The organism is Xanthomonas sacchari (genome assembly GCF_024266585.1).
Classification (GTDB): domain Bacteria; phylum Pseudomonadota; class Gammaproteobacteria; order Xanthomonadales; family Xanthomonadaceae; genus Xanthomonas_A; species Xanthomonas_A sacchari_C.
The window spans coordinates 4594370-4650140 of the sequence record NZ_CP100647.1 but is presented as its reverse complement, the minus strand read 5'-3'; the positions used below and the strand labels follow the sequence as shown (position 1 = coordinate 4650140).

The 55771-nt window shown below is 66.8% G+C and carries 54 protein-coding genes (2 of these 54 cut by a window edge); 32 read left to right on the top strand and 22 right to left on the bottom strand.

From position 1 onward, the window contains the following. Together NKJ47_RS19630 and NKJ47_RS19625 are read left to right on the top strand one after the other, a co-directional pair. Nucleotides 1-1085 carry the 3' portion of a hypothetical protein gene (locus tag NKJ47_RS19630; RefSeq protein WP_254459402.1) on the top strand. It extends 625 nt beyond the left edge of the window, so only the last 1085 of its 1710 coding nucleotides appear in the window; its start codon lies beyond the left edge, outside the window; its stop codon occupies nucleotides 1083-1085. Between the two features lie 62 nt (nucleotides 1086-1147). After that, entirely contained in the window at nucleotides 1148-1657 is a 510-nt protein-coding gene (locus tag NKJ47_RS19625; RefSeq protein WP_254459401.1) for a hypothetical protein, read from the top strand. Nucleotides 1658-1664: 7 nt separating this feature from the next. On the opposite strand, the gene NKJ47_RS19620 is transcribed toward NKJ47_RS19625, so the two are convergent. Beyond that, nucleotides 1665-2390: a hypothetical protein gene (locus NKJ47_RS19620; RefSeq protein WP_254459400.1), complete on the bottom strand. Its 726-nt coding sequence runs from the start codon at nucleotides 2388-2390 to the stop codon at nucleotides 1665-1667. A 373-nt stretch (nucleotides 2391-2763) separates the two neighbouring features. On the opposite strand from NKJ47_RS19620, the gene NKJ47_RS19615 reads away from it, so the two are divergent. From NKJ47_RS19615 to NKJ47_RS19590, 6 genes are all read left to right on the top strand, one after another. Beyond that, nucleotides 2764-3363 (top strand): XAC0095 family protein, encoded by a 600-nt coding sequence (locus tag NKJ47_RS19615; RefSeq protein WP_254459399.1) that lies wholly within the window; start codon nucleotides 2764-2766, stop codon nucleotides 3361-3363. A gap of 307 nt (nucleotides 3364-3670) precedes the next feature. Then, nucleotides 3671-4318 (top strand): hypothetical protein, encoded by a 648-nt coding sequence (locus NKJ47_RS19610; protein WP_254459398.1) that lies wholly within the window; start codon nucleotides 3671-3673, stop codon nucleotides 4316-4318. 12 nt (nucleotides 4319-4330) lie between these two features. Continuing rightward, nucleotides 4331-5323 carry an XVIPCD domain-containing protein gene (locus tag NKJ47_RS19605; protein WP_254459397.1) on the top strand — a complete coding sequence of 331 codons (993 nt, stop codon included), beginning with the start codon at nucleotides 4331-4333 and terminating at the stop codon, nucleotides 5321-5323. A gap of 11 nt (nucleotides 5324-5334) precedes the next feature. Next, nucleotides 5335-5862 (top strand): XAC0095 family protein, encoded by a 528-nt coding sequence (locus NKJ47_RS19600; protein ID WP_429002459.1) that lies wholly within the window; start codon nucleotides 5335-5337, stop codon nucleotides 5860-5862. 169 nt (nucleotides 5863-6031) lie between these two features. Continuing rightward, on the top strand, nucleotides 6032-6682 hold the full coding sequence (locus tag NKJ47_RS19595; protein WP_254459396.1) for a hypothetical protein: 651 nt from the start codon (nucleotides 6032-6034) through the stop codon (nucleotides 6680-6682). 11 nt (nucleotides 6683-6693) lie between these two features. Further along, a complete protein-coding gene (locus NKJ47_RS19590; RefSeq protein ID WP_254459395.1) occupies nucleotides 6694-7515 on the top strand; it encodes a hypothetical protein in 822 nt (273 codons plus the stop codon). A 252-nt stretch (nucleotides 7516-7767) separates the two neighbouring features. On the opposite strand, the gene NKJ47_RS19585 is transcribed toward NKJ47_RS19590, so the two are convergent. Further along, nucleotides 7768-9849: an XVIPCD domain-containing protein gene (locus NKJ47_RS19585; RefSeq protein WP_254459394.1), complete on the bottom strand. Its 2082-nt coding sequence runs from the start codon at nucleotides 9847-9849 to the stop codon at nucleotides 7768-7770. Nucleotides 9850-9870: 21 nt separating this feature from the next. After that, entirely contained in the window at nucleotides 9871-10686 is an 816-nt protein-coding gene (locus tag NKJ47_RS19580) for a hypothetical protein (RefSeq protein ID WP_254459393.1), read from the bottom strand. A gap of 186 nt (nucleotides 10687-10872) precedes the next feature. Between NKJ47_RS19580 and NKJ47_RS19575 the strand changes: the two genes are divergently transcribed. From NKJ47_RS19575 to NKJ47_RS19565, 3 genes are all read left to right on the top strand, one after another. Beyond that, a complete protein-coding gene (locus NKJ47_RS19575) occupies nucleotides 10873-11382 on the top strand; it encodes a hypothetical protein (protein ID WP_254459392.1) in 510 nt (169 codons plus the stop codon). 121 nt (nucleotides 11383-11503) lie between these two features. After that, nucleotides 11504-12283 carry an SPFH domain-containing protein gene (locus NKJ47_RS19570; protein WP_019797028.1) on the top strand — a complete coding sequence of 260 codons (780 nt, stop codon included), beginning with the start codon at nucleotides 11504-11506 and terminating at the stop codon, nucleotides 12281-12283. A gap of 149 nt (nucleotides 12284-12432) precedes the next feature. After that, a complete protein-coding gene (locus tag NKJ47_RS19565) occupies nucleotides 12433-13353 on the top strand; it encodes a hypothetical protein (protein ID WP_254459391.1) in 921 nt (306 codons plus the stop codon). 174 nt (nucleotides 13354-13527) lie between these two features. On the opposite strand, the gene NKJ47_RS19560 is transcribed toward NKJ47_RS19565, so the two are convergent. Next, a complete protein-coding gene (locus NKJ47_RS19560; protein ID WP_254459390.1) occupies nucleotides 13528-14496 on the bottom strand; it encodes an alpha/beta hydrolase in 969 nt (322 codons plus the stop codon). A gap of 111 nt (nucleotides 14497-14607) precedes the next feature. On the opposite strand from NKJ47_RS19560, the gene NKJ47_RS19555 reads away from it, so the two are divergent. From NKJ47_RS19555 to NKJ47_RS19535, 5 genes are all read left to right on the top strand, one after another. Beyond that, the gene (locus NKJ47_RS19555) at nucleotides 14608-15576 is read left to right on the top strand and encodes a polysaccharide deacetylase family protein (RefSeq protein ID WP_254459389.1); all 969 of its coding nucleotides are present in this window, start codon (nucleotides 14608-14610) and stop codon (nucleotides 15574-15576) included. A gap of 97 nt (nucleotides 15577-15673) precedes the next feature. Then, complete coding sequence (locus tag NKJ47_RS19550) at nucleotides 15674-15874, top strand: hypothetical protein (protein ID WP_254459388.1); 201 nt, start codon at nucleotides 15674-15676, stop codon at nucleotides 15872-15874. A gap of 343 nt (nucleotides 15875-16217) precedes the next feature. Next, nucleotides 16218-16838: a DUF2076 family protein gene (locus NKJ47_RS19545; protein ID WP_254459387.1), complete on the top strand. Its 621-nt coding sequence runs from the start codon at nucleotides 16218-16220 to the stop codon at nucleotides 16836-16838. A gap of 294 nt (nucleotides 16839-17132) precedes the next feature. Then, nucleotides 17133-18509: a type II toxin-antitoxin system HipA family toxin YjjJ gene (yjjJ, locus tag NKJ47_RS19540; protein ID WP_254459386.1), complete on the top strand. Its 1377-nt coding sequence runs from the start codon at nucleotides 17133-17135 to the stop codon at nucleotides 18507-18509. Nucleotides 18510-18610: 101 nt separating this feature from the next. Then, nucleotides 18611-19435: an alpha/beta fold hydrolase gene (locus NKJ47_RS19535; RefSeq protein WP_254459385.1), complete on the top strand. Its 825-nt coding sequence runs from the start codon at nucleotides 18611-18613 to the stop codon at nucleotides 19433-19435. Nucleotides 19436-19584: 149 nt separating this feature from the next. Here the strand turns inward: NKJ47_RS19535 and NKJ47_RS19530 are convergent, their stop codons facing one another. Continuing rightward, on the bottom strand, nucleotides 19585-20802 hold the full coding sequence (locus tag NKJ47_RS19530; protein ID WP_254459384.1) for a glycoside hydrolase family 30 beta sandwich domain-containing protein: 1218 nt from the start codon (nucleotides 20800-20802) through the stop codon (nucleotides 19585-19587). Nucleotides 20803-21136: 334 nt separating this feature from the next. Here NKJ47_RS19530 and NKJ47_RS19525 point away from each other — a divergent pair, with 334 nt between their 5' ends. The 3 genes from NKJ47_RS19525 to NKJ47_RS19515 all read left to right on the top strand — a co-directional run bounded on the left by NKJ47_RS19525 (nucleotide 21137) and on the right by NKJ47_RS19515 (nucleotide 24221). Further along, the gene (locus NKJ47_RS19525) at nucleotides 21137-23224 is read left to right on the top strand and encodes a beta-galactosidase (protein WP_254459383.1); all 2088 of its coding nucleotides are present in this window, start codon (nucleotides 21137-21139) and stop codon (nucleotides 23222-23224) included. A 201-nt stretch (nucleotides 23225-23425) separates the two neighbouring features. Next, nucleotides 23426-23764, top strand: coding sequence for a DUF3817 domain-containing protein (locus NKJ47_RS19520; RefSeq protein ID WP_254459382.1), 339 nt, complete (start codon nucleotides 23426-23428; stop codon nucleotides 23762-23764). 124 nt (nucleotides 23765-23888) lie between these two features. Next, a complete protein-coding gene (locus tag NKJ47_RS19515) occupies nucleotides 23889-24221 on the top strand; it encodes a hypothetical protein (RefSeq protein WP_254459381.1) in 333 nt (110 codons plus the stop codon). Nucleotides 24222-24247: 26 nt separating this feature from the next. On the opposite strand, the gene NKJ47_RS19510 is transcribed toward NKJ47_RS19515, so the two are convergent. Then, complete coding sequence (locus tag NKJ47_RS19510; protein WP_254459380.1) at nucleotides 24248-25339, bottom strand: DUF1615 domain-containing protein; 1092 nt, start codon at nucleotides 25337-25339, stop codon at nucleotides 24248-24250. 64 nt (nucleotides 25340-25403) lie between these two features. Beyond that, nucleotides 25404-26237 (bottom strand): NAD(P)H-dependent oxidoreductase, encoded by an 834-nt coding sequence (locus NKJ47_RS19505; protein ID WP_254459379.1) that lies wholly within the window; start codon nucleotides 26235-26237, stop codon nucleotides 25404-25406. Nucleotides 26238-26306: 69 nt separating this feature from the next. Between NKJ47_RS19505 and NKJ47_RS19500 the strand changes: the two genes are divergently transcribed. Next, entirely contained in the window at nucleotides 26307-27215 is a 909-nt protein-coding gene (locus tag NKJ47_RS19500; RefSeq protein ID WP_254459378.1) for a LysR family transcriptional regulator, read from the top strand. Nucleotides 27216-27236: 21 nt separating this feature from the next. On the opposite strand, the gene NKJ47_RS19495 is transcribed toward NKJ47_RS19500, so the two are convergent. The 3 genes from NKJ47_RS19495 to NKJ47_RS19485 form a co-directional block, all read right to left on the bottom strand. Then, complete coding sequence (locus NKJ47_RS19495; protein WP_254459377.1) at nucleotides 27237-28073, bottom strand: class I SAM-dependent methyltransferase; 837 nt, start codon at nucleotides 28071-28073, stop codon at nucleotides 27237-27239. A gap of 249 nt (nucleotides 28074-28322) precedes the next feature. Continuing rightward, the gene (locus NKJ47_RS19490; protein WP_254459376.1) at nucleotides 28323-29519 is read right to left on the bottom strand and encodes a peptidoglycan-binding protein; all 1197 of its coding nucleotides are present in this window, start codon (nucleotides 29517-29519) and stop codon (nucleotides 28323-28325) included. Between the two features lie 21 nt (nucleotides 29520-29540). Beyond that, a complete protein-coding gene (locus NKJ47_RS19485; protein ID WP_254459375.1) occupies nucleotides 29541-30239 on the bottom strand; it encodes a hypothetical protein in 699 nt (232 codons plus the stop codon). 292 nt (nucleotides 30240-30531) lie between these two features. On the opposite strand from NKJ47_RS19485, the gene NKJ47_RS19480 reads away from it, so the two are divergent. The 3 genes from NKJ47_RS19480 to NKJ47_RS19470 all read left to right on the top strand — a co-directional run bounded on the left by NKJ47_RS19480 (nucleotide 30532) and on the right by NKJ47_RS19470 (nucleotide 34156). Continuing rightward, the gene (locus tag NKJ47_RS19480; protein ID WP_254461477.1) at nucleotides 30532-31407 is read left to right on the top strand and encodes a DMT family transporter; all 876 of its coding nucleotides are present in this window, start codon (nucleotides 30532-30534) and stop codon (nucleotides 31405-31407) included. 174 nt (nucleotides 31408-31581) lie between these two features. Beyond that, nucleotides 31582-32952, top strand: coding sequence for a D-serine/D-alanine/glycine transporter (gene cycA, locus NKJ47_RS19475; protein ID WP_254459374.1), 1371 nt, complete (start codon nucleotides 31582-31584; stop codon nucleotides 32950-32952). A gap of 283 nt (nucleotides 32953-33235) precedes the next feature. Beyond that, on the top strand, nucleotides 33236-34156 hold the full coding sequence (locus tag NKJ47_RS19470; protein WP_254459373.1) for a CorA family divalent cation transporter: 921 nt from the start codon (nucleotides 33236-33238) through the stop codon (nucleotides 34154-34156). Nucleotides 34157-34169: 13 nt separating this feature from the next. Here NKJ47_RS19470 and NKJ47_RS19465 read toward each other — a convergent pair whose 3' ends face one another. Continuing rightward, complete coding sequence (locus NKJ47_RS19465; protein ID WP_302329798.1) at nucleotides 34170-35348, bottom strand: nucleotidyltransferase domain-containing protein; 1179 nt, start codon at nucleotides 35346-35348, stop codon at nucleotides 34170-34172. A gap of 349 nt (nucleotides 35349-35697) precedes the next feature. Between NKJ47_RS19465 and NKJ47_RS19460 the strand changes: the two genes are divergently transcribed. Genes NKJ47_RS19460 through NKJ47_RS19445 form a run of 4 tightly spaced genes read left to right on the top strand, consistent with a single transcriptional unit; the run spans nucleotide 35698 to nucleotide 37958 of the window. Then, on the top strand, nucleotides 35698-36237 hold the full coding sequence (locus tag NKJ47_RS19460) for a phage tail protein (protein ID WP_209247874.1): 540 nt from the start codon (nucleotides 35698-35700) through the stop codon (nucleotides 36235-36237). A 24-nt stretch (nucleotides 36238-36261) separates the two neighbouring features. Continuing rightward, nucleotides 36262-36813, top strand: a complete 552-nt coding sequence (locus tag NKJ47_RS19455) for a phage tail protein (protein WP_254459371.1) — start codon at nucleotides 36262-36264, stop codon at nucleotides 36811-36813. A gap of 24 nt (nucleotides 36814-36837) precedes the next feature. Continuing rightward, the gene (locus NKJ47_RS19450) at nucleotides 36838-37425 is read left to right on the top strand and encodes a phage tail protein (RefSeq protein WP_254459370.1); all 588 of its coding nucleotides are present in this window, start codon (nucleotides 36838-36840) and stop codon (nucleotides 37423-37425) included. Continuing rightward, entirely contained in the window at nucleotides 37425-37958 is a 534-nt protein-coding gene (locus NKJ47_RS19445) for a GNAT family N-acetyltransferase (RefSeq protein WP_254459369.1), read from the top strand. The genes NKJ47_RS19450 and NKJ47_RS19445 overlap by 1 nt, the downstream gene beginning before the upstream one ends. Here the strand turns inward: NKJ47_RS19445 and NKJ47_RS19440 are convergent. The 4 genes from NKJ47_RS19440 to NKJ47_RS19425 all read right to left on the bottom strand — a co-directional run bounded on the left by NKJ47_RS19440 (nucleotide 37933) and on the right by NKJ47_RS19425 (nucleotide 40760). Beyond that, the gene (locus tag NKJ47_RS19440; protein WP_254459368.1) at nucleotides 37933-38754 is read right to left on the bottom strand and encodes a sulfotransferase domain-containing protein; all 822 of its coding nucleotides are present in this window, start codon (nucleotides 38752-38754) and stop codon (nucleotides 37933-37935) included. The genes NKJ47_RS19445 and NKJ47_RS19440 overlap by 26 nt on opposite strands. Beyond that, nucleotides 38751-39662, bottom strand: coding sequence for a hypothetical protein (locus tag NKJ47_RS19435; protein ID WP_254459367.1), 912 nt, complete (start codon nucleotides 39660-39662; stop codon nucleotides 38751-38753). Before NKJ47_RS19435 ends, NKJ47_RS19440 begins: the two co-directional genes overlap by 4 nt. Nucleotides 39663-39694: 32 nt before the next feature. Next, nucleotides 39695-39976 carry a PqqD family protein gene (locus tag NKJ47_RS19430; RefSeq protein ID WP_209247864.1) on the bottom strand — a complete coding sequence of 94 codons (282 nt, stop codon included), beginning with the start codon at nucleotides 39974-39976 and terminating at the stop codon, nucleotides 39695-39697. A 91-nt stretch (nucleotides 39977-40067) separates the two neighbouring features. Beyond that, nucleotides 40068-40760: a class I SAM-dependent methyltransferase gene (locus NKJ47_RS19425; RefSeq protein ID WP_254459366.1), complete on the bottom strand. Its 693-nt coding sequence runs from the start codon at nucleotides 40758-40760 to the stop codon at nucleotides 40068-40070. A 334-nt stretch (nucleotides 40761-41094) separates the two neighbouring features. Between NKJ47_RS19425 and NKJ47_RS19420 the strand changes: the two genes are divergently transcribed. Both NKJ47_RS19420 and NKJ47_RS19415 read left to right on the top strand, forming a co-directional pair. Next, nucleotides 41095-41250 (top strand): hypothetical protein, encoded by a 156-nt coding sequence (locus NKJ47_RS19420; protein WP_254459365.1) that lies wholly within the window; start codon nucleotides 41095-41097, stop codon nucleotides 41248-41250. A gap of 19 nt (nucleotides 41251-41269) precedes the next feature. Continuing rightward, a complete protein-coding gene (locus NKJ47_RS19415) occupies nucleotides 41270-43195 on the top strand; it encodes an asparagine synthetase B (RefSeq protein ID WP_254459364.1) in 1926 nt (641 codons plus the stop codon). A gap of 198 nt (nucleotides 43196-43393) precedes the next feature. Here NKJ47_RS19415 and NKJ47_RS19410 read toward each other — a convergent pair whose 3' ends face one another. Next, nucleotides 43394-43753, bottom strand: coding sequence for a hypothetical protein (locus tag NKJ47_RS19410; protein WP_254459363.1), 360 nt, complete (start codon nucleotides 43751-43753; stop codon nucleotides 43394-43396). A 302-nt stretch (nucleotides 43754-44055) separates the two neighbouring features. Between NKJ47_RS19410 and NKJ47_RS19405 the strand changes: the two genes are divergently transcribed. Beyond that, on the top strand, nucleotides 44056-44955 hold the full coding sequence (locus tag NKJ47_RS19405; RefSeq protein WP_254459362.1) for an AraC family transcriptional regulator: 900 nt from the start codon (nucleotides 44056-44058) through the stop codon (nucleotides 44953-44955). A gap of 133 nt (nucleotides 44956-45088) precedes the next feature. Here NKJ47_RS19405 and NKJ47_RS19400 read toward each other — a convergent pair whose 3' ends face one another. From NKJ47_RS19400 to NKJ47_RS19390, 3 genes are all read right to left on the bottom strand, one after another. Next, nucleotides 45089-46057, bottom strand: coding sequence for an IS110 family transposase (locus NKJ47_RS19400; protein WP_254459361.1), 969 nt, complete (start codon nucleotides 46055-46057; stop codon nucleotides 45089-45091). A gap of 405 nt (nucleotides 46058-46462) precedes the next feature. Further along, nucleotides 46463-46936 carry a DUF4410 domain-containing protein gene (locus NKJ47_RS19395; protein WP_254459360.1) on the bottom strand — a complete coding sequence of 158 codons (474 nt, stop codon included), beginning with the start codon at nucleotides 46934-46936 and terminating at the stop codon, nucleotides 46463-46465. Between the two features lie 87 nt (nucleotides 46937-47023). Continuing rightward, on the bottom strand, nucleotides 47024-47809 hold the full coding sequence (locus NKJ47_RS19390; protein ID WP_254459359.1) for a transporter substrate-binding domain-containing protein: 786 nt from the start codon (nucleotides 47807-47809) through the stop codon (nucleotides 47024-47026). Between the two features lie 320 nt (nucleotides 47810-48129). Between NKJ47_RS19390 and NKJ47_RS19385 the strand changes: the two genes are divergently transcribed. Together NKJ47_RS19385 and NKJ47_RS19380 are read left to right on the top strand one after the other, a co-directional pair. Then, a complete protein-coding gene (locus NKJ47_RS19385; protein WP_429002553.1) occupies nucleotides 48130-49065 on the top strand; it encodes a hypothetical protein in 936 nt (311 codons plus the stop codon). A 480-nt stretch (nucleotides 49066-49545) separates the two neighbouring features. After that, nucleotides 49546-50319: a lytic transglycosylase domain-containing protein gene (locus NKJ47_RS19380; RefSeq protein ID WP_254459357.1), complete on the top strand. Its 774-nt coding sequence runs from the start codon at nucleotides 49546-49548 to the stop codon at nucleotides 50317-50319. A 73-nt stretch (nucleotides 50320-50392) separates the two neighbouring features. On the opposite strand, the gene treA is transcribed toward NKJ47_RS19380, so the two are convergent. The 3 genes from treA to NKJ47_RS19365 all read right to left on the bottom strand — a co-directional run. Beyond that, nucleotides 50393-52087 (bottom strand): alpha,alpha-trehalase TreA, encoded by a 1695-nt coding sequence (treA, locus tag NKJ47_RS19375; RefSeq protein WP_254459356.1) that lies wholly within the window; start codon nucleotides 52085-52087, stop codon nucleotides 50393-50395. Nucleotides 52088-52405: 318 nt separating this feature from the next. Then, nucleotides 52406-53323, bottom strand: coding sequence for a GAF domain-containing protein (locus tag NKJ47_RS19370; protein ID WP_254459355.1), 918 nt, complete (start codon nucleotides 53321-53323; stop codon nucleotides 52406-52408). Between the two features lie 174 nt (nucleotides 53324-53497). Beyond that, nucleotides 53498-55771 carry the 3' portion of a M16 family metallopeptidase gene (locus tag NKJ47_RS19365; RefSeq protein WP_254459354.1) on the bottom strand. It continues 600 nt past the right edge of the window, so 2274 of the gene's 2874 nt are visible here — the last part of the coding sequence; its start codon lies beyond the right edge, outside the window; the stop codon is at nucleotides 53498-53500.

Here is a 55771-nt window from a genome sequence, read left to right as displayed (position 1 = left end):
CCTGGGGCCGAGGAAGAGGTGCTGCTAGCACACGCGTTGTGATAGATGCGGTGCGAAATCCGCTTGAACTTGTATATTTACGAGATCAGTTTGCGGCTTTTTTTTCGATAGCGGTCACTTCCGATGAGGACGATCGCCGCGCTCGTCTTACTGAATTGGGTATGCCAAAACGCGAGGTAGATGCACTTGATAAGCGAGAATATTCCAAAAAATCGTTGAATAAGTACGAAAGTTTTGTGTCGCAAAATTTGCAGGAGTGTATACAGAAATCAGATATCTTTATAAATAATCCAGGCAAGCCAGCTGAGTTTGAAAAGAATAAGTCAATATTGAATAGGCAAATTGTGCGCTATGTGGCCTTAATGTTGCGGCCTGGCTTGGTAACCCCAACTCCGGATGAGCGCTGCATGCAGCTTGCTTTCGTGGCAAAGTTGAATAGTGGCTGTATTTCAAGACAAGTTGGAGCTGCCGTGTCAGATGCCTCATCCTCTATAAAGGCTGTTGGTTGGAATGATGTGCCCAAGGGACAGGTGCCCTGCCTGCTTAGAGACGTTGGGGTTCTCCTCAATGGCCATGATGAGCTAGCGTTTAGTGACTACGAGATGAGTAACGCTGAGTTTCGAACAAGTATATCGAAGAATTCGGCTAATGTTCATGCGATGAAGGTTGCGAAAGGTCTGCCGTGTCCTTTTTGCTTCAAGGATGCATATAACGCACTTACTGGCGAAAAGAACCAAGTTCATACCAGATCTCTACACGCAGAAGAGAATGCATTTTTACAACTGGCCAAGCATGGTAACAGTGGAATTGCAGGAGGTACTCTCTACACAACTGCAAGTCCTTGTGAGTTATGTTCAAAAAAGGCGTTTCAGCTTGGTATGAAAGAGATAGTTTACGTAGACCCTTATCCAGGAATTTCTTCCAGCCATGTGCTTAGGTCTGGAGGCAAAGATGTGAGGCCAAGTTTGCGTCTTTTTAATGGCGCCATCGGCAATGCATATCATCGACTTTATGAGCCGTTGCTGCCCATTAAAGATGAATATGTTGCCAGGTTGAAAGATGATCCTGAGCCCACACTGCTATAAAAAACACCTCTACTACTGTCTGGCCTTCACAGCTCAATCAATTTTTTACCGGAGGAGGCACTGTGCTCAGTCTCGAAAGTCCGCGCTGGTCCGAGCTGCAGCACGCATATGGATCAGCCGGTGACATCCCCGCCTTGTTGGGGAAGCTAGAGACGTTGCCCTCATCCATGGATGGATCGGAGCCGTGGTTCACCTTGTGGATCGCCCTTGCGCATCAGGGCGACGTTTACTCGGCCTCCTTCGCCGCCGTCCCGCATGTCGTCCATGCGCTGGCGCGCGCACCCGACAAGGCGGATCACGGGTACTTCCAGTTCCCTGCCTGGGTCGAGATCTGCCACGCGAAGAACCAGACCGAGATCCCTGAAGATCTTCGGGCCGCCTACCTGCATTCCCTCGCTCAACTTCCCTCCTTGGTTGCGGCTGCGTCCTCTCGCGCCTGGGGCCCGGAGTTTCTTGCCTGCGCTCTAGCCGCCGTCGCCGTTGCGAAGGGGCAGACCGGGGTCGCGGAGGCTGTACTCGAACTCACGCCCGATGTCGCCGAGGAGTTCATGGAGTGGTTTTTTACGCGATGAGGCATGCTCAACCACTTACGGTATTGTCTTGCCGGTTCGCTTCAGCAAGCAGTTGCTCGTATGTCTGCACGCGAACGCGCAATCGGATCAGGTGCCAGGAAAGCGCGTAAGCGAACAGCAGCAAGAACGCGAGAACGCTCTGCATGATCGTGATCTTGCTCAGGACGCTCCAGTCACCCCAATGCCAGTCCTTGAACTGCAGATAGAGGGCGAGCAGCACCGGCATGATGCCGAGCTTCTCCATTCCGCCGGTGAACAGGCCCAGGCGTTCATGCATGTTCGTCCGGCGGTCACGCATGAAGGTCTCGCGTTGACGGCGCTGCTCAAGCGGAAATGCGCGTAGTGCAGTGACGATGTCTTGGTACTGGAAAAACTCCTGCTCCATCTGCTCTGCATGAGTCGCGTAGGGTTGTCTAACGCCCGGTAGCTCACGTTTGATTTGCAAAATGGCGGCGACTGCAAAGCCAATAAGTTCGATGGAGACTCCCGCTGCCGCACACACGAACCCGGCCTTGCCATCCAGCACAGTGCCGAACAACATGCCAAACCCCGCGCCCAACAAGCCAATGATGAAACTCCACCGCTCCACTGGGCCAGCGCGGTTCTGCTCGGTCACTTGCGAATAGTGGCTCATCACCGCGGCGAGCCAAGGAAAGCTGAGCGCGTTGGCTGCCGCACCGTCTTCGGAATGCTTGGCAGGCGTTGCGGGCACTTCTTCCATTGCGTTCGCCATGTCTCTACCTTCGAGCGTCCAGCTGAGGCTGTCTGCAGCAAGTATTCCGTAGCCAATGACATCGCGCTAGAGGAATCCGATTGCCCAATGCATGGTCTACAAATCGCTATTGACACGCCATGGCGTGCAGTAGCACTCTCCTCTTCAAGGAGCGTCGAAACTCCTCTAACAGCGGTACCCACCTCCGACAAACCGGTGGGTTTTTTGTGCCCGAAGCTCGGGCGCAAGCCGACGCGATGCCTGCGTCGGGAGGGCGGCTAATACAACACCCTTCGGGGAAATACGCCCGCCGTCTGTTAGCGGTTTCGAACCTCCCGACTTCCCGTCCGCCATGCGTGGTGGCCGGACCCCTTCATGGAACGAGGAGGCAACGATGGCGCACGACCGTTTGGACGACGACGACATGCCCGGCTATTTCCTGCCGGAGGACAGCCAGTTCCGCCTGACGAAGCTGCGCGATCACGTGCGCTTCCTGGTCCGGCTGGCACAGCCACGCACGCAGGCCGAGGAGCGCGCCGCCGAACCCAAGGTGCGCATGGGCGAACTGGCGCTCTGCCTGGAGCTGCTGGCCGAGCAAGTGGACCTGGTGCTGGACGCGCTGTCCTATCCTGCGCAGCGGACCGACACGACGCGCGGCGCTTGGTTCGATGCCACTGTCCAGGCAGCAACGGACGCCGGCAGCGGCACGTTCTGGATCACGCAGGAGCAGATCGACAGGCTCACGCAGCTGGCCGAGACCGTCTCGGCCAATGCCGGGATGGTGGCGGCCGGCGACGCGGCTGAGCGTGCCGGCCAGGCGCTGCCGGAAGTGGGCAGCACGCTCTGTGCCGTGGCGAACGATGTGCATGAACTGCTGCTGCAGATCGCACACCAGCCGCTGCGCGAACCAGCGTCGAACCGCGTTCGCGAAGAGCGGGCGATCTATGCGCTGGAATCTGCGGCGCCGCATGCGGGAGACGGGTGGCTGCATTGATCCTGGTTATATTGGCGCGGCGGGGCATTTCGTGGGACAAGGCAGGCCCACTGCTGTTAGGCCGGTTAGGGCTGCAGCGAGCGTCCGCTCGGGCTACGGCATAATCGCGCCGGCTGACCGGCTGACCGGCTGACCAGCCGGACGCCAAGGCGAAGTAGGAAAGCATGGTCGGTGAGTGAGCCACGCGGGTGTGCTTGCCAATCCGCTAATGAAGGGAGTATTTCCCTCGTCTATCATCGGTTGAAGGTGAGTGTGCGAGCATGCCTGTGCATTGCGTCCAGCATCGAATCCCTACAAGGAGGCTCGCGTGAAGAGTGTACTAAGCCAAGCGCGAATTCCTGCGTTGGCGCTGGCGCTGGTGGTGGGGCTGCTGGCGGGATGTGGTGGAGCCTCGCAATTTGCGGAACGGAACGTCGTCAAGGAGCGAAGCGATATGCGAACTGAAGTGCCTTTGGTACGCAACCTGGATTCAACTGGTCCGGCGGAAGTCCAGGTGGAATTTGACGTGCCGAAACAAGGCGATGACGAAACGCCGCCCGTCTTCATCGGGGTCAGGATCACAGGTGAGGATGCGACTGCCCTTGCCGATCTCGCCGACCGACTGGTGCGTGCCGACATTGTGGCGTTTCTCCAGCTTGAGCGGATCGACCCTTCTGGTGCTACGAAGGTGGAGCTTCAGCGAAGTGAGCGCGTCGACCGGGAGCGGGACGCGCTTGTTCCGCTTCCAGCCGATGGCACGGCGGCCGGCCTGTTCCATTTCGATGCCGATGTGACAACGATGCAGGAAGCCGGTCTGTTCTCGCCGAGCAAGCCGGAAAGAGAACTTGCATTTGCCTTCAGCCCGTCGCTACAGGCGGGACACTATCGGTTGAAGTTGCGCGTGGATCGGCATCGCGAGGCGCTTGTCGAGGCGCATGCGCAGTTCTTGATCGCGTACACAGCCAAGGGAAAGTAAGGGGGAGCGGACATGGACAATCCGGACAAGCGTTATACCGTGACGGTGTATGTGGCTGCGCCTGGGACGCCAACGCTTCTGTCAGGCGGTACGTCGGCTGCGGGGCATGTCTACTATGCAATCGACGATGGCACGACGAAGAATAGCTATGGCTTCGCTCCCAAGCATCATGGTGAATATAGTGGGCCGGGCAAAGTCTTCTACAACGATGTGAAGGACTACAAGGACCCTTACTACTCGCGCACGATGGAGATCGATAAAGCGCAGTACGACAAGCTGAGGGACTTTGGTGGGGATCCAAAGAAGTATGGCTTCGATATGCAGTACAACGGCGGGACGAACAGTTGCATCGATTTCACGTGGGGTGCTCTCAACCATGCGGGGCTGCATCGCCGGGATCGGCATGGCGCCATCGATGAGAGGTTCGAAGGCGATCTCAAGCCGTTGAACAACGAGGACGACATCCGCAGCATTCCGGCGCCGAAGCCCGGAAGCGAGTTGAACAAGGAGCATCACAACCCGATGCCGGAGCAGAAGTTCTGGCAAAAAGTCATCAGCGAGAACGAGGTGCCAGGCACCCGAGGAGCGTCACCGGTGCTCGCCGGTGCAGGGCCCGAGCTACCACGCGACCCATTGCTGCAACAGGCAGAATCTGCGGTGGTGAAGCTCGAGCAAGGCCTGGGTCGAGATTACGACGGCAACAGCGCCAAGTTAGCGGCGAGCGCGGCCTATCTTGCGAAGGAGAATGGCCTTTCGCGTATCGATCATGTAGTGCTTAGCCAGGACTCGCGCAACGTGCACGCAGGCGAGAACCTGTTCGTTGTCCAGGGCGCGCTGAACGACCCCGCGCACCTGCGTGCGCACATGCGGACGGAGGATGCGTTGCGTAGGCCGGTGGAAGAGACGCTGGCGCAACTGCAGTCGTTGAACGAGGCGCAACGCTTAAGCCAGGCGCAGGGCGTGGACCAGCTTTCTCAGACTCAATCCAAGCCTCATCAAATCTGACGGCTACTGCCATGCCGCGGCACATCCGCTATCAGCGAGGCCGTGAGAGTGCTCTGGCGATGGTCGTTACCCCCGAGGAGCGCGCCGCCGAACCTAAGGTGCGCATGGGCGAGCTGGCGCTGTTGGTCGAGCAAGTGGATCTTGTGCTGGGAGCGCTGTCCTATCCCGCCCAATGGACCGACACGATGCGCGGCGCCTGGCCCGATGCCACCGTTCAGGCAGTGTCGGGCGCCGGCAGCGGCACGTTCCGGATCACGCAGGAGCAGATCGACAGGCTCATGCAATTGGGCGAGACAGTCTCGGCCAACGCCCGGATGGTGGCGGCCGGCGATGCCGCCGAGCGTGCCGGCAAGCCATTGCCGGAAGTGGGCGGTAGGCTTTGCACTGCAGCGAACGACGTGCATGAACTACTGCTACACATCGCATGCCAGCCGCCGCTGCGCGAACCGCTGTCCAACCGCGTACGCGAAGAGCGGGCTGTCTATGCCCAGGGATCGGTCACGCCAACTGCGGCGGGCACGCTCATTCATTTTCATTGATCTAGACAAGATTAGAGCGAGGCACGCGTATTAGCAGGGTGCTGCCCACGGCTCGCATCTCGAGCCGCTGAGCTAGCGTGGAGCCTGGAACAATGGCGTTCGGAGAGCATGGTCCTGCCGATGGGCAAGTGCACACAATGTGAATCTGTGATGCAATCCGGTTTCTGTGGTGAAGACTGGTGATGGGATGGGAGGGCTTTCCAAGAAGGAAGGCGTCAAACAACGGAGTGTTGATATGCGATCGAATCTGAAAACAGTTGGGGTGCTCGCTATTGCAATGGCTTTGGCCGGATGTGGCGGCAGCGTGCACTGGAACGTCAAGGCCTCTTGTACGCAGAAAGGTGGTTGTGGCGCAGAGGGAGAGATCGGCGGCACATGGGGCGGAGGGGGCGGCAAGGAATCTATTCCGCTCTACCAACGTATGTTGGCGGCTGCAGCGGCCGACGTGCCCGACGCGTCCCTGTTCGAAATCGACGTCAGCGGATCGACGGTGGGCTATCCCGAGAACGGAACGGTAAGGCTCATCCTGACGAACGCCCAGACAGGCGCGGTGCAGTCCTCGGCAATGTTCAACTGGTACCGCAGCGGAAACTCGCTTCGCCTCTCCGACCCGGGTGCCGTCAATGCGTGGGCTGCTGCCGAAGGTGGGACTGCCAACAAGCTGACCTATCGACTCACGCCTTTTGTGGTCACTGCTCCCTCAGGTCCTAACACGGTTGTCTTTGCGTCGAAGTACGAGGGTGTGCAAACTGCATCGGCGACTACACAGTTCACAAAGTGCACTACCTATCCATCGCCTTACCTGTGCTCGCAGCAGTAAGAAAATGGGTCATGCACTCCGGTGCGTGGACTTCTAGTGGAAGCGCCATCGCACTCGCGATGGCGCTTTCTTTGCTGACGTCCTGCGCCTCTATCCAGGTGCCGCCCGCCAACTTGATTGCCAAAGAGGGCGCGCACGCCACGGCGGTGACCAAGCTTGGGCCGGTCTTCGTCGTCAGAACAGTGAGCGTGTTACCTGGTAGCGAACGCGCGGCCGAAAAGTTCACTGTCATTGACGAGTGCCGTAGCGGACAGCTGCACGTTGCCTTGCGAAGACAGGAGAATGCGGGCGCCTACGCTGCGCCCGCCTGTGCCGCAGTGCTGGCGGCAATCCAATACGCCGTCGCTACATCGAAATTGCCTGGGGTGGAGTTGGAGTTGACTGTGGATATGATCAGTCCAGGCCGGCAACTCATTGCCCGCACGTCGTCGCTCGCAACGGCGGCCAGCGCAAGCGCGCGCTATGCATTCGCGCTAGACAAGGAAAGTGATCTGGCCGCTGCGAATGTCGTCTCCACGACGGCACACGAAACATTCCACCTGCTGCGTGGCCTCAGCGGCACGACGTCCGAGATGCAAGAGGAAGAGCGCCTGGCTTACACGATGGGTGCATGTGCGCAACTGCAGGCACTGGGATGGGTGAGGAGCAGGGATCTACCTTCGATTGCCCTCGCTCCTCACGTCAAAGGTGTCTCGGAAAGTGTCGGGGCATCCAATGCCGTGGGTCTTTCGGTGACGAGAGACTTGATGCCGTTCTTGCGCAATGGCGCGGTGACCAAAGCATCGCAAGAAGGCAACGCGATGCAGCAGTTCTGCCTGAAAGCCCTTCGCTGAGGTGGCAGTGGAGTCGCCATACTGTGGTCGCTTGTAACTCCTGCGACGTATTCAAATGTTTGTGCGTCGGTCAGCGGTGTCATCCAGCTGTTCGGTCATGCAGAACCGCGTTGTCGTCACTATGCGAACCACGGTTTGAACGCGGACACGAAGAACAAGTTTTCACGGCGGTCCAGCGGCTGTGCCGCCTACGGCGGACGCCAATGCTATTGGAGCTTTACCGACGATGCGGCCGCACTCAGCGTACGTTGCTCACACTGTTCTGGTAGCTGTGTCCTGCGCCCGCTGCTGCCGTTGAGTCTCATCCTGTTGCTGCGCGATCGCCTGTTGTTGGTTGAGTGCCAATGTTTGATGCGCGGCTTCCTGCAGCGGCGGCGTTGGTTGTGAAACATCCACCACGCCACGGAAGCCGGGCGTCGTCCCGTTCACCACAAGACGGTCTCCCAGCATGTGCACACTATCAATCTTGGACGCGTCCGCGATGCCATCGTGCTTCGCTGCATACAACGCCTTTGCCACCACATCGTCCGAGAGATGGCCGGGCGTCGCGCCGCGGATCTTGTCAAACATCTGCCGATCCTCGGGTGGGAGCAGGGCCAATGCCTGGCTTTGTTCGGGTGTTCGCTCCGCTGCTGGTGCGTTGCTGGCGTAATGGGCTGAGCGCGCCTGGGACCACTGCGCGGTGTAGGTCTCAATGGTTCCCGACTGAGCGCTTTGCGGATCCACGTTCACACGCTTTTCGGATTCGAAGGCGTTGTAGCGCGCGACACCCTGCACGTGGCCATCGGCTCGCATCTCGACATTGGTGATGCCTTGCTTGCTTCGCTCCGCTTCTACCATCAGTGCAGCGGCTACCTTCTCGCTGTGCGGCCCATGCGGAATGCCTTGCCCATCCTCCATGCGGTGGACCTCGCCGAGGGTGCGCTGAAATGCAGCGTTTCCGGGATGCGCGGGATCGCGCAGGTCTGTCGGCAATAGTGGCGTTGGGTTGGATTCAATGGCGCCTTGTCGTTGGCCACCGCGCTCTCCAGTCCCCGGGAGCGGTGCCTGCTGCACAGGTGTGGGTGGTGTCTGATCGACCGGGCCGGTTACTGGTTGTGGCAGACGCAAGACCGGTGCATTCGGATCCAGGTGGAGCAGCCGATCGGTAGTGCCGCCGCGGCTGATGTTCAGATCGACGGTGCCGTCGTGGTTATTGACGCGCGTGAGGTCGGCGCGATTCATGTCGCTCCAAGCGCCGCCGATGTAGGCCTTCCCCGCTCCGTTCCCGTCCATCACGACGAAGTCGTCGCCGGAGGCATACAGGCTGGTGGACTGCGGCCGGGGGCGCCCCTGACGATCAGGGACGTTGTAGCCGTAGGCTCCGCCCTGGTTCAATGCTTCGATCAGCGCAGGGGCATTGCTCTTCTGCAGGAACAGGTTCTTGACTGTCGTGTATTCCGCGTTGAGATTCGGCCTTGCCGCGTCCTGCCCTGTCTGCGTGGGGTTGACCAGTGGATTGGCCAATACGTTCTGCCAGGGTTGATGTAGCGGGCTGCGCGCGTCCGCATTGCGCAAGGCGTTGAAGACATCTGTTGCTTCAAGGGCGTGCGCAGCGCCGGTCTCGATGTAATCGGGCTCGGTTCGGCTTCGCCCACCACGATTGGGCAGAAATCCGTTGACGACGGTTTGGGCGTCTTCCGCGCTGGTGATCGTTCCTTTGCTGATGCCGTCGATGATCCTTGGGTAGTAGCGCTCCCCGCCTTGGTTCTCCAGCTTCAGCACGATGGTGGCCAGTTTGGCCTGCTCGTCCAGTGTCGCGCCTTGGTAGAGCGCTGTCTCTCGGAGCTGGTTGACCCCGCTACCGGGCCGCATCAACAAGTTGACCTGGGCAGTGTCACGCTCGTGGACGTAGGTGAGGCCCGCATCCGAAGTGAGGAAGGTATCCAGGTGCGATTTGACGGTCGCGTCCAAGGCCCGACCTTGCTGGGCCGTGATCGTGCGCCCGTTGCGGCCGAGGTCGCTGGCTGTTTGGGTTTGCTGCGCTTCGGTGAGCACCCAGTCCGGATGGGCTCTGCCCGCCCAGGTCTGATACGCCTCCACCAGAGACGCAGCTACCTCGGGATGCTGGCCCAAATCCGTCTGCAAGGTGCCGATGGAATAGCCGCTGTTTCCCACTGGGGTCATCACCCCATTGCGAACATTGCCGGCGAAGGAGAGTTGATAGGAGACGTTCTTCCCGCTGTCGCCTCCTTCTGATCCAATGCCCACGCCAAAGTAGGCCAGTGCCCGCAGCTCCGAATCCGTCAGTGTAGTCGCCGGCGGCGGCGTGGAGCCCTCATTCCCTTCTGCCATGACACTCCCTCGCGTTGGAGGCTACTTCTTCGTTGCGCCTTTGCGGCACAGGCCGATGTTGGTTCTCGCTGCGCGCACGATGGCCAGGTAGCGGTCCGCCAGCATTGGCGTCCATCCTTCCACGGCAGCGTCGTCGTCCTTGGCGGCGTCCTCGGCATACTTGTCGAGTGTGGCCAGGCACTGCGCATACAGGCCATTCTTGTACTGGGTGATGGCCAGATCGTTGCGAATGGCGCCTTCGTCTTCCCATTCCAGCGTCGGCAGGCAACTCGGCACGACTGGCGACAAGGTGGCGAGCGCCGCCTTGTAGTCTTTCGCATCATAGAGACGCTGGAAGGTCGTCCGTGTGCGGTCCAGCTCGTCCCGGCCACAGCCATCCTTGACCCGCAGGTAGGGCGCCTCGAAATCCCCGTTGTAGCCGCAGAACGTTTTGCATTCGGCGGGCGTGGCAGCCGCTACGTCAATGCCCTGCGGCGTACTGGCGAACTTCACCTGGCAGGTTGGTTGGCCCTTGTTCCCCTTGGCGACGCCGGTGTGTCCCTCTATCGCGCCATGCAGCTCGCACACGTCTTCCCCCGTGGTGCTTTCCAGGGAGAAGGTCAATGTTCCGTTTTGCTGCTTGATCAGCAGGCGACCCCATCCCTTGTCGGTGATGTACTCGCCCGGCGGCGGAGCACTGTCGGGCGCAACTTGCGGCGCCGCCACGGCAGGCTGTTCCTCGCGCGCTGCCGGCTTCGGGGCATCGGCCGGTGGTTGTGCCGAACAGGCCGCCGTGGACAGGGTGGCGATCGCGGCGCAAGCCAGCCAGGTCATCTTCAGCGGACGCGTCTTCGCCATATCCTTTTGCCAATTCTGTCTTCCGTTCTGCTCTTTAACGCGCGACGCGGCTATGCGTCAAGTCGGGAGTTCGCTGAGCTGGATAGCATGCGAACCCATCTCCAGCGGGATGTCCTGTGGAGCGCCACGAGCCCGATTGCTATCTTCCCTGCATACCAGTCGCAGACCATGTTCAAGGAGTGACCGATGGTTGAGCAACATCAACACAGGCCGCGCTTGTGGCTGGTCGCGCTTATCGTGCTGATCGCTATCTCCTTGGCCGGATGCGCTAATCTCCCTGCTGCCCGCGCAGAAGAGCCTCCGGGAGAAGCGCTCTGTAAGCAAGCCAGCGACTGGGATCGTGGATCGCCCGTGCCAGGGCTGCAGATCACTCCAACGGTGGTAGAAGGCGACGCGGGGCGCGCCTATCATTTTGACCTGGGCGGAAAGGGTGGTCTTCAGGCGTTGGATGCCAATTGTGGTTGGGGCAGCTATGCCGAATGCATCTTCACAGCGCGCCGATCGGATGGCGGAACCTACCAGTTCTCGGATCTGTCGAGCTTCGGCCTTTGGGAAACCGAAGGTCGCTTATACCTGCTGTACCGCATCGTGTCTCCGAAGGGGGAGGCCGATGCCCGCAAGCGTCGCATTGTGAGGTTGGGCGATCCGCCCCAAGAGGTCTGTAACCAGGTTGGCGACTATTCGCGTTTGATGTAGGTCAAGGAGCGTCGGGTCTGCTTATGCCGGCAGATGCCTTGCACCCCGACGATGCGCTAGCATCCCCCGCACACGACGGCGCGCGGCGCCGTCCTTCAGGGGGACATCGATGAAATATTTCCTGCTGGCCGCCGCCGTGGCGGCCTTGCTGTGCGGCTGTACCGTGGTCTCGCCCGATCCAGGGCAGCAGGCGGTGCTGGTGGACAAGCCGCTGCTGTTCGGCAAGGGCGGCATCCGCCTGGACGATGTGCGCGATCCGGGCCGCACCTACACGTGGATGACGACCTCGGCGGTGTACGTGGACACCACGCCGCAGACGGTGCAGGTGGCCTTCGACGACTTCTCGTCCAGCGACAACATCCTGTTGGACTTCTCCACGCAGATCCAATACCGCATCACCGCGCCGGCGCGGCTGCTGTCGGGCTTCGGCCAGGACTGGTTCAAGAACAACGTCGCCAGCCAGTACGCGGCGATTGTGCGCGATCAGGTCAAGCGCTACGACATGACCCGGATGATGAGCGACCCGGATACGGCGCGGAAGATCGACGACTCGGTCACCGAGAACGTGCGTGCCCTGGTCAAGGAGCAGGGCCTGCCGATCCAGATCCAGAACATCACCCTCGGCCGCGCCCGTCCCAATCCCGACGTGCTGCAGCAGATGAACCTGACCGCGGCGCAGCAGCAGCGGGTCAAGACCCTGGTGGAAGCCACCACCGCCGAGCGCCAGCGCGAGCAGGAGCAGGTGGCCAAGGCCGATGCGGACAACGCCTACCGCAACCGCATGGGCCTGACCCCGGAGCAGTACCTGGCCAGCCAGATCGCCGAGATCAACGCCGAGGCCTGTGCCAAGGCGCAGGCGTGCTACATGGTGCCGTCGGGAACGTCAGTGATCGCCAAGTAGCGCGACGCGGCAGAGGCGGGCTCGGGTGGCCCGCCGTTTGCGGACATCGGTGGTGGCATGTGCGTCGCGAATGCGGTGCGCCGGCGGCGGTTGTCGCGATGCCGCGGGTCTGCCACTGTGACGGCTGAGTCCTGCGAGGAGATTCGCAGATGGAATCCACTCCGTCCCCCGTGTCGCAGCGCCCGCCGGCGACCCGCCTGTTCGCTCTACTGGCGCGCGAGGCGCGCACCGGCGTGATCTTCCGCCGCGGGCCGAGCAAGCAGGTGCAGTTGATCCACTGGGATCTGCGCGAGGACAGCTTCGTGCACGGCCAGTGGTTCAAGGGCCGCATCTACGAGCGGCGCTGCGATCTGTCGCCGTCGGGACGGCTGCTGGTGTATTTCGCCTCCAAGCAGCATGGCGACTTCGGTACTTGGACCGCGCTGTCGCGGCCGCCGTTCTTCACCGCATTGGCGCTGTGGCCCAAGGGCGACAGCTGGGGTGGCGGCGGGATGTTCGAGGACGAGCGGACCTTGTTGTTGAACCATCGGCCGCGCGACGGATGTGATCCTTTCCCGATGCCGACCGGCTTCCAATTACCGCACAATCTGCAGGTGCGTCCATTCGGCAAAGATTCGGGTGGCGGCGAGGACGAGCCGATCGACGGCGTGCTGCGCGAGCGCGATGGCTGGCGCCTGTGCGATGACGGCGTAGGCGAGCGTGGCGGGCTGCGCAGCGACGCATTGTTTCGCTTCAGCCGTCCGCGCGTGCGCGAGAAGCTTGGCGCCAATGGCCGCCGCCTGCAGTCGCTGTTACATGTAGTTGGCCAGGACAATCATGCGTGGTATGGCCTGGATCACCGGGTGCTGGACCGCGATGGCAACGTGCTGGTCGATCTGCCAGGCAGCGACTGGGCCGACTGGGATGGCGGCGACCTGGTGTTTGCGCGCGAGGGCGGGCTCTATCGCCTGCGCAAGAGCGACTTCCGTGAGGTGGCGCAGCGGGGCGCGCAGGCCTTCCAGTTGCTGCACGACTTCAGCGGCGCGCGCTTCGCGCCACTGGCGCCGACGGCGGACGCGCTGAAGTATTGAGCGGCTGTTACGCGGCGCCTTCAGTAATCTATGCGAACAACGTGCCGCTCAACTGAGGCGGGGATTCGGAGACATTTAACGCTGGCCGGTGCAACTGTAGGAGCGGCTTCAGCCGCGACAACACCATCCGTGGAGATACAGCATCCGTCCGGCCAGCGGCGTACGCGCCGCGCCTCACTGCCGCGGAACACCCAGCAGAAACTTCAAGCCATGGGTGAGCCCACGCGGCGCCACGCTGAGATGATCCTCATCGGCGAGCACATCCAGCTGCAGGCGCAATGACGGATAGCCCCGACTGCGCAAGGTCTGCACCATCTGCTGCGCGTCGGTCACCATGTCGTAGTGCTTGCCGTAGCGGCGCTGTTCGTACTCGCCGACGTACAGGTAGACCTGCGCCGGCAGGTCGCGATGGCCGGCGGCGAAGCGCGCTTCCTCGGCGCGCATGGCATGCTCGCCGAACCAGTACGACGGACTGCCCAGGATGTAGCCGGAGAACAGCTCCGGCGTGCTCAGCAGGATCTGCGTGCCGAGCAGGCCGCCGTAGGAATGGCCAAGGAACAGGCGCCGCGCTTCATCGGTGCGATAGCGCTGGCCGACGAAGGGGAGCACTTGGTCGCGCAAGTACGCAATGTAGGTGCTGGAACCCCCGTGAGTGGCACCGGCGGCCGCAACATCGCCGGTCTCGGTGGTGGGCGTGTAGTCGCGGCGCCGGCTCGGCATCGGCGCATCACCGAGCGCATACGACAAGCCGATCAGGATGAAGTCCTCGATGGCCGGCCCTTCGCCGTTCAAGCGCCGCGCGATCTGCCGTGCCACCGGAAACGCATAGTCGGCATCGGTGGCGTACAGCACCGGGTAGCGCCGCTCGGGATGGTCCGCATAGCCGGCAGGCAGCGCCACGAAGACCTGATAGGTACGGCCGGACGCGGGGTCGGGAACATCCCACACCTCGGTCCCGGCCAGTTCGTAAGGCGCACCGCTGCCGCGCTGTCCGCCGAGCTGCGTCACCACCGTGCGCGCTGCAGGCACCGCTGGCCGTGTGGCGGCTTCTTTCGCTGCTGCTACCGCCGCGGGTGCTTGTGCCACGTTCGTGCACCCTACCAGCAGCAGGGACGTCCAGACCAGCCACAGCGCCTTCCTCATCCCTTCGTCTCCTGATGTCGTGCTACTGCGGGGTTCGCATCCGGCACATGGTGCCATGTTGGCGGCGGCGACCATCCGGATAGACTGGCGCTTCCACTTCGGGAGCATTCGATGAAACTGCTTCGCTGCCTGCTGTTGCCGGCCCTGCTGTGCATCACCGCACTCGCCCAGGCCCAGGACGATACCCGCCGCATTGCGGTGACCATCGACGACCTGCCGTGGCAGCGCATCGAGCAGACGCCGCCAGCGCAGCTGCCGGCGCTGCATGCGCAGTTGATGGCCTCGCTGCGGCAGGCGCAGGTGCCCATCGTCGGCTTCGTCAACGAGGACAAGCTCGAGCAGAATGGACAGGTGCAGCCGCAACGTGTGGCGATGCTGCGCGACTGGCTGGACGCTGGCTTTGCGCTGGGCAACCACACCTATGGCCACGTGAACCTGCACCAGGTCGGCGTGCCGGCGTACGAGGACGCGGTCGTGCGTGGCGAGCGCACGTTGCGGCCGTTGCTCGCCGAGCGTGGCCAGTCGCTGCAGTGGTTCCGTCATCCGTACTTGGCGACCGGCCGCAGTGTCGCCGACCGTGAGGCGGTCAACGCCTTCCTGGCCGCGCACGGCTACCGCATTGCGCCGGTGACCGTGGACAGCGGCGAGTGGGTGTGGGCGTTTGCCTACGCGCATGTGCTGGACGAGCCGCCCGGCCCGGCGCGCGATGCCATGCTGCTGCGGCTGCGCAAGGGCTACGTGCCCTACATGCTCAACAAGCTGGATTTTTTCGAACGCGAATCGCAGGCCCTGTTCGGCCGTCGCATCCCGCAGGTGTGGCTGATGCACGCCAACGCGCTCAACGCCGCTGCCTTCCCCGAGCTGGTCGCGGCCACCCGCCGCCGCGGCTACGCTTTCATTTCCCTGGACGAGGCACTGCGCGATCCGGCCTACACCTATGCCGAGGGCTACACCGGCCCTGGGGGGATCAGCTGGCTGCACCGCTGGGCGATGGCCGAGGACAAGCCGAAGGCCTTCTATGCCGGCGAACCCGTGGTGCCGCGTTGGGTGTTCGCGCTGGCTGGGGTGGATTCGGAGTAGGTAGAGCATGCAGCTTATCGGCGACACCGGTAGGCCTTCACTACTTGCGCACGCGCGGCGGGATCACGATGGCCCGTCTCCGTTTGCCGTGACGCCAATGCCCTCGTCCAAGACGCCTCCGTGGAAGAAGCCGAATCCGCGCGGTCAGCGCAGCCAGCCGTTGTCGCCGTCGCAGAAGGCGGCGGCGGAACAGCGTGCCGAGGAGAACGGCCGCCCGTATCCGAATCTGGTCGACAACATGTGGGCCGCGCGCCTGCCGCGCGATGCGGCGTCCTCCAGCTCGGCCAAGGCGAAGTAGGGCCAAACGGGTGGGTGCGGATCGCTACGCCTGAGCCGACCTGTCGCGCGGCCGGCATCGCTTCGGGGCGCCCCGTCGCTGGCGCGGATACCGGCCGCAGGTGCTCACCGCGTGTTGTGGCCGTTCCTCTGGGTTATCCGCCCCCGCTTGACTACAACGTCATGCTGCGAGGTGCCCGAATCTGCCGGACGCCATGCGCCGCCAGCATCTCGGCGGCGTCCAAATGCCGCGACTGGATGAATGCCGGCGCACTGGCGCACAGGGCATGCCCTTGGCGCCGCCACGACGATGCCCATACCGTGCCGTGCCGGCACTGGGCCGGTCATCGCATCCAGGTACGGGTATGACTCCGCAAGAACAGCAGCTTCTCGAAGACTTCCTGGCGCGCCTGCGCAGCGCCGGCGGGGTGGCCAAAGATCCGCAGGCCGACGCGCTGATCCATGCGCGCCTGGCCGATCAACCCGATGCCGTGTATCTGCTGGTGCAGCGCACCTTGCTGCTGGAGCACGCGCTGGAGGCCGCCAAGGCACAGATCGCGCAGTTGCAGCAGGCCGCGCCGCCACCGCCGCCTGCCAGCTTCCTGGGCCAGGGCTTCAATGCGGCGCCGCCGCCGTTGCCGCCGGCGCCTCCCGCCGCCACGAGTGCACCCGGCTGGCGCGAGCGCTGGTTCGGTGGCGGGGCTGCGGCCGCTGCGGCGCCGGCACCGGCTGCCGCGGGTGGCCCCAGCTTCCTCAGCACCGCGGCCACCACGGCCGCCGGCGTGGCCGGCGGCATGTTCCTGTTCGAGGGTGTGGAAAGCCTGCTGGGCGGCCACCATGGCGGTGGCCTGTTCGGCGGCGGCGCGCCGCAGGAAACGGTGGTCGAGAACATCACCAACAACAACTACTACGACGACACGCCGCAGCAGGACATCGGCCAGGACTTCCAGGACGACGGCGACTTCGGCAACGACAACTGGGTTTAAGGCGCAACCGGCCTGCAGTGCTTGTCGTCCTCGGTGTGCAAGCTCATCTGACCGACAGATGCTTTTTTACTTGTATTTCAATGGGTTGACATCTATAGGCAGCTGGCGCCAGACTGCGATCTGCGGAGCAGATCGCAGTCTGGCGCCAGCTGCCGATAATGCGAAAATCAATTCTTTATCTATTCAAGAATTGCACTTTGATTCGAGCCAACACGCTTGCCTTGACCGCAGAAGCAAGTACCTTCAGCAGTTTGCTGGCTTGACTATATATTCTTAAATCTATTCAATGTCGGTATGAGTGATGACCGGCTACGCGATCTTATCGCCCTCTTGCGCAGCGAAAAGGCGGTGACGGCCGCCCGCATCGGCGAAGTGCTGGAGATCAGTCAGCCGACGGTATCGCGCCTGTTAGCCAGCGCTGGCGAGCAGGTGCTGCGGATCGGCAAAGCCCGGGCGACACGCTATGCGCTCACCCGGTCACTTGGCCGTGCAGGTCATCGTTGGCCATTGTTCCGCATCGATCCGCACGGTCGTGCCGAAACGCTCGGCCATCTGCACGCCATGCACGGTGATGGCTACCTGTTCGTTCCACAGGTCACGTGCCCGGCGCTGATCCATGGCGACTTCGCCAATGGACTGTTTCCAGGGCTTCCGTGGTTCCTGGACGACCAGCGTCCGCAGGGCTTCCTCGGCCGGGCTTTCGCGAGGCGCGTGGCCGAGGACATCGGTGCACCGCAGGATTTGCAGCGTTGGCAGCCTGACGATGTGGTGCTGGCTCTGTTGCGGCATGGCGACGATCAACCCGGCGATCTGGTGCTGGGCGAGTTTGCATTGCAGCGCGCACAGCAGGCGGCGCTGCAGCCAGTTGACGTGATACCGCAGGCGGAGCGGCGTCGTCTGTATCCGCAGCGTGCCGAGCACGCCTTGCTGGGCGAGGCGGTGGGTTCGTCGGCCGGCGGCGAGCAACCCAAGTTCACTGCAACGCTGCAGGCGGAGGGCGGCTACACGCCAGTCATCGTCAAGTTCAGCGAGCGCGCCGGGACCCCGGCCGCGCAGCGTTGGAGTGAGTTGTTGCGTTGCGAACATCTGGCCGGCGATATCCTGCGTGCGCATGGCATCGCCGCCGCAGAGAGCGAATTGCTCGAAAGCGACGGTCGCGTGTTCCTGCAGTCGACGCGGTTCGACCGCACGCCCGCATTGGGGCGGCATGGCTTCGTGTCCTTGGCACCAGTGGACGCGGCCTACTTCGGCCATGGGCGCATCGACTGGTGGCTGTTCGCGCCGCAACTGCAGCGCGAGGGCTGGCTGAGTCACGCGGATGCGCAGCGCCTGCGCGTGTGCGGTTGGTTCGGTGCATTGATCGGCAATAACGATATGCACCTGGGTAACGCTGGCCTGATCCTGGGCGATACCTTGCCGCTGCCGTTGGCCCCCGTCTACGACATGCTGCCGATGGCGTTCCGGCCCGCGGCCAGCGGCGAGGTAGTGGAGCGCGCCTATGCGCTGCCGTTGCCGACGCCGGATCAGCGCGACGACTGGCGCGCGGCGGCCGGCATGGCGGTGCAGTTCTGGGAGCGCGTCAGCGAGGACGCGCACATGTCCGCGGCATTCCACAGCATCGCGCGGGACGCCCTGGCCCAGTTGACGCGCGCCGTGTCGCGGATCGGTTGAGCGCTTTCGCATCGCGTTAAACGACCCGACACATGGCAATCACGCGGGCAGGACATGCGGCAAGGGAAGCTGCCGCGACTCCCTACCACGAGGTCCTGCCCATGGCTGCAACCAGCGCGCGCGTCCGCCTGCATGTCGAAGATACCGGCGGTGCCGGTCGTCCGGTGATCCTGATCCACGGCTGGCCGTTGTCGGCCGAGGCCTGGAAGGACCAGGTCGGCCCGCTGCAACAGGCCGGCTACCGGGTCATCGCCTACGACCGCCGCGGCTTCGGCCGTTCCGAGAAGCCGGCCGACGGCTACGAGTACGACACCCTGGCCGACGACCTGGCCGGCATCCTCGAGGACAAGCAGCTGCGCGATGCGGTGCTGGTGGGCTTCTCGATGGGCGGCGGCGAGGTGGCGCGCTACGTGGCGAGGCATGGCACCGACAAGCTGGCCGGCGTGGTGTTCGCCTCCGCGGTGCCGCCCTACATGCTCAAGACCGACGACAACCCGGAAGGGCCGCTGAGCAAGGAACAGGCGCAGGAGATGGAGCAGGGCCTGAAGGCCTCGCGCGAGACCTTCTTCGACGACTTTACCCGGGGCTTCTTCAGCGCGCACGGCACGCTGAAGGTGAGCGAGGCGCAGCGCCAGGAGGCGATCGCGCTCTGCCTGCAGAGTGACCAGACCGCGGCGCTGGGCTGCATGCAGGCGTTCGGCACCACCGATTTCCGCGAGGATCTCAAGAAGGTCGACGTGCCGACCCTGGTGCTGCACGGCGATTCCGACGCCACGGTGCCGTACGAGGGCTCTGGCCAGCGCACCCACCGCGCCATCGCCGGCAGCGACGTCGTGTTGCTGAAGGATGCGCCGCACGGCTGCAACACCAGCCATGCCGAGGAGTTCAATAAGGCCTTGCTGGCATTCCTGGCCAAGTTGGGCTGACCGCGAGTCCCAGTATCGGCGGCGTACCGCGGTGCCGCCGTGCAAGGCGCGGCACCGCACCGACGCGAGAAGCAAGCCTGTAAGAAACAGACCCGCGGCACCACTCGGCTGCCGCGGGTCGATCTGGTCTACTTACGCCATCACGCAGGTCACTCGCCGACCAGCGTGGCCACGCTCTGCGGGTCGACGTAGACCACGGTCTGGCCCGAGGCGACGCTGTACTTGCCGCCGTAGCCGACGTTGAGGCTGGACGAGGTGCTGTACTTGGTGAACGCGGTGGCGCTGCCGGCGGGAACGCGCACGGTGATCTGCCGATGCTGGGTGCCGGTATTGACCACGACCAGAGCCAGCTTGCCGCTCGGGGTCTTGTAGGCGCTGACTGCGACGTCGCTATACGGCGCGGCGGTGGCACTGATGCGCACCGAGCCCGGGCGCACGAAACGCGCGTATTGCGACATCACATAACCACGCTTGCTCACCGTGCCGTTCTCGGCGATCAGCCCGTAGCTGCGGCGGATGTACCACCAGATGTAGCCGCTGTAGTTGGCGAGCATGCTGTTGTGCAGTTCGCTGGCCACGCCGAGCGCGGACGGCCAGGCATTGCCATCCGTGTTGTCGGTGTAGTGCTCGGTCATCCACAACTGCTTGCCCTTGCTGCGCGCCAGCGGGTAGTCCTTGGGCTGCACGCCATACAGGTGCCCGCCGATGATCGACAGGTACTGGGCGGCGCTGCTGTTGAGCACCGGGTCGGTCAATGCCGGGTTGAAGCCCAGCGACTCGGCGGCGAGCAGCTTGAACTTGCCGAACTTCGCGCCCTGCGCGCTGATGAAGTTGAGGAAGTCGGTGCCGTTCCAGTCGCCCGACTCGTAGTCCGGATGCCAGTCCGGCTCGTTCTGCAGCGACAGGGCGTAGATCGGCGCGCCCTTGCTGTCCATGTAGGCGGTGAAGTCCAGCAGGTGCTTGGCGTAGGCGTCGTAGTACTGCGGCAGCAGCTTGCCGCCATTGTTGAGGTTGTTGTTCGACTTCATGTAGGCCGGTGCCGACCACGGCGTGGCCAGCAGCACCGCGCCGTGCGCGCGGGCGCGTACCGCCGACGGCACCTGCTGGCTCCAGCCGGAACTGGACGGATCGATGCGCAGGCGCATGATCGACAGACCGATCTGCCCCGTGTCGCTGCCGAACGCCAGATCGACCTGGGCCGGGGTGAGGTCGGCGATCCAGCCGGCGCCGTTCATGCCGCCGAAGCCCTGGATGGTCTGGTGGACTTCGGACGGATTGACGGTGACGGTCTGCGCCGAGGCGCCGCCGGCCGAGAACAGCGTGGCGGCCGCGGCGAGCAAGGTGCCGAGCAAACGAGGGGTCTTCATGGTGTCTCCAGGGGTGGGGGAGGCGTGACGCTAGCCAGCGCAGGTGACCATTTCAATGTCGCGATCGTCCAAAGCGTCCAAGTGAGACCGGTGGCGCAACGCGAGCGCAACGCTGTCCTCAGTCCACATGGAGGCATGGGCCTTGCTGGATGACGCGCTGCAGCGTTGGCGCATCCTGCGTTACGCGATGAGGTGCGGGGTGCGGATTGTGCGCAGTTGCGCGCGCAAACGCCGCAAGATGCACAAGTGCACACAGGACAAAGCTGCGCACAATGCACACGCCGGCAGCACGCAGGGGGTGTGCCGGCATTTCCTGTTGCGAAGGATGTTGCGCATGCCACTGTTCCGTTTTCCGCAACGCTGCGGCGTTGCGCTGTTCGCCGCGATCCTGCTGATCGCGCTCTGCCTGCCGTCGTTGGCACAGGCGCAGGCCACCCGCTATCGCGACGCGGCGCCCCTGCTGCTGGGCGTGGCCTGGTATCCGGAGCAGTGGCCGGAAGCGCAGTGGGAGCACGATCTGGCGCTGATGCAGGCGGCGCACGTGCGCGTGGTGCGGATCGGCGAATTCGCCTGGAGCCGGATGGAGCCGCGCGAGGGGCAGTACGACTTCGCCTGGATGGACCGCGCCATCGCCGCCGCCGCGCGCCATGGGATGGTGGTAGTGCTGGGCACGCCGACCGCGGCGCCGCCGGCCTGGTTGACTCAGGCCTATCCGGACACCCTGCGGGTCAGCCAGGATGGCGTGCGCGACGAGCACGGCAACCGCCAGCAGTTCTCCTTCGCCAGCGCCCGCTATCGCCGTTTCGCCCACGCCATCGCCGAGCAGATGGCGCAGCGCTACGGGCACAACCCGCATGTGGTCGGCTGGCAACTGGACAACGAGTACGCGCAGGCTTCGTTCGATCCCGAGGCCAAGGCGCAGTTCCATGCCTGGCTGCAGCGCAAGTACGGCAGTATCGACGCCCTCAACCAGCGCTGGGCCACGGCGTACTGGAGCCAGACGTATAACGATTTCGCGCAGATCCCGGTGCGCGAGGACGAGGAGAATCCGGCCCTGTTGCTGGAGTGGAAGCGCTTCGTCAGCGACACCTGGACCGACTACTCGCGCAACCAGATCGATGCGATCCGCCCGCATGCCGATCCACGCCAGTTCATCACCACCAACACCATGGGCTGGTTCGCCGGCTTCGACGCCTACACCGTGCACGGCGTGCTCGACATCGCCGCCTGGGACGACTACGTCGCCGGCGAACGCTACGACTGGGTGGACAACGCCGCCCGCCACGATCTGACCCGCGGCTACAAGCAGCGCAACTACTGGGTGATGGAGACCCAGCCGGGCTTCGTCAACTGGCGCGCGACCAACGTGGCGCTGCGCAAGGGCCAGGTGCGGGCGATGGCGTGGCAGGCGGTGGCGCATGGCGCCGATGCGGTGTCGTACTGGCAGTGGCGTGCAGCGCCCAACGGGCAGGAGGAATACCACGGCACCCTGGTCGGCGCCGATGGCGAGCCGGTGCCGGTGTATGCGGAGATCCAGCAGGTCGGTGCGGAGTTCGCCAAGGCCGGGCCGGCCCTTGCCGGCACCATGCCGCAGGCGCAAGTGGCGCTGATCAACGACTTCGACAGCCGCTGGGCGATCGGTTTCCAGAAGCACGCCGCCGACTTCGATCCGGTCGTGCAGATGAAGAGCTTCTACCGTCCGCTGCGGCAGCAGGCGCAGGTGGTCGACGTGGTCTCGGCGATGGCGCCGCTGGAGCGCTACAAGCTGGTGGTGGCGCCGGCGCTGAACGTGCTGACCGAGGCGCAGGCGCAGCGGTTGAAGGCCTACGTCGAACACGGTGGGCATCTGGTGCTGGGGCCGCGCAGCGGCATGAAGAACATCGACAACGGCCTGCACCCGCAGCGCCAGCCCGGTCCGCTGGCGGCGTTGCTTGGTGGTCGCGTGGAGCAGTTCTATGCGCTGGACAAGCCGATCCCGCTGGTCGGCACGGGCGCAGACGGCAGCGCCAGAATCTGGGCCGAGCAGTTGCAGGCCACCGCCGCCGACACCACCGCGCCGCTGCGGTACGGCACGGCCAATGGCTGGCTGGATGGCGCGCCGGCGCTGTTGACCCGGCGCGTCGGCAAGGGCCGCATCAGCTATGTCGGCGGCTGGTTCGACGATGCGACGCTGGATCGCCTCACCGGCGACTGGTTGCGCGACGCCGGGGTGCAGGCGCCGCTGGCCGACGTGCCGGAGGATGTGGAAGTGGGCGTGCGCAGCGATGGCGCGCGTCGCATCGTGCTGCTGATCAACCACGGCACCGCCGCGCACGCCGTGCGGCTGCCGGCAGCGATGCGGTCGCTGCTGGGACCGGCGCCGAGCGGCGATACGGTGCAACTGGCGCCCGACGACGTGGCGGTGCTGGAACAGCGCCGCTGAGCACTGCCGCGGTGCGCTGCGGCGCACCGCCGACGGGGCGATGACGGATTGGTGCGATTGCTGTGCGCGGCCCACATGTGACGTGACCGCGTCGCGGCTGTGCACCAAGCGCGACGACACGCTCTACAATGCAGGCGCCAGCGGGCGTCGCCGCCGCCATCGCGTCGCGGCCTCGTTCCCTTACTGGAGTCGCGCGTGTCCTTGTCTTCTTCTGCTCCGCTGTCGCCGGTGGGCCGGCTGTTCGCCGTTGCCGCCGTGTTCGAAGGCCTGACCTGGGCCGGCCTCTTGCTCGGCATGCTGCTCAAATACGGCACCCAGACCACCGAGTTGGGCGTGTGGCTGTTCGGCCGCCTGCATGGCGTGGCGTTCCTGCTGTACGTGGTGGCCAGCCTGGTCGCGGCGCTGCGGTTGCGCTGGCCCTGGTGGGCGTGGGCGTTGAGCCTGCTGGCGGCATTGCCGCCGCTGGTCACGGTGCCGCTGGAACTGTGGTTCCGCCGGATCGGTCTGCTCGGCGCGCCACGGCAGCGCACGGCGCGATAGCGCAGGCGCCGCGATCCAGATGATGCACTGCGCCGCCTGCGGAGGCGCTGCGTCGGTACTCCATCGCGCGCTGCGTTCTTCGCCACCGTTCTAGAATGCAGCCCCCAAGCGCAGGCGAGGAGCCATGGGCAAACGCCAACGACGACACCCGCCGCCCGCACCGCCCCCCAGCCGCGCGCAGCGGCTGGTCGCGCGTCTGCAACGGCCGGTGTTGCTGCTGGTGGCCGCTGCCATCGGCGCGAGCGCGGTGTTGAAGCTGTATCTGCTGGCGAAGGCACTGCTGAGCGGCGTGTACATCGGTGGATCGCGCATCGGCCCGCCACGGATCCATCTGCTGCAGAGCGATCCTGGCCACTACTGGTTCTCGATCGCATGGGACGGTGTCCTCAGTCTCGTGTTGCTGGCGCTGGCCGTCGCCCTTGGCTGGTCGGTCATGGCGCTGCGCAAGCCGACGTAGCACGCGGCCGCCGGATCACCGCGGCATCACTTGTCCAGGCAGCGCTGCCAGCGTTCGGCCACGCGTTGCGCGAACCAGGCGGTGGTGAGCTTGCGGGTGATCTTCGGGCTTTCCAGGGCGATGCCCGGCAGCACGGCGCGCGGCAGCGGGCGGCCGGCATCGCGGTCGGCCAGCGCGAACACCTGGCGATACAGCGCGCTGTCGGCGAAATCCGCCTCGCCGCCACGCTGCAGTTCGCGGCGGATCCTGCGCGCATCCATGCCCAGTTGCGTGCCCAGGCTGCGCGCGGCGTGCTCGGTGGCGCCGGGCGTGTCGAGGTCGGCGCCGGGCGTCAGCAGATCGCCATCGAGCGCAAGCGCAATGCCGCTTGCGCGTGCCAGCGCCGCCTGGAACGCGGCGTTGCGGCTGGCATACCAGCCGGCATTGAAGTCGGCGAAGCGGTACAGCATCGCCGCCTCGTTCGGGTAGCCGAGCAGGTGGCGGGTGCCGAACCAGATGCCGCCGCGGCGGCTGAACACCGCGTGGCGCACGCTGTCGCGCAGCGGGTACGGGTAGCCGTCGGTATGCGCTTCGGCGAAGGCGATGCTCACCTGCATCGGCCCGGCGGTGTGCACCGGGTTGAGATCGCCGAACAGGCGCTGGCCCAGCGGCACGCTGCCGGCGATGTCCTCGAAGATGGCGCTGAGATCCTGTTCGGTGCGTGCGGCGGCCAGACGCTCGGCATAGCTGCGGCCATCCGGTCCGCGCAGCTTGAGCGCCGTCTCCAGCGCGAACGCCGGCACATGCAGCGCGGCCGCGCGCTTTTGCAGTTCCGCCCGTGCGATCTTGCCCAGTCCCGGCACCGGCGGGTTGGTCTGGTAGGTCGATTCCTGTTCGATCACCGCCAGTACCGCACAGATGTTGTCGGCGCTGGTGCCCAGGTTCTGCGAGGCCAGGGCCACATAGACGTCGTCGGCCCAGCCGCGGCGGTCGGGCACCGTCGCCGGGATGCGCCGGGCGATGTCGGCCTTGACCTCGCTGGGCGTGCGCTCGGGCACGCGCGGCGCCTGCGTGGCGCAGGCGCCGAGCAGGGCGGCGCTGCACACGGCGAGCAGGCGGACGAAGACGGCGGCGGGCATCGGCGAGGCGGCTCCTGCTGGATGGCGATCGTCCGCATCCTACAGGTGCGGCGTCGCCGCCGCGCTACGTCGCCGGCGTCGCCGCGGTGCGCTCGGAGGTCGTGGCTGGTTGCGCGTCCGTACCGGCGACATGGATGCCGACGCCGCTGCGGCCGGGGGCCAGATCGGCCCGCAGGGTCAGCGCCGGAATCGCGTAGTCGCCGCCGTTCTGCTTGCGGAAGGCGATCGGCGCAGCACTGAACAAGGTGTCCAGGCGCTCGCCCAGCGCCGCGCTGGTCTGCGCGAAACGCGCCGCATCCATGCGTCCGCTGCGGTAGACCACGAACGGCGGCAGCACGTCGAAGCCCGGGTAGTGCAGGATGCCGTGCTGGATCGGGAACAGCAGGTCGTCGATGGGCCCGTTGATGCCGCGCGGCGCGTAGTGCGATTCCCAGCCGCCGGCGGTGACGATCAGCATCGCGCGCTTGCCGGCCAGCGTGCCTTCGCCGTAGCGATCGCCCCAGTGCGTGTCGGAGTGTTCGCCGACGCCGTAGGCGAAGCCGCAGGCATACACCCGGTCCACCCAGCCCTTGAGGATGGCCGGCATCGAGAACCACCACAGCGGGAACTGCAACAGCAGGGCGTCGGCCCAGCGCAGCTTGTCCTGCTCGGCGGCGATGTCCGCGCGCTGGCGGCCGCTGGCGTAGGCGCGCTGGGAGTCGCGCGAGGGATCGAAGCGCGCCTCCGCGGCGCCGTCCAGGCTGTCCTGCGCGTCGACCGTGGTCTTCCAGTCCATTGCGTACAGATCCGAGACCTGGACGTGGTGGCCGGCGTCCTGCAGGCGTTGCACCGCCACCTGCTTGAGGGCGCCGTTGAGCGAGGCGGGTTCGGGATGGGCGTAGACCAGCAAGACGTTCATGCGGGTGCTCGGTGAGGGGGGACCTCCACGCTAGGTCCTCGTTCGCTATAGTGGAAATGAATTGCCTTAATGTCCGCTATTGCGATGGTTGATCTGCGACGCCTGGACCTGAACCTGCTGCTGACGCTGGACACGTTGCTCGACACGCACAACGTGACCCGCGCCGCGGCACGCCTGCATCTGTCCCAGCCTTCGGTCAGCGTGCATCTGGCCAAGCTGCGCGAGGCGCTGGACGATCCGCTGCTGCTGCCGGGACCGCGCGGGATGCGTCCCACCGCCCGCGCCGAGGCGCTGCGCGCCCCGCTGCGCGAGGCCTTGCAGGCGCTGCAGCAGGCGGTGGCGCCGGAAGCGCCGTTCGATCCGGCGCGGGCGCAGACACTGTGGCAGGTGGCGGCCACCGACTACGGCGCCTCGACCGTGCTACTGCCGGCGATCGCCGCCTTGCGCCGGGTGGCGCCGGGCTCCCGGCTGGCGGTGCTGCAGCTGGCGCCGCCGGCGATCGCGCAGCAGGCCGAACAGGGCCAGATCGACCTGGCCCTGCATACCGTCGCCGACGCGCCGCCCGGCCTGCACCGCCGTACGCTGTTCGCCGAGCGCTATGTCCTGGTCGGCCGTGCCGGCCATCCGCGATTGCGGCGGCGGCCGAGCCTGGCGCAGTTCTGCACGCTCGACCACGTCATCGTCTCGCCCGACGGCGGCGGCTTCAGCGGCGTCACCGATGCGGCACTGCGCGCGCGTGGGTTGCGGCGCCGCGTGGTGCTGTCGGTGCCGCATTTCCTGTTCGTCGTCGCCGCGCTTCAGCGTAGCGACCTGGTGGCGATGCTGCCCGAGCGGCTGGCACGCGGGCAGCCCGGCCTGCAAGTATGCGCGCCACCGCTGGAACTGCCCGGCTACGAGATGGCCATGCTCTGGCACGAGCGCGTGCACCGCGATCCGGCGCATCGCTGGTTGCGCGAGCACTTCCTGGCGTCGATCTGACGTTTCGGCCGCGACGTGGCTTCAGCGGCGCGTGGCCAGCACCCCGTCCAGCGCCAGTTGCGCGGCGAAGCCGGCCTTCTCCAGGCGCTTGGCCACCTCGCGCGGCACGTCGCGGCCGCTGGTGAGCTTGTTCGGACTGCCGGTGTAGTGGAATAGCCGGCCGCCGCGGCGCAGCACCCGCGCGAGCTGGTCGTAGAAGGTTTGCGCGTAGAGTTCGCCGGCGATGCCGAAGCGTGGCGGGTCGTGCAGGATCGCATCCATCGACGCATCGGCGATGCCGCCGATGGCGGCGCCGACATCGCCATGGGTCAGCTGCAGACGGCCGTCGCTGGCGGCCGGATCCGGCGACCACGGATTGAGCGTGCGCAGCCACAGCACATCCGCGTTCTTCTCGAACGAGTGCAGCCGCGCCACGCCGGCCTCCAGCGCGCAGGCGGCGAAATAGCCGAGGCCGCCGCAGGTATCGAGCACCTGCTTGCCGCGCGGTTCCACCAGCGCCACCTTGCGCCGCGCGTCCTCGAACGGCGACAGCTGCGCGCTGGGCAGCATCTTGATGCCGTCGATCTCGAAGGTCGGCGCGCCCCACTCGGTGGGCACCAGCTTGATCAGCGCGCCGCCGAAGCGCGACACCGCTTCGAAATCCTCGCCATCCCAGTAGTAGAGCGTGCGGTCCTTGAGCTTGCCCGGATAGGGGTAGTCGCGCCCCTGCCACTGCCAACGTTCAGTGCCAAGCAGCGCCTGCCCCTGACTGCGCTCCAGGTCGAGCGAGCCGGACCAGGTGGCGGTGCCGGCATCGCGCGCGGCGAGCAGCGCGGCGGCGAGCGGACGGGTCAGCAGGGGGCCGGAATAGCGGGTCACGTGGGATCTGCCGGCGCCAAGGGCGCGGCACGGGGCTCGGATGCGGGAGCGCATCGTAACCGACGCGGTGCCGAGAGGGGATGATTGCAACGGGCGAGCGCCGCATTTGCCGTCGCTAAGTGCGAAACGCATCGGCAGGGTTGTGGCACCGGCCCAACGCGCTAATCCGGCAGAAGCGCTTTGCTCTCCGGTCCACATCTCATCGGGACCTAGGTGCCGCGCGCTGCGCGAGTAGCGCGGCAGCTTCGTTCAATGCGCCATGCCACCGCGTGCCTGGGCAGGTTCCTGTTGCGGGGCCGGCTGCTGCAATGCTTGGTCGCGCTGCTGATTCTGCGCATTCACCTGGCGAGTGCTTTCCTGCAGCGTCGGCGTTTGGTCCAGATCGACACGAACGCGAAATCCTGGCGTGGTGCCAGCGACGAACGCAACCTTGTCCTGCACCGTGACCGTCTGCAGTTGCTGCGGGCCCTGGATGCCCTCGGCCTTGGCCGCTTGCAGGGTGTGCGCGACTTGCGCGTCGGTGGCGCCGGGCATGCGTTCGCGCAGTGCGTTGAAGAACGGATGGTCGGCGTGCGTGGCTTCGGAGAGCAGGGGCGAGCGCTTGGCCTCGGCCAAAGCTGCCCGTGTGTCGCGTCCGACAACGGCATCATCATCCAGGCCATGCGCGCGCTGGAACTCTTTCAGGGCATGGCGCGTATTGCGTCCGAAGTCGCCATCCGGCTTCAACGGCTTGCCGTCGGCGCCGCGATAGCCCAGTTCAGCCAATTGCTCCTGCAGCGCCCGGGTTTGCTGGTTGCGCTCATCCCCACCCATGCTGGCCAACTGCTGCAGCGAGATTTTGCCGCTCTGGATGTCGGCGATTAGTTCGGGCGTGATGGTCTGGGCCCATTGGTTCGCGGCCTGCACGCGTTCGTTGGCACCGTTGTCGCCACCATTGATGATACGGCCCGCTGCACGGGCGTTGTCGCGCAGGTTCTCCGGCACGCGATCCCGCCAGTAGGCCACCGCTAGATTGGCCGCCGTTTGCGGCTCGGCCGCCAGGTCCGGGTTGTTGGCGAGATCCACATTGAAGCGCTGGCCGTAGCGCTCGTAGTTGTCGCGGCCGGTGTACTGCAGATAGCCGCGGCCATGAAACCGCCAGCCGTCGCCGGGTTCGGTATTGCCGAGATCGGCGCGGTTTTCGTACATCACGGTGGCAATGCGCTGCGGATCGCGGCTGGCGACGGCGTCCTCCACCTGTTTGCGGGTGAAGCGGTCATCGGCCGAGGAGACCGCGGCGATCACGCTGTCGGCCGAGGTATAGCCCAGGTTCTCGTGCATGCGGCGAAAGTGACCGGTCTCGACGGCGGCATTTCCCATCAGGTTGGCCAGTTCCGTCGGCGAGGTGATGCCCGAATCGACCGCAGTCTTGAGCAGCAGCGCCGAACTTTCGTTGAAACGGGGCATGATTCTCTCCTTAGAATCGGATTACTGGACGACGGCGCGGTGCTTGTCCATGGCGTCCTGCAGTTTTTCTGGGTCGATCTGCGAGATCGGGGTCCATGCGAAGTCCGCCGGATAACTGGCGGTTCCGCGGAAGACGTCCATCGCGCCGCTCTGCGGATTCTCTGCAGGTGCCGTGCTGCTCGCTTCCGCCAGATACCAGGCTTTCTTGGCCGAGTCGTATTTCAGCGTGTAGGTGACATTGCTGCGGGTCTGCTGGTTGACGTAGACGATTTCCTGCGTCTTCAGGCTCAGGTTGTCGTCCAGGCGCTTCGCGTTGCGCGCCACATCGTTGTAGAGGCAGTCGACCGCTTGCGGGCTACGGTCGGCCACGCTCCATGCCGCATTCGCCTGTTGCAGGACCAGCAGCTCGCAGATATTGCCTGATGCATCGGCATTGGCGTGGCGGACGATGGCGACGGCATCGGTCCCGCCGTTGCCGGTCAGGTCGTGCTGTCTGAAGGCGAGGATCTGGTCTCCCGGCTTGAGCAAGGGTTGCAGGGATGCCTCCCCTGAAAGGGACGCCGCCGGCGAAGCGGGCGCCTTGTCGGTTGTTGGAGCAGGGGAGGGCGAGTCCGTGCCGCCGTTGGCGGCGTGGTCGGCCGGTGCGGTTTGCGCGGACGGCTGGCAGCCGATCAGGCTTGCCGAAAGGAGGAAAGGCAGACAACGTGGCAGTGATGGCATCGGGCGGTCTCTGGCTGCATGCAACGGACGCGTTGCGATTGGATTCAAGGCAGCAGGGAGGCCGACGAGGCGGTCTTGGGTTCGCGTCGTCCTGACACGGAGGCAACTCCCGCTCCCTGGATGCAACCGCGGGCGCACCCTTGGTTGCGCTGAGGCTTATAGCAACGCATTGCTTAAGAATTTGTTGGGTCTTGGACGGTTCGCGCGGTCGCTGCTTCCGTTCCCCCCGCATAATGGGCGCTAGTTCCCGTGTGCCCGGTATGGGGCGCCGTTCGATCGCAAGAGGCTCATGATGCTCAAGGGTGTGCTGCTCGGTTTTGCCTGTTATGCCGCCTATTCGATCAGCGACGCCTTCGTGAAGGGGCTGGAGGGGTCGTTGCCGGCCTACGAGGTGGTGTTCTTCGGCGCGCTGCTGATGCTGTCCGCGCTGCCGTTCCTGAAGAAGCCGGGCGACCGCTGGCGCGAGGTGGTGGTGGCGCAGCGGCCCAGCATCTGGCTGCTGCGCGCGTTCACCGGCGCGGCCGGCAACCTGTCCGCGGTCACCGCCTTCACCCTGCTGCCGATGGCCGAGGCATTCGCGCTGATCTTCCTGATGCCGATCTTCGTCACCGTGCTGTCGGTGCTGTTGCTCAAGGAGGAGGTGCGCTGGCGGCGCTGGCTGGCGGTGATCGTCGGCTTCATCGGGGTGCTGGTGGTGCTGCGGCCGGGCTTCCGGCACCTGGGCCAGGGCCATGTCGCGGCGATCGTCTGCGGGCTGGTGGGGGCGGTGTCGGTGATCAGCCTGCGCATGGCCGGGCCCGGCGAGAAGCGCCTGACCCTGTACGGCGCCGGCGTGCTCGGCCCGCTGCTGATGGGCGGCCTGCTGATGCTGCCGACCTTCGTCTGGCCGACCTGGCAGCAGTGGATCCTGCTGGCCGGCTACGGCCTGCTCGCCGGCCTGGCCGCGATCTTCATGATGTACGCCTCGCAGGCGGCGCCGATCAGCGCGGTGGCACCGACCCAGTACAGCCAGATGCTGTGGGCGATCGGCTTCGGCTACTGGCTGTTCCACGACCACCTGGACTGGCCGATGGCGGTGGGCATCGCGCTGATCCTGGGCGCCGGCCTGTTCACCCTGGTGCGCGAGGAAAAGGTCACGCGGTGGTGGCGGCGCACCAAATTGGTGTGAGTGCCGCCGCCTGGGCCGATCTGGGGCGCCGCACGCGCGCCGATCAGGACATCGCCGGTACCGCCGCCCGCGCCGCGCCGTGCCGCCGCGGACCCGCCCGCGTCACGCGCGGCTGGCGCACGCTGCCGCCATCTTCTATGTTTGCAGGCTAATCCCTCGCGATGGCCTGCGCCCATGACCGATCCGTCCGCCCAGCCCGACCACCTGCAGCGCAGTCTCTCCAACCGCCACCTGCAGCTGATCGCGATCGGCGGGGCGATCGGCACCGGCCTGTTCATGGGCTCGGGCAAGACCATCAGCCTGGCCGGGCCCTCGATCCTGTTCGTGTACCTGATCATCGGCGTGATGCTGTTCTTCGTGATGCGCGCGATGGGCGAGCTGCTGCTGTCGAACCTGGAGTACAAGTCCTTCATCGACTTCTCCACCGACCTGCTGGGGCCCTGGGCCGGGTTCTTCTGCGGCTGGACCTACTGGTTCTGCTGGATCATCACCGCCATCGCCGACGTGATCGCGATCGCCGCCTACGCGCAGTTCTGGTTCCCGACGCTGGCGCCCTGGATCCCGGCGATGCTGTGCGTGCTGTTGCTGCTGGGGCTGAACCTGGTGACGGTGAAGCTGTTCGGCGAAATGGAATTCTGGTTCGCGCTGATCAAGATCATCGCGATCTGCGCGCTGATCCTCACCGGCGCCGGCCTGGTCGCCTGGGGTTTCCAGTCGCCGTCCGGGCACGTGGCCTCGTTGGCCAACCTGTGGAACGACGGCGGCATGTTCCCGATGGGGTTGGGCGGGTTCTTCGCCGGGTTCCAGATCGCGGTGTTCGCCTTCGTCGGCATCGAACTGGTCGGTACCACCGCCGCCGAGACCGCCGACCCGCGCCGCAACCTGCCCAAGGCGATCAACTCGATCCCGGTGCGCATCCTGGTGTTCTACGTGCTGGCGCTGGTCGCGATCATGGCGGTGACGCCGTGGCGCGAGGTGGTGCCGGGCAAGAGCCCGTTCGTGGAGCTGTTCGTGCTGGCCGGCGTGCCGGCCGCGGCCAGCCTGATCAACTTCGTGGTGCTGACCTCGGCCACCTCCTCGGCCAACAGCGGCATCTTTTCCACCAGCCGCATGCTCTACGGCCTGGCCGAGGAGCGGCACGCGCCGCGTGGCTTCGCCCGGCTCTCGCGTGCGGCGGTGCCGGCGCGCGGCCTGCTGTTCTCCTGCGCCTGCCTGCTCGGCGGCACCGTGCTGATGTACCTGATCCCGAACCTGGTCACCGCCTTCACCCTGGTCACCACGCTGGCCGCGGTGCTGTTCATGTTCGTCTGGTCGCTGATCCTGTGCGCCTACATCGCCTATCGACGCAAGCGCCCGCAGCTGCATGCGGCCTCCGCGTTCAAGATGCCCGGCGGGGTGGCGATGTGCTACGTGTGCCTGGCGTTCTTCGCCTTCGTGCTGGTGCTATTGACCCTGCAGGCCGATACCCGCCAGGCGCTGTTCGCCAGCCCGGTGTGGTTCCTGCTGCTGGGCGTGGGCTATGCGTTGAAGCGCCGCAGCGCCTAGGGCGGGTCACCAATTCCCGAGTATGCCGCGTTGGGTCTGGCAGCGCGCCTGCCAGGCCCCAACCCGAAGGGCCGCGATTGCGCGCGCCCGTGGCCGCGTCATCGCTCGGGCGTGGACGCACGTCCACTTCCTCGCGCTTCCTTGCCACAGGCGCGCGCAATCGCGGCGCGGCATGCTCGGGGATTGATGACACGCCCTAGCCTGAACCGGTGCGCGCGGTGGTCGTTGACGCTCTGCGCGCGCTGACGGATGCTCGCGGCCTTTCCTGCGCGAGCCCGTCCCGATGATCACCATCCACCGCCTCGGCGGCACCTCCGATACGCCGGTGTGCTGGGTGGACCTATGCCGGCCGAGCGAGGCGGAGCTGGCCGAGGTCGACCAGAAGGTGGGCTTCGCGGTGCCCACGCGCGCGGCCATCGGCGAGATCGAGTTCAGCAGCCGGGTGCGGGTGGAGGGCGAGGTGCTGTTCCTCAACGTGCCGCGCTTCCAGGACGAGGACGGCCCGACCGCGCCGCTCGGCTTCGCGGTGTCGCCGCGGGTGCTGGTGACCCAGCGCGAGCAGCCGATGGGGTCGCTGGACGCGGTGGCCGCGCAACTGCAGCACAGCCCCTGCCGCAGCAGCGACGACCTGCTGCTGCGCCTGCTCGACCAACTGGTCGGGCGCCTGGCCGATCGCCTGGAAGCGCTGGAGGCGCAGATCACCGAGACCACGCGGGTGGCCTTCGACCGCCCGCATGCGCGGCACAGGTCGCGGCATCTGGAGCGGATGCTGCACGACGTCGGCGACATGGGCCGGCGCCTGGGCGGCATGCACAACGCCGGCCACGGCCTGCTGCGCCTGGCCACCTACCTGGACGACGCCGCGCCGGACTGGTTCGGCGAGGACGCGGCCAGGCGCATCGGCCTGCTGCACAAGGATCTGGTCACCCTGAGCGAGTTCGAGCAACAGTTGAACGACCGCATCGAGTTCCTGCTCGACAGCGTGCTGGGCATGATCAACGTCGACCAGAACAACGTGATGAAGGTGATGGCGGTGGCGTCGGTGGTGGGCATCCCGCCAACGGTGCTGGTCGGCGTCTGGGGCATGAACTTCGCGCACATGCCCGAACTGAAATGGCACGACGCCTACTACTGGGCGCTGGGCGTGATCGTGCTGAGCATGCTGCTGCCGCTGGCGTGGTTCCGCCGACGCGGCTGGATCTGAGCGACAGCCGCACTCAGTCCGGGCTGCGCCGCACGCCGCGACGTTTGCGCAGGTGTTGCCTGGCCAGGCGTAGCGCGCGCAGTCCCGGATAGGCCCACTGCAGCGCTCGCGGCAGGGGCGTGGCCAGGCGATCGTCCTCGGTGGGTGCCAGCAGGAACGGGATCAGCTGCAGGCGGCCGCGCCAGTTCGACTGCAGCGACAGCAGGCGCAGGGTATAGCGCGCCATGCCGAGCCGAGCCGCCAGGTCGGCGCCGCGATCGGAGCCGAGTGCATCCAGGTGCGGCAGCAGAGTGTCGGCCGCGAAGCGCGCGTTGCGCAGCAGCGATGCCTGTTCGCGCAAGGCCGCGGGCAAGGGCACGCCGAGCGTGGCCTCGGCCAACAGGACGCCCAGGGCCAATTGCCGTTCCACGCCCAGCTGCCGTGCCAGCGCCAGGGTGGCCGCCCAATCCTGCGACGGGCTGCGCAGCGCCTGCGCGAGATCCACCAGCCAGAAGGCGCGGTGCCAGTTGTGCTTGTTGCCGTGGAAGGCGGCATAGACCACCGCCAGCGGCGGCGCCAGCGTGGTCACCTGCATCCCGGCCACGCGGACGAGGGTGGTGTGGTGATCCCACAGCGCTGCCGGTTGCAGCGGGAATTCGCGGGCCCAGTTGGCCAGACGCAGATGCAGTTCCAGCACCAGCCCGTTGTCGGCATGCCGCAAGGACAGGGCGTGATTGTCGCGCGTGTATCGCTCGAGCCTGCCCGCCGCATCCGGATCCAGCACATAGTCCAGGTCTTGCAGCAGCGCCAAGGCGCGGTCGCGGTCGGCCGCATCGATCAACAGATCGATATCGCAGGCCTCGCGATTTTGCGGGGTGCCGAACAGGGCGGCGTAGCCCTGGCCCTTGAGCAGGCAGTGGCGCAGTCCGGCATCGTCCAGGCCACGAACGATCTGCTGCAGTGCCGCGGTCTGCCGCAGCGTGCGCAGGAGGGTGCTACGTTGGCGTTGGCGGAGCGTGTCGCGCAGCGGCGTCGGCATGGCGCCATCCAGTGCGTCGGCCGGCGGTAGCGCGAGCGCCAGGCGATGCTGCGCAAGCACGCGTGCGAACGCGCGTGGATCGATCGCGCTCGCACTGCAGGCTGCTGTTTCTGAGCGCAGGACGCGCAGTGCGTAGTCGAACGCGGGCGACCAGGCGGTGCATGGGCGCGTCACGGCGTGAGCAGGGCCGCGTTGCGCGCGCGATCGGCAAGCGTGGCCACGACTGGAGGCCGATCATGCATTGCAGCGGACTTGTACTCGTACGTAGACAAAATTTGCATACGAGGCCGCATCGCGCATGCCGTGGAAAGTGCTAAGTGGCTCAGCGCACACATGATTCCTCTCTGTTCCCCGTGATTCTTTCGGCGCGCATCAGTCCTTGACTGATGGATTGGTCGCTCGCGCGCTGTGTAGCATACCTTCGACCTGCGGCGCGACGCTCTGCGCAGCTTGAGGGATGGGGGGACGCGTGCGATCGGGGATACGACGCGCGCGCCAGTGCTGACATTTGAGGAGCCGCACGATGAATGAGACCGATGCGTTTGTAGGCGAAATTCGCCTGTTTCCGATCGACTGGGCGCCCGCCGGATGGTTGCCATGCGATGGCCGCTCGTTGCCGATCAACAGCAACGTCGCGCTGGCCTCGCTGCTCGGCAACCAGTATGGCGGCGACGGCAAGACCACGTTCAATCTGCCGGACCTGCGCGGCCGCGTGCCGGTGGGCCAGGGCGTCAATCCGCTCACCACGCCGACGGTGGTCTACACGGTCGGCACCTATGGCGGCCTGGAGGGCGTGGCGCTGACCGCGGCGCAGATTCCGCCGCATACCCACCTGGTCAACGCGGCCAATACGGCGGCCACCACTGGCGCATTGGACGGGAACGAACTCCTCGCGCAGACACCGACACCGCACAATCTGTACGCGCCAACCGGCACGTTGGTCGGTCTGGCGGCTGACTCCGTGAGCCAGCAAGGTGGCGGTGCCGCCCACAACAACATGCAGCCATCGCTGGTGCTGAATTTCTGCATCTGCACGGTCGGCATCTACCCGCAGCGCCCCTGACGCGGGCCACAAAGGAACCACACCATGGATGCCTATACCGGTCAGATCATCCTTTTCGCCGGCAACTACGAACCCGAGGGCTGGGCGTTCTGCGACGGACGCCAGCTGCAGATTAATACCTACATGGCGCTGTACTCGCTCATCGGCACCACCTACGGCGGCGACGGCAGGGTCAACTTCAATCTGCCGGATCTGCGCGGCCGTGTCGCGGTCTCGCAAGGGCAGGGCGTGGCACGCGCGCCGGCGCCGCAACTGACGGCGCGCGTATTGGGCCAGAAGTTCGGTACCGAGACGGTGTCGCTGCAAACGGCGGAAATGCCCGCGCACGGTCACACCCTGCAGGCGGTGACCGCACCGGCGTCTGCGCTGACCCCTGTGGGCAATCTGCTTGCCGCACCTCAGAACTCGGAAGTGGCGTACTTCATCCCGCCCGCGGGGACGACCGATTCCGTCTACCCATTGGCACCGATGGCGGTGAACGTGAGCGGCGCCAATCAGCCCCACGACAACCACATGGCCACGCAGACGCTCAACTATCTGATCTGCCTGAACGGGTTCTACCCGCAGCGGCCGTGACCGGCCATCGCAAAGGAGTTCGACATGTCCAATAGCTTTATCGGCGAAGTGCGGGCGTTCCCTTACAACTTCGCGCCCGATGGCTGGCTCGAGTGCATGGGGCAGACGGTCAGCATCCAGCAGTATCAGGCGCTGTTCGGAGTGATCGGCTTTGCCTACGGGGGCGACAAGCAGAATACGTTCGGACTGCCGGATCTGCGCGGCCGCGCGGTCACCGGCCAGGGTCAGGGGCCGGGGTTGACCAACACCACCATGGGCCAGTTGCAGGGCGCCGACACCGTTGCGTTGACTTCTTCGTCGCAATTGCCGGCACACACGCACACCATCTCCACGCAGTTCGTCAGGCCGGCCACCGCCCTGACGGCCTTCGTCAATACACCGAGCGCGGCCGCTTACGTGACGCGCTTGCTGAATCTGACCCTCACGCCGAGACAGACGTATCTGGCGTATGCGCCGGCCGTGGGAACGCCGCTCGGCCAGATGTCGCCCAATACGCTGACGCCTTTCCCCGCTACCTCCACATCGGTGCAGGCACACGAAAACCGTCAACCGTTCACCACGGTGCGCTACTGCATCTGCGCCACGGATGGCATCTATCCGCCCAGGCCGTGATGTCGCTGCACTTCGCCTGCCCGGCGCCATTGTCGGCGCTGGGCATGGCGATCCGCCCCGAGTGCGCGGCGGACATGTCGGCGCTGCGCGCCCTGCTCCGGGAAGAGCGCTGGGCCGAATTCGCGATGCTGCCGTGGGACGATACGGCAAAGGCCGCATTGCTCGATCAACAGGTCCAGGCACAACGCCGCCATTACGCCCTGCTGCATCCAGATGCCTTGTTTCTGGTGCTGGCGCAGCAGGAAAGCGTGGTTGGCCGTCTCTATCTGGCGGCGACCGATGAAGGCGATCTCCGCGTGCTGGACATCCTGTTGTCATCCGATTACCGCCGCCAGGGGATCGGAACGATCCTGATCGGCGCGGTGCTGAACCAGGCGCGTGCCGAAGGGCGGCGTGTGCTGCTCGAGGTGAAAAAAGGCAATCCTGCGGTCGGGCTGTACCACCGACTCGGCTTCCAGAAATTTGCCGATGCCGGTATCTCCTGGCATATGGCCTGGCGTCCTGCCCTCAGCGATAGCCAAGCCAGTCCATGACCACGCCGTGGTCGGCGACCAGGCGCTGTGCCTGTTCCGTGGTGAGCGCGGACCGCCATGCGCCAGCGCGGCCTTGGCGAAAGAATCGTGCCTGCTCGCGGCTACGCTCGGCGAATCCGTGACGTTCCTCCACGCTGCGTAGGGTCTCGAAGCGGCAGGCGGCGACGGCGCGTGCCACATGCGATGGGTCGGCGGGCAGACCCAGGAATTCCGCAAGACGTGTCGTCTCCCGCATGGGCTGCGCCAGAAGAGCTTCGTAGTGCAGGAGCAGGCGTGGCCCTGGAGCCCGCTGCAGCCATGAGGCGGCATGCCCTGACCAGGACCCATACCATTGCGGCGTCTGGGTGCGGAACGAGGGGCCGGCACGGCTCATGGTCAGGCCGGCGTCGCACATCTGGCGGATGGCGGCGTCGACGTCGATGTTCGTCTGGTCGGCCCAGGAAGGCGCGATATCCCGTGGGTCGCGCACGATGTAGACCGTTGCCAGGGTCGCGTCTGCTGGAAACAGCGTCGCGTCGTAGCGATCGTGCACTTTGAGCAGCTCCAGCGACTGTGCCGCGCATTGCCGATAGGCGCTGCTGCGCAGAAGACGAAGTTCGCTCGGTGCGAGGTCGCTGCTGTCCACGTCGACGAATTGCTCGAGCCAACTGCGCGAGGCCGCGTACGGCAGACTGCGGCCGAGCGTATCGATCGCCACCTCGGCTGCGCCGGTCTGCAGGCTGGAGATCAGGCAGCGCACCCAGGTATTGCCGGACTTCGGATAGGACGCCAGCCAGATGATGCCGCGCCGGCTCATGTCCCCAGGTGTGCTTCGATCAATTCGACGCCGGCGTCCAGCGCATCGAAACGCAGTGGGCGCAGCAGGTGCCAGACCGGCACCTGGCGCGCGATGGCGGCGGCTTGCGCAAAGGTCGTCGGCCACAGGCCGAGCCGCCGGGCGGCCTGTGGCCGCGTCAGGTAACTGTGCAGCAACGGCAGCGCGGCACCGGGGGAATGCCGCTGCATCCTCGGTTCCGGTGCCTCCTTCAGGATCAAGATCGCATCCAGCGGCGCGGGAGTCGGGTCGAATCCGGATTGCGGGCGCAGGTCGAACTTGTCCATTCCCGGGCGTATCTGCGGGAGCCCGGCGTGGGGCATCTGCAGGGAATCGAGCGTATCGCGCCAGAGTTTCAGGCGTGGGAAGGCCGGCAGCACCTCGATGCGGCCTTCGGTGCGGAGGACCGTTAGATCGTCGCTGAGCAAGCCATGGCCGCGCCTGAGGAGGGCGGCCGACAGTGTGGACTTGCCGGCGCCGCTGTGCCCGGCGATGGCCACGGTGCGGCTGCCGATCCGCAGGCAAGCCGCATGCAGCGGAAACAGGCCGCGTTGCAGGCACAGGTAGCCGAGCGCCGAGCCGAGCAGGAACAGCCGCCAGCTCTCATCGTCCTGGCGCAATCGCTGCACCTGGATCGAGCGTCCGCCGCGCACGAGGATGCGGACCAGGTCTGGGATCTGCAGTAACACGGAACCGTCGGTTCCGATGCTCAGCCAGGTATCGGTGGGATCGGCCGAATCGAGCCGGCTGGGGAGCGACGCGTCCTCGAACACCACGTCCGCATCGTGATGCCCGGCAGCCGATGCCGGCCAGGGCGGCAACTCCGGAAGGGGCAGGGTGCTGCGGACATGCCAACCGCACAGCAGGTAGTGGTGCTGGCGTTCCGGCAAGACCCGCGCCGCCGGGTTTTCGCGGCTGCGGTTCAGACGCGGATCTCGATGGTGCCGGCACTGCGCAGCGTTTCCAGCAGCGATGCCACGTCGGTCTCGATCCTGGATCGTGTTGTCGCGTAGTCGGCGCACAGCCGATCGCACAGCACGACGAACGTGCAGGGCGATGCGAGATGCGTCCAGATGTCCTTGCCTACCGCGTCAAGCGAGAAATACAGCCCGCGTTCGGTGTTCATGACGACCAGTTCTTCGCCCATTTCCGCGGCCAGGCAACCGGGAGCCTGTGCGATCAAGGCATTCGGATCGATGGGCATGGCGAACCATCCGTGGAAGGACTTGGAACCTTAACCGGGAACCGTGCGTCTTGGAAGGCGGATAAACACTGGATCGGCTGCCATCGCCGACTCAGTGGCGTGGATGCGCGCGGCGCCGGAATACCACTTCGTCATCTGACTGAACGGGCAGGCGCAGATTGTCCGGACCGAAGAGGGGGGTATCCGCTTGCGCCGGTGTCGGAATGCGAAGGATCGGGTCGAACCAACGCGCTGCTGCCGTATCACGAAGGCGGAAGTTGGCGTGGCGCAACGCCAGCAAGCCGCCAGGGCGCAGGCAGCGGGCGAAGTCCAGCAACTGTGCCTGCACGTCCTCGAAGCGAATCAAATGGTCGCAGCGTTGGCCGGTATGGAAGGCCAGATCGCCCCGTCTCAGGACGGCCAGGCAGAAGATCGCATCGTAGGAGGCGTCGGCCTCACCGGCCGTAGTGCCCGCCAAGCGGAACTGCATCCGGGCATCCGGTTGCGTCCGAAGCCGGAGGGTGCACGCCGAGATATGGTCGGGATGGATGTCCAGTCCGGTGATGGCGGCGTCCGGGAAGTAACTGCGTAGCGTGAGCACTTCCTCGCCGCTGGCACAGCCGAACGACAACAGGCGCAGGTTTGCATTCGCTCCCAGTGTGGTCTGCACGAAGGCGAACAGCGTGGGATAGCGATGCATGGCGGTCGTGCCGTAATCCTGGAACACGGGCGCGGGCGAGGTAAGGCGCAACCACGCATACAGCCGGCCCTCGCGGTTGCGCAGGGCGCGATACAGCAGCTTCATCTGCGCAATGGGCCACCTGCTTCGCCAGCGGGAAAGAATCGGGATCATTGCTTTATGTGATGCGTATCTAGAAAATCCCAGCGACTGGCGGCGTGCGGCAGGCCGATGGACGCATTCGCTGGTGTTGGCAACGGCATCGATCGTAGGATCATGGAATCAAGCGACCAGCTTGAGTGGGAATTGCTCCAAGCGTAGCCGGGAGCATCCACAAACGACACAGCCCGCAACGCGGTGCGATGTCAGGCGCGTCGGATGTACGTCGTTGACGCTATGTGCAGTGCGGGAGGCGACGCGTTCGCGAGCCGCAGGTGACGCTAACAAAAGGGAGTGCGCAATGTACGAGAACGATCAGGTAGTGCCGTCCGAGGTCTCCTCGCAGCACGGGCGCAAGGTATGGACGACGCCGATGGTGTCGTTTCTTGCCATCGATGAGACCGCAAACCAGACCTTCTCCGGCAACGACGGCACGGGGACTGGCACTGGCTCCTAAGCCGGTGTAGGCGATCGAGGTGAGCGATTTTGCGGGGGTCTGGCGTCTCGACGGCGCTCCGGTTTCCCCCGCGGATCTGCTGCGCCTCGATCGCGCGCTGGAGGCGCGCGGGATCGGCCCGGCGCGTGTCTGGCATGGCGGTGACATCGCCATTGTCCATCGCCAGCATTGCTTCACAGCGGAGGATGCGTTCGAAGCGATGCCGTGGGTGGGAGCGTCCGGTGCGGTCCTTGCCGCAGATGTGGTGTTGGCTGCGCGTGGCGAACTGGTGGCGGCGCTAGGGGAGCCCAGCAGCACCTCCACGCCCGATGGCGCCTTGTTGCTGGAGGCCCTGCAGCGCTGGGATGTCGACGCGTTGCCGCGCGTGTACGGATCCTACGCGCTGGCCTTGTATCGGCCCGACCAGCGCCGGCTGCTGCTGGCCCGCGATCCCGTGGGCATCCGCTCGTTGTTCGTGCATCGTGGTTCCAATCTGATCGCGTTTGCCACCCGCTTGCGGGCGCTGCTGGCCTTGCCGGAGATTCCCTCCGATCTTGATGAGCAGGCGCTGGCCGATCGGCTGCTGATGGATCGAACGCGGGCGACCCGCACCATCTATCGATACATCGACCGAGTCCCGATGGCGCATGCCCTCAGCGTGACGCCGGAACGGGTTCATCTGCAGCGATGGTGGGCGCCGCCGCAGGCCGGTACGCTGCAGCTGCGCAACGATGAGGACGTCGAGGCCGCCGCTGCCGACGTGTTGGACCTGGCCGTCGCCGATGGCCTGCGCGCGCCTGGTCGCGTCGCCATGTGCCTGACCGGTGGCCTCGATAGTACGTCGGTGGCACTCTCCGCCGCACGACAACACACCGCAGCGCCGTTGCTGGCGCTCACGCGTGCTCCGCAGACAGCGACCGCAGCGGCGAGCGCACGCCATTACTATGACGAATCGCCGCGTGCCCGCCTGCTGGCGGAACCCCATCCGGGCATCGACTGGCACATGATCGGCGACGATGGCCAGGACTGGGGCGAACATGACGCCGAGCGCTGGTTGCAGGAAGGTGGCCAGCCGACGCGCTCGCCGCTGAACATGGCGTGGTTCTTTCCGCTCTATCGTTTCATGGAGGAGCGCGACAGTCGGGTCCTGATCGGCGGAGAGTTGGGTAACGCGTTCTTCAGCTATGACGGCTTGTCCCGGCTGCCGGAGTTGCTGCGGCAACGCCAGTGGCGCGCGTTGCTTGTGCAAGCGCGGGCGCTGGCGGCCACCGAAGGGTTGAGCGTGCGCAAGGTGCTGCAGCGCCATGTGCTGCGACCGTTCGCGCCGATGGCGGTGGTGCGCCGCTGGCATCGTCTGCCGGTCGACGTGTGGCGGTGCAACGCCGCGTTGAACCCTCAGTGGGCGCGAGAGCTGGATCTGCGCCGCACTCTGGATCTGCGTCGCTACCGGCTTTGTCTCGGCGCGAACCATCCTTCCCTGGCCGTGCGGCGCGAGTGGTTTTTGAGCGATGCCGCGGCGATGGAGACCTATGGGGTGCTTCGCGCACTGTCCGGTGTGGATCTGCGCATGCCGCTCGCCGACCGGCGGGTGATCGAGTTCTTCGGCAGTCTCCCGCTGGATCAGTTCCTGCGCGATGGCGTCAGCCGCTCGCTGCCGCGCCGCCTGCTCGCCGCGCGCGGCGCACCTGCGGAGATCTTCGCCAATCGCCAGGTCGGCGTGCAGCATGGCGACTGGTTCGCGCATCTCAACGCGCAGCGCGCCAGCCTGCGGCAGCAACTCCACGCGCTGCACGATTCTGCCCTGGCACGCCGCGTGCTCGACCTGCCACGGCTGCAGGGCCTGATGGACACCTGGCCGCGCGACGCGCAGGCCGCCGAGCCGAGGCGCGAAGCCTATCTGCACATCCTGCTGTACGGCCTGCAGACGGGGCGGTTTCTCGCGTGGCACGAGCGTGGCGGCGTCTGAGTGGACCGCAGCGCTCGGACTGTCGTGTCTGTGGGCGGGCAGACGGTTGCGCTGCCGCTTCGTGTCCGGTCCCGCGTTGTCGGAGTTGCAGGCGAGTGCGATCGACACGCCACTGGCAACCGCGCACCGCGCAGGCCACTGCCTTCGGACTTGCCGCTGGCTATGCCAGGCGGCAGCAGGTGGCGCTGATCGCGCGGATCACGCGGCGAGGCTGTCGGCCTCCGTTGCGAGCTCCGTCCCGTCGTGCTCCTCGCCGCTGACGTGCTGCACCGCGGCGATGTCCCACGATACCGTGTCCGGATCGATCAGCGCGTGGATCGCGGCGCCCTGCAGTTCGCGCATCAGCCGTCGCGCCGACGCGGTGCCATGCGCGACGCTGTCCCACAGCACCATGTCGACCACGCTGCCGTCGCGGCGGCGGGCGATGCGCCGCGAGCGGAAGCCGGGCTGGCGCTGCAGCCAGGCGTCGACCTCGGCGTTGGCGCGCAGGAAGGTGCGCCAGGTGCAGTCGTGCAGGCGGAAGGTGGCGATTTCCAGGGCTTCGGTATGGGGATGCATCGGTCTCTCCTGCGGTCTGCGTCGCCCGCATGACACGCTGACGGCGACGCGGCAGCGCGACGGCGGGCATGGGGGAAGGGACAGGGCCGTACGGCCGGAACAGGCGGGCGGGGGCGGGCGTTCCGGGACGGCGCCGGGATGGGAACCGGCCGACACAGCATGCTGGCGCGCGCCGCGGGCGCGTTAGCGCGATCCAACGGAATTCTTGTACGATCCTGCAAGCCGCGTCGCGCCGTGGTCCGTGCCGGCGCAGCATCGTGCAAGCTTCCCTTCCTCCTCCGCATGCTACGGCGCCCTTGCCGATGACCGCGCTCGCCCACCGTTACCAGGAGATGGCCGCCCTGGTTGCCCGATTGGCCACTCCCGATGGCGACCACGAGACCGCCATCGAGGGCTTCTTCTGTTCCTACCGCTCCGCGCCGTCGCCGAAGATGCACACCGCGCAATGGCCGTGCTTCGCGCTGATGCTGCAGGGCGAGAAGTGCCTGACCCTGGGCAGCGAGGAATACCGCTACGGCGTCGGCACCTATCTGCTGGTGACGCTGGATCTGCCGGTGGTCTCGCGCATCACCCAGGCCAGCCCGGAGCAGCCGCTGCTGGGCGTGGGCATGTCGATCCGGCCGGACCGGCTGCGCGAACTGCTCGAGCGGATTCCGTTGCCGCCGCAGGTCGGTGCCGAGCGCCCGCGCGGGGTCTCGGTCAACACCGCTTGCCCGGACCTGCTGGATGCCACGCTGCGCATGCTGCGGCTGCTGGAACGCCCGGCCGACATCGCGGCGATGGCGCCGCTGATCGAGCAGGAGATCCTGTACCGCCTGTTGGTGGGTCCGTGCGGGCCGAACCTGCTGCGCATCGCGCAGGAGGACAGCCCCAGCAACCGCATCGCCAAGGCCATCGCCTGGCTGCGCCAGCACTACGCCGAGCCGCTGCGGATCGAGGATCTGGCGCGCCAGGTCAACATGAGCGTGTCCTCGCTGCACCACCATTTCAGCGCCGTCGCGGCGATGACGCCGCTGCAGTACCAGAAGCAGTTGCGCCTGCGCGAGGCGCGGCGGCTGATGGTGGTCGAACGCATGGACGTGGGCGCGGCCGGCTACCGTGTCGGCTACCAGAGCCCGTCGCAGTTCAGTCGCGAATACAGCCGGCTGTACGGGCGTTCGCCGCGCAGCGACCTGGCCGAACAGCTCGGCCTGGCCGGCTGAGCGGCGCCGGCGCTGCGCGCGCTGCGTTGGCCGCATTGCGTAGCTGCGGTGCCGGCCGTGGTGCTGCTCGTTCGACGGCAGGGCACCTCGAATCGCTCCGGGATGCGTCCCGTAGATACCGTCTTACCCCCTATCAGGCAAGTCCCCTTTTCGGATCGAACGCCGTGCCCGATTTGAGAACCCCGTAGGCCAGGTGCAGGAGCTTGCGCATGGCCGCGCACACGATCTGCTTGCCGGCTTTGCCGCGTTCGCTCAGCCGCTGTTTCAGCGTCCGGATGATCGGGTTGTGGGTCATGGCCACCAGGGCCGGCATGAACAGGCCCGCGCGCAGGCGGGGCGAGCCGGTGCGCGAGATGCAGACGTGGCCTTTGCGGTCGCCCGACTCCTGCAGGCACGGATTCAGGCCCGCGAAGGCGGTCACCGCCGAAGCATTGGCCAAGCGCCTCACATCGCCAAGCTCGGCCAGCATCAAGGCCGCGCTGGTGTTGGCAATCCCCTGGATGCTCACCAGCAGCTCGCGCTGCCCACGCAAGGTCGGATCCTGGTCGATATGGTCATCGATGGCCTGCTCGATCTGGGCGATGTGGTGTTGCAGATCGGCCAGATGGACCTGGATCGAGTCCTTCACCTGGGCCGGAGCGACGTCCAGCCGGTTGCGCTCCATCTGCAGCATCTGTTGCAGATCCTGGCGCCGGCGCACCAGCGCTTTGAGCTGCTTGAGCGCCGGCGGATCAGGGGACCAACGGCGTAACTGCTCGCGGTGACGCAGGGCATAACTGGCGATCAGCTTGGCATCGCTGCGATCGGTCTTGACCCGACTGAGTTGGCTGCGTGCGTACGCGGCCGTCTGCGCCGGGTTGAGCACACACACCCGATAGCCTCGTGCGTGGAGGAACTCGGCCAGCGCCTGGTGGTAGGTGCCGGTGGCCTCCATGGCGATCCAGCTATCGGGCTGCGCATGCGTCTGCAGCCATGCCTGCAGAGCCTGAAAGCCCTTGGCATCGTTGGACAACTTGGCCTTGGTACGGTGCTTGCCATTGGTCAGATCGATGGCCACATCGAAACTGCGTTTGGCGACGTCGATGCCGATGACGGGAGACATACGCGATTCCTCCATCGTGTCAGGGTCATGATCGGCGCTGAGCCCGGTCCTGCCTTGTCGATGCGAGTTCACGCCCGGGGGGCGGACTCTGGATACCGTTCGGACGCACAAGGGCCAGCATGTGGAGGGCGGAGCCGATCTACGATGCAAGCTCGAAGCTTTAGGAGCGACTGGACCTCCCACACCTCCTCCGATGATCAGTCGGAAGACATGACGCCTGTTTAGGGGCGACATGTCCAGATACAAGGAGCGGCTTCAGCCGCGACCGGGCGTTCCCGGTGAAGCCCGTCGCGGCTGAAGCCGCTCCTGCAGGGCAAGCAGGTTGTTCGAGGTGCGCTACAGGCCGCGCGGTGGCGCGCCTCGGTGTCCGTGCAGGACCGGGGCGGTCCTGCACGGGCGGCAAGACTACTGCAGTTGCTTGAGCCGCTCGACGATCTCTTCGGCGTGGCGCTCGATCAGGCCTTCGGAGGTGCCCCAGGCGGTGCTGTTGGTCGATTCCACGTCGAACTGCGCGGCGGTCTTGCCGTTGGCGTCGGCGATGTCGACCCGGCTCTTGATCTTGTCGCGCCCGGCCATGATGCCGGCCCAGAAGCGCGCGCCGTTGCTGCGCATGTAGTAGTGGTCGATGACGATGGTCATCTTGCGCGCGTTGGCCTGGCCCTGCGCGCTGTGCAGGTGCGCCGCGTCCAGCTGCGCGTCGAGCTGGCGCCGGAACATGGCCAGGCTCTCGGCGTCGGTATCGGCGTTGCCGGTGAGCTGGTACCAGTAGGTTTCGGCGGTGGTCGCCTTGTAGCTCTGGTGCACCACGCTGTTGGTCGCGCAGCCGGTTGCCAGCAACATCACGCTCGCCAGCGCGAGCGTTTTCCATTGCAGTTTCATGCTCTCTCCTTGTCGATATCCCCAGGTGCCGGGACGAACGCCGCCGGCTGCGGCAGCATAGCGGCTGTGCGTGGGCCGGCGGGAGGTCTACGGCGTCGGTTCCGCCTCGCCCAGCCACGCGGCCACGACCCGCGCATAGGCGCCGCTGGCCTTGCTCAGGTGCAGCCATTGGTCGACGTAGGCCTTCCAGGCCACATCGTCGCGCGGCAGCAGGAACGCCTTTTCGCTGTACTGCAGCGGTTGCTTTGGCGCCACCGCGCACAGGCCGGGCACCTGGCGCTGCTGGAAGCGCGCTTCGGAGGCGTCGGTGATCATGACGTCGGCGCGGCCCTCGCGCAGGTCGCGGAAGATGGCCGGGTTGTCGTCGGACAGGATCAGCTGCGCATGCGGCAGTTCGCGTCGGGCGAAGGCCTCGTTGGTGCCGCCGCGCGGTTCGATCACCCGCACCTCGGGGCGGTCGATCCGGGCGATGTCGCGGTAGCGCGCGCGGTCGGCGCAGCGCACCAGTGGAATCTTGCCGTCGACCTCCAGCACCGCACTGAACCAGGCCTGGCGCTGCCGCGGCAGCGACACCGAGATGCCGCCGACGGCGATGTCGCAGCGGTCGGCGCGCAGGTCCGGCAGCAGCGTCGGCCAGCGCGTGGGCACCCACTGCAGCTTCACCTCCAGGCTGTCGGCCAGCGATTGCGCCAGGGCGATGTCGATGCCTTCGTAGCTGCCGTCGGCGCGCAGCCGGCTGTAGGGCGCGTAGTCGCCGGTGGTGCACACGCGCAGCGCGCCGCGTTGCAGCACGCTGTCCAGGTGCGAGGGCGCGGCGTGCGCGGGCAGCGCCAGGGCGGCGCCGAGCAGGCCGGCGGCCAGGCGTCGGGTCATGCGGTTCTCCTGCGGCAGGGCGGGCATCGGTGCCCGCTGGCTGTACGCCGGCTGTCGCGCCGGCGGGGCGCGTCACCTTAGCCGTTTTCCGCATGTGCGGGCGCAATCCCTGGCACGACAAGGCCTTGCACGCACGCCGCGGCCGCAGGTGGCGCCGTGTGGCGGATGGCGGCACGCGCCGGTAACGGAACTCACAGCACGCTGTACCGGTCCGTTCCCCGCACTCGTCACCGCCGCCTGCCCATGGATCCCCCACCGTCGTGACCGCCCGCCCCGCGCAAGACCGTTGGCTGCAGCTATGGGCGGCACTGGCGACCGTGATGATCCTGGCCTTGCTGGGGCGCCTGCTGTGGGGCGCGCCGTCGGCGCCGCCGCGGGCGGCGGCCGAGGATGCGCTGCGCCTGGTGTTCCTGCCGCGACAGCCGGCACGCCGTGCGCCGGTCCCGCCGCAGGCGGCCGCGCGCGCGCACTCGCCCGCCGCGCACATGGCCGCCGCGGCGCGGCAAGCGCGCGCCGCCGCCGCCGCGCTGCCGTCCTCGGCGACGCCGACCGCGCCCGTCGCGGCCGCGGCCACGACGGGCATGGCGGCGACGCTCTATACCGGCGATGGCCATCCGCGCCTGCCGGACGGGGTGGCGGTGGATCCGTTCGCGCAGGCGCAGGGCACGCCGCCAGGGACGCTCAATCCGCGCGACGTCGCCAAGTCCAAGCGCCTGCTCGAACGGCCCAACCCGATCGACTACCGGTCGACCCGTTTCGACAAGGACTGGGCCAGCGACGGCACCCTCGGCGATGTCGCCGTGCAGGGGATCGACGGGGCGATCAAGCAGCTGTTGCCCAAGAACACGCATCAGTCGGCCGTGGCGCGACCGCCGCCGGACGTGCGTTTCAACCCGGCGCTGCACGAACGCGCCAGCGACCTCGGCAGCGAGGCCACCGGCGACGCCTACAAGGCCGCGCCGATCGCGTTCGAAAAGGCCCCGGGGTTGGACGGCGAAGCCAGCCGGCGCATCCGCCAGCGCCTGGCCGAGCTGGAGCAACGCCGCGGCGCCTGCCCGGCGGCGCAGCGCGAGCGCCTGCTGGCGCCGGTGCGGGAGCACCTGGACGCGCTGTTGCACGTGGAAACCGCGATGGCCAAGGGCGCCGACCCGATCCGCGCACAGCAACTGCTGCCGCGCGAGGCCGACAGCGCCTACGACCTGGCGCGGCGTGCGCTGTGGTACGCCGATCAGAGGCTGGCGGCCTGCGCACCGTAGGTAAGCGTGCCGGTCGAAGGAGGCGCGCGATGGTAGTGGCCGCTTTAACCGCGAAACGCGGAGGAGGTGGGCTATTCGACCTTGGCAGCAGTCGGGACTGAAGTCCCTCCCACAGTGCACCCGGCCGGCGCGTCGCAAGTCCTCCAGGAACGGCATCAGGGCACCTCTAATGACGCCGGGACGCGTCCTGTAGGAGCGGCTTCAGCCGCGCCGAACGAAGGAGACGGGCTATCCGTTCTCGGAAGCAGTCGGGACTAAAGTCCCTCCCACAGTGCCCAGCCAGCGCATCGAAAGTCCTTGTGGGAGCGGCTTCAGCCGCGACGCGTGAAGTCTGGCGGCACCCACGGTTTCGGTCATGGGTCGCGGCTGAAGCCGCTCCTGCCACGGGGCGTGCCGAAAGCGTGCCGAACCACCGCTCGTCACTCGCCTCGACGCGCGCTGCGCGATGATGCGCGCCCGTCCCGTCCGCTGGTGTCGCCGATGCCGCTTGCCCGTGCCGCGCTGTGCCTGCTGCTGTGCTGCGGTGTGGTCGCCGGCGCGTCTGCGCGCACCGTGTATCGCTGCGTGCGCGAGGGCACGGTCAGCCTGGCCACCGCGCCGGAGCCGGGCTCGCGCTGCACGCCGAAGGAACTGGACGATGCGGCGATCGCCACGCCCAATCTGTGGGGCAACCTGGGCGTGTTCAGCGGCACCCTGTACGAGCGCGAGCAGGACGGGCAACTGGTCTACTCCACGCGCAACCTGCCGGGCTCGCGGCCCTACCTGCGCTTCACCGCCGTGACCCCGCCCGGCGAGAGCGCGCACCCTGGCCTGGGCAAGCTCGGGGCGCCGCAACTGCAGGCGCACACCAAGCAGTTCCGCGCCGCGGCGCGTGCCACCGGGGTGGACGAGCCGTGGCTGCGCGCGATCGCGCATGCCGAAAGCGGCTTCGACGCCGCCGCGGTCTCGCCCAAGGGTGCGCAAGGGGTGATGCAACTGCTGCCGGAGGTCGCCAAGGAATACGGCGTGCGCGATCCGTTCGCGGCCGACCAGTCGATCGCCGGCGGCGCACGCTACATGCGCGCGCTGCTGCGCCGCTACGCAGGCGACCGGGTGCTTGCCGCGGCGGCCTACAACGCCGGCATCGGCACGGTGGCGCGCTACGGCGGCGTGCCGCCGTACGCGGAGACCCGCGAGTACATCGACAAGGTGATGGCGCTGTACCAGCGCTACCGCGCCGCGATGGGAATCGCCGTGGAGACGCCGGCGCAGTAGCTGCGGCGCCTACCGCTGGCCATGACGCGTGTGCAGGCGGCCGCGGCGTGGCCGCGGTGCCGCCGGCGGCGGCTCAGAGCGCCAACGCCTCCTCTTCCGGTTCCGCCTGCACCTGGGCATGCGAGGGAGCCGGCGCCGCGACGGGCGCCGCGTACAGGTCCATCAGCAACAGGGTCACGCCGTTGGTCCAGCCGAAGCCGTCCTGCAGCGCGTACTCGCCGCCGCCGCCGCCCTTGGCCTGTGCGTCCACCGCGTACTTCTCCACCAGCTTGTGCTGCTGCGCGAACAGCGCCTGCACCCGCGCCAGGAAGCGGCTGCCGATGCGCTGCGCCAGCGCGTCCTGGCCGTAGCGGCGCAGGCCGTCCACGGCGATCCATTGCAGCGGTGCCCAGCCGTTGGGCTCGTCCCACTGCTGGCCGGTATGCAGGCGCGTGGTCGCCACCCCGCCCGGGCGCAGCAACTGCGCCTGCACGGTGTCGGCGCTGCGCTTGGCCCGCGCCGGCGAGGCGGCGCCGACGAACAGCGGGTACAGCGCCGCCGCGGTCACCTGCTCGCGCAGCCGCCGCTGCTGCCAGTCGTAGTCGGCGTAGTAGCCGGCGTCGCTCCACAGGTGCTTGTCGATGGCCGCCTTGCGCGCGCTGGCCAGGGCGGCATAGTCGGTGTCGCAGCCGGCCGCGTCGGGGTGCTTGGCGCAGGCCAGGGCCAGGGTGCTCTCCAGGTGGTAGAGCAGGCTGTTCAGGTCGACCGGGACGATGGCGGTGGTGCGGATGCTGGCCAGGGTCTTGCGGTCGCCGAGCCAGCGGCTGGAATAGTCCCAGCCGCTCTCGGCGCCGGCGCGCAGATCGCGGTACACCTCGGCGGCGGGGCGGTCCTTGGCCTCGGCGGCGGTGCGCACGTCGTGCAGCCAGGCTTCCGGGCGCGGTGTGTCGCGGGCGTCCCAGTAACGGTTGAGCAGGCTGCCGTCGGCCAGCCGCACCACATGCGCATGCGCACTGCCCGGGGCCAGGGTCTGCGCGCCTTCCATCCAGTACGCGTATTCCTTCTGCAACTGCGGCAGGTAGCGCGCGTAGGCGGCGTCGCCCTCGACCTTGGCCTGCAACTGCACCATGTGCGAGAAGAACGGCGGCTGCGAGCGGCTCAGGTAGTAGGTGCGGTTGCCGTTGGGGATGTGCCCGTAGCTGTCGATCAGGTAGGCGAAGTTGTCCAGCATCTGCCGGCTGCGCTCGTGCTCGCCGCTTTCCACCAGGCCGAGCATGGTGAAGTAGGAATCCCAGTAGTAGACCTCGCGGAAGCGCCCGCCCGGCACCACGTAGGGGTGCGGCAGCGACAGCAGGCTGCTGTAGGCCGGCACGTCGACCTGGCGGCGCACCAGCAGCGGCCACAGCGCGTCGATGTGCTCGCGCAGGCCGGTGTCCTGGCGGATCGCCTCGGTCTGCACCGGGCCGGATTCCTCGAAGTTGGCGGCGACGAAGCGGCGCAGGTCGAAGCCGGGCTGCTGGCGCTGCGCCAGATAGTCGGCGTTGATCAGCGCCGGGTCGCGCAGCGGCAACGCGTCGACGAAATGCTTCTGGTCGTCGAACAGTTCCTGCCGCTGCACCGCCTGGAACAGTTCCGGGTAGGCCAGGTCGGGCGTCTGCGGCGGCGGTGCCGGCGCGGTCAGCGTCGTCGCGGGCGCGGCCTCCGCCATGGCGGTATCGGCGGTGCCGAGCAACAGGCCGAGCGACAGGCTCAGCAGCGGGGTGCAGCAGGGAGGAGCGGCATGGCTCATGTCGGGTCCAGAGCAGGATGCGTGCGGCATGGTAAACGACCGAAGCGGGGGCGGGGGGGCGCGCGGCCGGACCCGGCTGCGCCGCCGCCGATCCCGTCCTGGCGGCCGCGCGCCGCCCGGCTCGCACCGGTGAAGGACCGCAACGCCCCGAAGCATGCAAGAACGGGGCCGCGGCTGCGGCGTGGGCTGCAGCGCGGGGCTGGCAGGGGGCGCGTTTCGCCTCCCGGATGGTCGGCACAGCACCCGCCCGGGTCGGGGCGGCGGGTCGTTCAGCGCGCCACCAGCGGCCGCGCGCGCAGGTCGGCGTCCGCCCGCGGGTCAGGGCGCCTGCGACCGCTGGCGGTCCTTTTCGGCGCTGAGCGCGGCTTCGGCGCGCAGGAACACCTGCCCGATCGGCTCGTCCGCCCGTTCGGCCTGGGCGTCGCCGACCAGCACGGTCAGCCCGAGCGCCTGCTGCCGCGCGGCGATCTCGCGCAGGCCGCGCAGCTTCTGCTCGGCATCGGCGCCATGCAGCATGACGATGAACTCGGCATGCTCGGTGGCGCGGTCGACGCTGTCGGCGCCGCCATCCTGCACATAGCTGGCCAGGGTCCGGTCGAGCTGCTGCAGGCTGCTGCCGAGCAGGCGTTCGCTCTGCCGCTCGGCCAGCGCGGCCAGTTCCTGCACTTCCAGGATCACCACCCGGTAACGGCCGTCGGCGCCGGCGCCGTGGGCGTCGGCGGCGTGCGGTTGCAGGATCGCCTCGCGCTCGCGTTGGAGGGCGTGGCGGCGTTCGTCGAGCAGGCGCATGGCGGTGCGCGCCAGCGCGCGCAGGCCCTCGCGCTGGGCGTCGGTGAGCTGGCGCGGCGCGGTGTCCAGTACGCACACGGTGCCCAGCGCGACGCCGTCCTCGGTGACCAGCGGCATGCCGGCATAGAAGCGCGCGCCGGTATCGCCGCGCACCACCTGCATGTCGGAAAAGCGCGGGTCGTCGGCGAGGTCGGTGACCTCGAGCATGCGGTCGGGATGGCGGATGGCGTGATCGCACACCGCCTGGCTGCGCGCGGTCTGCGGCGGCTCCAGGCCCAGCCGGGCCTTGAACCACTGCCGGTCGCGGTCCAGCAGCGACAGCAGGGCGATCGGCGTGTCGCACAGTGCGGCGGCGATCTGCACGATGTCCTGGTAGGCGGCCTCGGGCAGGCTGTCGACGATGCGGTAGCTGTCGAGGACACGCTGGCGCTGGGCTTCATCGGTCATGGGCGGCGTCGGGTCTGGCGCGGATCGCGAGGCGCAGCACCATACCGCAGGGCGTGGCGATGTCGCGTGGACACGCGCGCAAGCGTGACGCGGTGCACGCCGAAGGGCGGTGAGCCGCATCACGCGCCGCGCCGCGCTGCGATCGCCTCGCAGCGCGGCGCGGGTGTCGGCCGATCAGCGCTTGATCGGCTGGCCGTCGCTGTCCAGCACCTGCACCTCGCCCAGCTTCAGCGCGCGCACCGGCGCTTCGATCTGCTTGAGGTCGCCGACGATGACCCAGGTCATCGCCTGCGGCGCCACGATCTCCTTGATCGCCGCTTCCGCCGCCGGCTGGTCGACCGCTTCCAGGCGCGTCTTCAGCGTCTGCACGTAGTCGTCCGGGCGGCCGTACTGGACGATGCCTTCCATCGCGCCGAGCACCGCACCGGTGGTCTCGAAGCTGCCCGGCAGGGCGCGCACGCGCTGTTCCTTGATCTTGGCGATCTCGTCGACGGTCAGCGGCTTGTCGCCGACCACGGCCTTGGCTTCCTTGAGGATCTCGGCGGCCGATTCGGCGGTCTTGTCGGTCTGCACCGGAGCGAAGAACAGGAACGGGCGCTGGCCGATCGCGTCGATCATGAAGCTGTTGGCGCCGTAGGCCCAGCGCTTGTCCTCGCGCAGGTTCATGTTCAGCCGCGAGGTGAAGGTGCCGCCGAAGGCGCCGTTGGCCACGCCGATCGCCAGGTTGTTCGGCGCCTTGGTCGAGGGGGCCAGCAGGCCGGCCAGGATCAGCGATTGCGGGGCGTCGTCGCGATTGATCAGGAACACGCGCGGCTTGGGCTGCGCGGCCACCTGCGGCAGGGTCTTGGTCGGACGCTTGCCGGCCGGGGCCTGCCAGTCGCCGAACGCGGCATCCAGCTGCGGGATGATCTTGGCCAGGGTGGTGTCGCCGGCGACCAGGATGCGCACGTTGTCCGGACGCAGCCAGTTGTTCTGGAACGCGCTCAGGTCGCTGGCGGTCAGGCTCTTGATCGCCGCCTCGGTGCCGGTACCGGTGAGCGGCACGCCGTAGGGATGGGTCGGGCCGTACAGCAGCGGCGGCAGGGTGCGCAGCGCCAGGCCCTGCGGCTGGGTCTTCTCCTGCGCGATCGAGGCCAGCCACTGGCCGCGGATGCGCTCGATGTCGTCGGCCTTGAACGCGGGGTTGCGCACGATGTCGGCGAACAGCGCCAGCGACGGCGCCAGCTGGTCGTTGAGCGCATTGAGCGAGGCGTCGCAGCTGTCCAGTTCGCAGGACACGCTGGTCATCGCGCCCAGGCGCTGGCGGCGCTGCGCCACGTCCACCGAATCCAGGTTGCGGGTGCTTTCGTTCATCAGCGCCGCGGTGAAGTTGGCGGTGCCGAGCTTGCTGCCGCGGTCGGTCGCGTAGCCGGCATCGAACAGCAGCTGGATCTGCGTGACCGGGATGGTGTGGCGTTCGGCCAGCACCACCTCGATGCCGTTCTTCAGCTTGCCGCGCTGCAGCTGCGGGAAGCTCAGGCTCGGGAATTGGGTGGTCTCCGGCACGCCGGCGGCGCGGTCCACCTGGGTCTTGCCGACGCTGTAGTTGCCCTTCGCCGGCAGCTTCGGCGCGGGCTTGCCCGGGGCCGCCGGCAGCGGCTTGACCGCCTTGTCCTCGGCTGCCGGGTCGAAGCCCGCCGGCGCCGGCAGCACGGTCAGCAGGTAGTCGCCCTTGCCGAACCAGGTGTCGGCGGCCTTGCGCACGCTGGCGACGGTGGCGTCCTGCGCGCGCTCCAGGTCCTTCTTGTAGGCGCCCGGATCGTTGCGGTAGACCTGACCCTCGGCCAGCACGGTGGCCTTGCCGCCGAAGCCGCCGACCTTCTCCAGGCCGCGCACGAAGCCGGCGCGGTAGCCGATCTGCGCGCGCTGCAGTTCGTCGGCGGTGGGGCCTTCGGCCAGGAACTTCTGCAGTTCGTCGGCGATGGCGGCCTCGACCTTGGCCGGATCCACGCCTTCCTTCACGTCGGCGGTGATCTGCAGCTGGCTGGCCAGGGCGAAGGGCTGCAGGCCGGCGGAGACGTCGTCGGCCAGCTTGTCGCGGTAGACCAGGCGCTGGTACAGGCGGCTGGTCTTGCCGCCGCCGAGCACGGTGGTGGCCAGGTCCAGCAGCACCGCGTCGTCGGTGCCCAGCTGCGGTGCGACCCAGGTGCGGTAGATGCGCGGCTGCGCGACGTGGTCGTGCTGCACGCCGCGGGTCTGCTTGGCCAGCGGGGTGATCCACGGCTGCTGGCGCGGCACCGGGCGGCCGGCGGGGATGTCGCCGAAGTACTGCTCGGCCTTGGCCTTGGCCTGCGCCACGGTGATGTCGCCGGCCAGCACCAGGGTGGTGTTGGCGGCGCCGTAGTTGTCGTGGAACCACTGCTTGACGTCGTCCAGCGAGGCCGCGTCGAGGTCGGCCATCGAGCCGAT

Coding starts and splice junctions, on each gene's coding strand:
- NKJ47_RS19550 (WP_254459388.1), top strand. CDS start 15,674: ATGCCCTCGTCCAAGACGCCTCCGTGGAAGAAGCCGAATCCGCGCGGT.
- NKJ47_RS19580 (WP_254459393.1), bottom strand. CDS start 10,686: ATGGCGAAGACGCGTCCGCTGAAGATGACCTGGCTGGCTTGCGCCGCG.
- NKJ47_RS19385 (WP_429002553.1), top strand. CDS start 48,130: ATGATCCTGGCCTTGCTGGGGCGCCTGCTGTGGGGCGCGCCGTCGGCG.
- NKJ47_RS19485 (WP_254459375.1), bottom strand. CDS start 30,239: ATGCCATCACTGCCACGTTGTCTGCCTTTCCTCCTTTCGGCAAGCCTG.
- NKJ47_RS19470 (WP_254459373.1), top strand. CDS start 33,236: ATGATCACCATCCACCGCCTCGGCGGCACCTCCGATACGCCGGTGTGC.
- NKJ47_RS19395 (WP_254459360.1), bottom strand. CDS start 46,936: ATGAAACTGCAATGGAAAACGCTCGCGCTGGCGAGCGTGATGTTGCTG.
- NKJ47_RS19440 (WP_254459368.1), bottom strand. CDS start 38,754: ATGAGCCGGCGCGGCATCATCTGGCTGGCGTCCTATCCGAAGTCCGGC.
- NKJ47_RS19450 (WP_254459370.1), top strand. CDS start 36,838: ATGTCCAATAGCTTTATCGGCGAAGTGCGGGCGTTCCCTTACAACTTC.
- NKJ47_RS19605 (WP_254459397.1), top strand. CDS start 4,331: ATGGACAATCCGGACAAGCGTTATACCGTGACGGTGTATGTGGCTGCG.
- NKJ47_RS19420 (WP_254459365.1), top strand. CDS start 41,095: ATGTACGAGAACGATCAGGTAGTGCCGTCCGAGGTCTCCTCGCAGCAC.
- NKJ47_RS19410 (WP_254459363.1), bottom strand. CDS start 43,753: ATGCATCCCCATACCGAAGCCCTGGAAATCGCCACCTTCCGCCTGCAC.
- NKJ47_RS19480 (WP_254461477.1), top strand. CDS start 30,532: ATGCTCAAGGGTGTGCTGCTCGGTTTTGCCTGTTATGCCGCCTATTCG.
- NKJ47_RS19380 (WP_254459357.1), top strand. CDS start 49,546: ATGCCGCTTGCCCGTGCCGCGCTGTGCCTGCTGCTGTGCTGCGGTGTG.
- NKJ47_RS19400 (WP_254459361.1), bottom strand. CDS start 46,057: ATGTCTCCCGTCATCGGCATCGACGTCGCCAAACGCAGTTTCGATGTG.
- NKJ47_RS19575 (WP_254459392.1), top strand. CDS start 10,873: ATGGTTGAGCAACATCAACACAGGCCGCGCTTGTGGCTGGTCGCGCTT.
- NKJ47_RS19515 (WP_254459381.1), top strand. CDS start 23,889: ATGGGCAAACGCCAACGACGACACCCGCCGCCCGCACCGCCCCCCAGC.
- NKJ47_RS19565 (WP_254459391.1), top strand. CDS start 12,433: ATGGAATCCACTCCGTCCCCCGTGTCGCAGCGCCCGCCGGCGACCCGC.
- NKJ47_RS19560 (WP_254459390.1), bottom strand. CDS start 14,496: ATGAGGAAGGCGCTGTGGCTGGTCTGGACGTCCCTGCTGCTGGTAGGG.
- treA (WP_254459356.1), bottom strand. CDS start 52,087: ATGAGCCATGCCGCTCCTCCCTGCTGCACCCCGCTGCTGAGCCTGTCG.
- NKJ47_RS19525 (WP_254459383.1), top strand. CDS start 21,137: ATGCCACTGTTCCGTTTTCCGCAACGCTGCGGCGTTGCGCTGTTCGCC.
- NKJ47_RS19460 (WP_209247874.1), top strand. CDS start 35,698: ATGAATGAGACCGATGCGTTTGTAGGCGAAATTCGCCTGTTTCCGATC.
- NKJ47_RS19445 (WP_254459369.1), top strand. CDS start 37,425: ATGTCGCTGCACTTCGCCTGCCCGGCGCCATTGTCGGCGCTGGGCATG.
- NKJ47_RS19505 (WP_254459379.1), bottom strand. CDS start 26,237: ATGAACGTCTTGCTGGTCTACGCCCATCCCGAACCCGCCTCGCTCAAC.
- yjjJ (WP_254459386.1), top strand. CDS start 17,133: ATGAGTGATGACCGGCTACGCGATCTTATCGCCCTCTTGCGCAGCGAA.
- NKJ47_RS19490 (WP_254459376.1), bottom strand. CDS start 29,519: ATGCCCCGTTTCAACGAAAGTTCGGCGCTGCTGCTCAAGACTGCGGTC.
- NKJ47_RS19405 (WP_254459362.1), top strand. CDS start 44,056: ATGACCGCGCTCGCCCACCGTTACCAGGAGATGGCCGCCCTGGTTGCC.
- NKJ47_RS19530 (WP_254459384.1), bottom strand. CDS start 20,802: ATGAAGACCCCTCGTTTGCTCGGCACCTTGCTCGCCGCGGCCGCCACG.
- NKJ47_RS19430 (WP_209247864.1), bottom strand. CDS start 39,976: ATGCCCATCGATCCGAATGCCTTGATCGCACAGGCTCCCGGTTGCCTG.
- NKJ47_RS19600 (WP_429002459.1), top strand. CDS start 5,335: ATGCCGCGGCACATCCGCTATCAGCGAGGCCGTGAGAGTGCTCTGGCG.
- NKJ47_RS19545 (WP_254459387.1), top strand. CDS start 16,218: ATGACTCCGCAAGAACAGCAGCTTCTCGAAGACTTCCTGGCGCGCCTG.
- NKJ47_RS19390 (WP_254459359.1), bottom strand. CDS start 47,809: ATGACCCGACGCCTGGCCGCCGGCCTGCTCGGCGCCGCCCTGGCGCTG.
- NKJ47_RS19370 (WP_254459355.1), bottom strand. CDS start 53,323: ATGACCGATGAAGCCCAGCGCCAGCGTGTCCTCGACAGCTACCGCATC.
- NKJ47_RS19455 (WP_254459371.1), top strand. CDS start 36,262: ATGGATGCCTATACCGGTCAGATCATCCTTTTCGCCGGCAACTACGAA.
- NKJ47_RS19500 (WP_254459378.1), top strand. CDS start 26,307: ATGTCCGCTATTGCGATGGTTGATCTGCGACGCCTGGACCTGAACCTG.
- NKJ47_RS19555 (WP_254459389.1), top strand. CDS start 14,608: ATGAAACTGCTTCGCTGCCTGCTGTTGCCGGCCCTGCTGTGCATCACC.
- NKJ47_RS19620 (WP_254459400.1), bottom strand. CDS start 2,390: ATGGCGAACGCAATGGAAGAAGTGCCCGCAACGCCTGCCAAGCATTCC.
- NKJ47_RS19585 (WP_254459394.1), bottom strand. CDS start 9,849: ATGGCAGAAGGGAATGAGGGCTCCACGCCGCCGCCGGCGACTACACTG.
- NKJ47_RS19590 (WP_254459395.1), top strand. CDS start 6,694: ATGCACTCCGGTGCGTGGACTTCTAGTGGAAGCGCCATCGCACTCGCG.
- NKJ47_RS19425 (WP_254459366.1), bottom strand. CDS start 40,760: ATGAAGCTGCTGTATCGCGCCCTGCGCAACCGCGAGGGCCGGCTGTAT.
- cycA (WP_254459374.1), top strand. CDS start 31,582: ATGACCGATCCGTCCGCCCAGCCCGACCACCTGCAGCGCAGTCTCTCC.
- NKJ47_RS19510 (WP_254459380.1), bottom strand. CDS start 25,339: ATGCCCGCCGCCGTCTTCGTCCGCCTGCTCGCCGTGTGCAGCGCCGCC.
- NKJ47_RS19615 (WP_254459399.1), top strand. CDS start 2,764: ATGGCGCACGACCGTTTGGACGACGACGACATGCCCGGCTATTTCCTG.
- NKJ47_RS19535 (WP_254459385.1), top strand. CDS start 18,611: ATGGCTGCAACCAGCGCGCGCGTCCGCCTGCATGTCGAAGATACCGGC.